A 45,554-nucleotide genomic window follows, 5' to 3' on the forward strand; every position below is an offset into this window, starting at 1 on the left:
ACGTCGACAGTCTTCTCGAGTCGTGATCGGGTGAACGCCTGCTGCATGATTCGACGATGTCGTAGATGTTCGTCCGAATCGAGAAGCATAAGCCCACCGTGAAAGAAGGGGCCGATAAGGACCGACCAGCCGTCACTGTTGACGAATGCTCGATCTTTGTTCTGCAGCACTTCTTGGCACGCGTCAGGTCCGAGAACAGCGATCCAACGCCGACCGACCATCGAAAACCAGGAGACCTCGCCGTAACGATCCCAGTTCTCTTGCATCAAGGCGAGCGGATCACGGATGTACTCGAGTGCGTGCCCGACGAAGGGCAGCCCTGAGCGGCCCGAAACCGGGTGTAACTGCGAGTGTGCGGGTGGGCGAGCCAGGATCTTGGACACTATGACCTCTACTCCCGTTCGATCTGACATTGCATCCTGTCAGATGTAGGTAGTCTGCGTCACACCTGCTGCGTCTGTCAATATCGACCTATGACTCCTCCGATGCCGCGTCGATATGCCGGCCTGAGCGGCGATCAGCGGGCAGCGCTGCGGCGGGAAAGCTTGCTAGAGGCAGGGCTGGAAGTATTTGCTGCCGCAGGTAATCGCGGCGCCACGATGACCGCAATTTGCGCCCAGGCCAAGTTGACGGAGCGATACTTTTACGAAAGCTTCACCAGCAGAGACGAACTGCTGCAGAAGGTATTGGACAAAATCGCCGACGAGGTCCGCGACGCGGGCCTGGCCGCGCTTCGAGCGAGCACCGGGACGCTCGAGCAACGCGTACGAAATGCGATCTCGTCGTTCGTCACCCTCCTCACCGACGATCCCCGCAAGGGGCGTGTGGCAATGATCGAATCCGCTGCATACGAACCCCTCCGTGCACACCGGCGCGCGGTACTGCACGGCTTCGCGCAAATGGTCGCGGACGAAGCCACGCGAATGTACGGCGACCGAGCGTGGCCGCCACATCAAGGTCAGATCAACGGACTGCTGTTCGTGGGCGGCCTTGCCGAACTGGTCACCGCGTGGTTGAACGAGGAGATCTCCATTACGCCCAAGGAGATCGTCGAGGCGGCAACATACCAATTCACGTCCACCGCACACCGTTGAGAGACAGCCGATCCGGTTACTGCCCCATCACACCGGGTAACTAGCGCCAGGCGCAATACTTGTCCCCATGAGTGAACGCGCAGACATACCCGGAACTGACCCCGCGCAGTTTCGGGTGCACGTCGCATCTCAAGCGATCCGGTTGTTCTCGGAGAACGGCTACGAAGCCACCACCGTCGAGCAGATTGCCATTGCTGCCGGGGTATCGCGTCGCACGTTCTTTCGGCAGTTCCGTTCCAAGGAAGACGTGATCTTTGCCGATCACGAATCGCTTCTCACGCATGTCGCGCAGTTCCTGTCCACCGAATCCGCGGACCCGTGGGCATCAGTCTGCGAAGCTGCCGGACTGGTCTTCGACTTCTTCCAGCAGAACCGCGATCTGTCGATGCGGCGATATCGCGTCGTGCAGCATGTTCCCGCTCTCCGCGACCGCGAACTGGTCACCGGGTTCCGGTACGAGCGACTTTTTGTCGACTATCTGCGAAGCGCTGTCCCCCGCGAACCGGTGCTAGAGGTTGTCGGATTCGCGGCCGCTGTCACCGCGTGCCACAACTATCTCTTGCGCAGCATGATCAAGGGCGATTCCGACGCAACGGCCGATGCACTCCGCCTAGCGCTGCTGAATGTGCGTCGTACGTACGGCGTTGCCCCTGGTTCCAAGACCAGCACCCCCGAAGAAAGGTCTGTGCTGGTAGTAGCATTTCCGCCGGGCACTTCGGCCGACGAGATCAGCAGAAAGATTCACGAACAACTCGGCTGACACGCATCGTGCACCACAACGTCACACTCCGTTTCCTTGACCTGGCACTGAGTGCCGTGTTTGACTGACGTCATTGGCACCAGTCCGCCGACGGGCCATGCTGGTTCTGTTGGCGCCGTTCGATCCACCTTCCATCAAGGAGTGTTCCCATGGCCGGAAACCCAGACTTCAATCTCTTCGCACTGAACGAAGAGCACGACGAGCTGCGGGCCGCTATCCGCGGACTCTCCGAGAAGGAAATCGCGCCGCACGCCAAGGACGTCGACGAGAACGCCCGGTTCCCCGAGGAAGCACTCACCGCACTCAACGCGTCGGGCTTCAACGCCATCCACGTCCCCGAGGCCTACGACGGCCAGGGCGCCGATTCCGTTGCCACCTGCATCGTCATCGAAGAAGTTGCCCGCGTCTGTGGCTCCTCCTCACTTATCCCCGCCGTCAACAAGCTCGGCACCATGGGCCTGATCCTCAAGGGCTCCGAAGAGCTCAAGGCCAAGGTTCTCCCGGACCTCGTGAACGGCGGAATGGCGTCGTACGCACTGTCCGAGCGCGAAGCCGGATCCGACGCAGCCGCCATGCGCACCCGCGCAAAGGCTGACGGCGACGACTGGATCCTCAACGGCTCCAAGTGCTGGATCACCAACGGCGGCAAGTCCACCTGGTACACCGTCATGGCTGTCACCGACCCCGACAAGGGCGCAAACGGCATCTCCTCCTTCATGGTCCACAAGGACGACGAGGGCTTTGTCGTCGGACCGAAGGAAAAAAAGCTCGGCATCAAGGGCTCCCCCACCGCTGAGCTGTACTTCGAGAACTGCCGCATCCCCGGCGACCGCATCATCGGCGCACCAGGCACCGGCTTCAAGACGGCACTCGAAACCCTCGACCACACACGTCCTACCATCGGCGCACAGGCCGTCGGCCTTGCTCAGGGCGCCCTCGACGCGGCACTGGCGTACACCAAGGACCGCAAGCAGTTCGGCAAGTCCATCAGCGACTTCCAGGCTGTGCAGTTCATGCTCGCCGACATGGCAATGAAGGTCGAAGCCGCACGTCTGATGGTCTACACCTCCGCTGCTCGCGCAGAGCGCGGCGAGAAGAACCTCGGCTTCATCTCCGCTGCAGCCAAGTGCTTCGCTTCCGACGTTGCCATGGAGGTCACCACCGACGCAGTGCAGCTGTTCGGCGGCGCCGGCTACACCACCGACTTCCCCGTCGAGCGCATGATGCGCGACGCCAAGATCACGCAGATCTACGAAGGCACGAATCAGATCCAGCGCGTCGTGATGTCGCGTGCGCTGTTGAAGTAAGGCACTTCGCGCCCCTGTGCGCCTTTCTGGTAGTTCTGACTACCGGAACGGCGCACAGGGGCTTGCCCCTAATTTTGAGGAGAATTGTGGAACTTGTAGGCGTAATCGGCGGCGGCACCATGGGTGCCGGCATTGCCGAGGTATGTGCAAAAGCCGGTAGCTCGGTACTGGTGCTCGAAACCAAGGAAGAATTTGCCGCTTCCGCACGCGAGCGGATCGCCAAGTCGATCAACCGCGGCGTAGCCAAGGGCAAGATCACCCAGGAAGAAGCAGACGCCGCCATCGCTCGCGTCCGCGTCACCCTGGACATGGAAGAGTTCGCCGATCGCGATCTGGTGATCGAGGCTGCTCCCGAGATCGAAGCCCTCAAGTACGAGATCTTCGGCAAGCTCGACAAGATCGTGAAGCCTGCGGGAATCCTGGCGACCAACACGTCGTCGATCCCCGTCATCAAGATCGCCAAGGCCACCTCGCGCCCCGGCCAGGTTGTCGGCGTTCACTTCTTCAACCCCGTGCCGGTCATGCCGCTCGTCGAGATCGTGGTCAGCCTGACCACGTCCGAAGAGACTGTCCTCGCGGTCACCGACTACGCGAAGAACACGTTGCGCAAGAAGACAGTTCGCGCGGGCGACCGTTCGGGCTTCATCGTCAACGCACTGCTCATCCCGTACCTGTGCCAGGCAATCCGGATGCTCGATTCCGGCTACGCCACCGCCGAAGACATCGACGAGGCAATGAAGGGCGGCTGCGGTTACCCGATGGGCCCGCTGACGCTCCTCGACACCGTCGGCCTCGATGTTGCTCTCGCAGCGGCAGAGTCGCTGTACGCAGAGTTCGCCGAGCCGCACTACGCTCCCCCGGCACTGCTGCGCCGCATGGTCGACGCCGGCCGCCTCGGCAAGAAGACCGGTCGCGGCTTCTACGACTACGCGTAACCTGTTCGGCATTTGCATTCGGCCCCATACTTTTTCGAAGGTGTGGGGCCGAAAGTCTTTCTGTATCCTTCAGCTCTCGTAGGCAGACTTGTTGAATCTCTCCAACAATGTGACGAACGTCGACACATCCTCTGGGGACCAGTCGTCGATCGCGGCGGCGATCCGATCACGATTCACCCTGCTCGCCTCACCGAACTTTGCCGCAGCGTCCGGCGTCGGAGAGAACAGCGAGACCCGTCCGTCATCCGGATCGGATTCGGACACCACGTAGCCCTGCTTGGTAAGAGCAGTCAGATTTCGACTCACGACACTTCGATCCAAACCTGTAACCGCGATGACGGCCGCGGGAGACACCGGAAACATATCGACGACGCGCGTCATGATGACAAAAGCAGCGGGAGTCATCTCCGGTACAGCCGCACCCGCGTCGGCGATCAGCGTCTTCCGGGAACCTTGCACCAGTCGCCGGATTGCCCATTGAATCGCGTGAATATCAGCTTCAGGTTTTGTCGACCTCACCTGGTCAGCATAGGACCTTTCACGTCACCCGTTCCGCAATATAGTTGCTAAATTCAACTAAATGTGATTGACTTCGGTCACATACTTTGACGGCTAGGCGAGGAACCCCATGACGGAATCGACCGGCGAAAGCGGACCAGCGCCGACAATGTCTCGACGCCAAGTGAACGAAGCATTCGGCGGAATCCTCATCGGAATGCTTGTCGCCGTGTTGTCGACGTCGGTGATCAACACGTCCCTCCCGCGCATCGTCACCGATCTCCATGGCGATCAGACGACCCTTACCTGGGTCGTCACCGGATCACTGCTCGCAGTCACCGTCTGCACACCGATCTGGGGCAAGCTGGCCGACCTCTTCAGCCGTCGACTTCTCCTGCACATCGCGCTCCTGATCTTCATGGTCGGCTCACTTGCGGCCGGTTTCGCGAGTGAACCCACACTGATGATCGCAGCGCGGCTGGTTCAGGGAATCGGAACCGGCGGGCTGATCACCCTCTCTCAGATCGCCATCTCGGACATCATCAGCCCTCGCGAACGCGGCAAGTACATGGGCGTCCTCGGGGCCGTCGTCGTGGCAGGCACCGCCGGCGGACCTCTCGTGGGCGGCCTCGTCACCGATACCATCGGCTGGCGTTGGAACTTCTACATCGTCATTCCCTTTGCGGTAGTCGCGATGATCGTCATCCAGTTGAAGCTCATCCTGCCGAGACGAAAGGGCACCGGACGGATCGACTACGTCGGATCGGTCCTTCTCACTGCCGCTATCTCGACACTCCTCATCTGGCTCTCGCTCGGCGGCAAGGTATTCGAGTGGAACTCCGCGGTGTCCTGGTGCATGGGCATCGGCACAGCGGTGCTGATTGCCGTGACGCTGGTTGTCGAGAGCAAGGTGAAGTACCCCGTACTCCCCCTGCATATGTTCCGCGGAAAAACCTTCACCCTGTCGATCGTTGCCAGCGTGTGCGTCGGGATAGTCCTCTACAGCGTCGCCATTTTCATCAGCCAGTACATGCAACTCAGCCGAGGCGCATCGGCCACCGGAGCGGGCCTGATCACCCTCCCCCAGGTCGCAGGCAACCTCATCGCATCCACTGTCGTGGGTGGGCTCATCTCGCGCACCGGGCACTGGAAACCATGGCTGATCACGGGAGCATCTCTACTTACCGTCGCCAGCATCCTGCTCTCGACCTTGCGAGTCGACACCGATATCGTCGTGCTCTTTCTTGCTTTACCGCTCGTCGGTCTCGCCCTCGGCATGCTGCTGCAGAACCTTGTCCTTGTTGTACAAAATGCCACGGACGTGCGCGAGATCGGCGCGGCCAGCTCGGCCGCCGCATTCTTCCGCAGTTTGGGCGGCGTCCTTGGCGTGACGATGCTCGGAGCAGCCCTCTCTGCGCGAGTCGATACCGAAATCGAGAACGGGCTACAAGAATCCGGTATCGCGAGATCGGCAAGCGGACTGACGGAGGGGGCACTCCCGAACATCGACACGTTGTCAGATCCCGTACGCGACATCGTCGAATCGGCATACGGGCAGGGAGTCGGGGAGGTATTCCTCATTTCGATTCCGTTCGCCGTCATTGCCCTGATCTGCGTCATCTTCCTCCCGAATGCCGTTCTCGGCACCAAGACCGGTATCGAGCAACTAGCGGACATCGAGCAAGACGAGCCGGCGGGCGCCTCCACTACCCTCAAGGTTCCGTAGTCGCATCACCACTCACACGGCCGGTATCGTCGTAGCCATGGCCCAACTACCTCCCGACGCGATCAGTGTCCGCGTGGACAGTTGGACGTGGGCCGTCCGCCTCTTCAAGACCCGGTCCCAGGCTGCGGCGTCGTGCCGATCCGGCCATGTGCGGGTGAACGGAACTTCGGCAAAGGCTGCTCAGCAGGTGAAAGCCGGCGACGAGGTTCGGGTACGCGTTTCGGGCGTCGAACGCATCGTGGTCGTGGTCAAGCCCATCACCAAACGAGTTGGCGCAGTGCTGGTCGACGATTGTTTGAAGGACATTTCACCGCCGCCCCCGCCCCCGGAATTGTTGGCGTCGCTACCGATGCGCGATCGCGGAGCGGGCCGCCCCACCAAGCGCGAACGACGCGATCTCGAGAAACTACGGGGCATCGATCTCTGAACTTCGGTGCCGTCGATCTCCGCATAACCATTGACATTTCTGCTCGGTGACGCGAAAGTCAAAACATGACAACATGCGTTGTCATGTCCGCGCGAGAGGCAAGAGGTCACCCGAATGACCAATGATGCAGATACGGTTTCCGAGAAGTCGGTCAGTAATCCCGAGCCACGAACACTTCGAGCTGCTCCCATCGGACCCGGCTCCCTGACGTGGTTGCACTTCGGCGACATTCGCGGCTTGCTGTACCTCGCGCGCGCCGGAACTCTTCAGAACATGCATCCAGCGGTCAGCGGTGCGCTGCAAGATCATTCGAACTTCTTCACCGACCCTCTCGATCGACTGTTCCGCTCGCTTCCCCCCATTTACGGAGTTGTGTACGACCGGAACGATCACGGCACCGGAACGCTCGTCCGCAATTTTCACACCGAACTCAAGGGAACCGACGAAACCGGCCGGCGGTATCACGCACTGGCTCCGGACACTTTCTGGTGGACCCACGTTACGTTCTTCGAGGTAATCCTCGATTTCAACGAGCGGTTTGCGTACAAGAAATTCACCGAAGAACAGAAGGATCAACTCGTCCGCGAAGCCGTAACGTGGTGGCGCTGTTACGGTCTCACTGATCGGCCGGCTTTCGACAACTACGCGAGCTTTCACGCGTACTGGGAAGACATGCTCGACAATCAGTTGATCAATACCCACACCACCAAGTGGTCGACACGCGTCGCCGAACACCGAATCGCCCCACCACCCAAGGTGCCACGTTGGGCGTGGACGCTCATCTCGCGCCCGACGGTTGCTGCCTCGAACTGGATCTGCAAAGCACTGATGCCCGACAAGGCACGTCAGACCCTCGAATGGGAATGGACTGCGCGAGATGAGCGCATATACGTCTGGTTCGCGCGCTTTCTGACGTTGTCGGATCGTTTCTGGCATCTTCTGCCACTTCGCGCACGATATGCACCACGCGCGTATGCCGGGATCCGCAATCACGGCCTCGAAACAGGCTGACGCAGAACCGTCTTGAGCTTCTCGGGCTGCGTCCGGCGTGCATCACTGAGGTAGATCTCGTGATGATCACCGTTGAAACTCAGATTGTTCGCCGGAATGAAGGTGTTGTGCAGGCGATCCAAGGTCGGAGCTTCGTCGTCGTACGACCCGATGTGGAGGATCTGCACAGACAGGCCCTCCTCCAGTTCGAGGAACCGCACCTTGTCGAGAGCTGCGAGGTTCTTCTTTGCACCGACTGCGGCAATCGAGGCAGTGAGTTCGGCTGACGTGATCCACTCCGGTTGCGAGATCATCATCGTCCAGTCCCACGACGCTTTGTCGCGCGTTACGAACACCTCGGGGTCGTCGGCCCGCCACAATCCTTCGAGCGGTCCCACCACATAGTCCCGGTCCAGTTCCTTCTTGCTCGCAAATTTGGTGGCATAGGACACTGCATAGAGCGCTTCGAGCGCCTCGGAGTACTCGGTGGCGGTATTGGGATCACCGTGGCCATCGACGGCAAAGTAACTGAAACGCGGCACGGTCACCAGCGAAAAATCGCGCCGACTCGGTGCATACAGTTCCTTGTATGCCTTTTTGACGTCGAACTTTTCCATGTGCCACCCACCTGGTCTCGGGTCGAGTTCCAACGCCTCGAAACCTATCCGAAGGTACCGACGTCCAAATAGCGGACCGCCGTCCCCTTGTTAATAGACCACTGGACCTTTACTCTGGACGGGGTGACTACACCACCGGCGACCGAAGTTGCCCACGTCCAGCGCCGCAAGCCACTGAGGATCGTCGCCATCAGCGCGATCGTCGCCTCGATCTTGGCATTGCTGTTCGCCTATCCCTGGTGGAGCTTGGTCATTCGACCGGACTGGCCGGGCGCCGTGACGATTATCGGCACCGTCGTGTTTGCTGCCCTCCTGATCGCCCTGCCCGCCAGCATGGTGCTGAGCAACGGACACACCGATCGTGATCGACTTCGACTGGTCGGCGATGCGCTCCTCGGAATCATCTGGGTCGTGTTCGTCTGGACATTGCTCGGCGAGGTCTTGCGGCTCGGCCTACTCGTCGGCGGGGTGGAGAACCCACTTCGCGCACGCGTTGTTGCCGTTGCGGCACTGATCATCTCGGCAGCTCTACTGATCTGGGGTTATCGCGAAGCGATGCGATTGCCACGGATCAAGCACGTGGACGTCACGATTCCGCGCCTCGGCGCCGGCATGGACAAGCTTCGTGTCGTCGCAATCACCGACACCCATTTCGGTCCGATCAACCGGGCGAAGTGGTCGTCTCGGGTTGTTGCCGCCGTCAACGAACTCGACGCGGACATCGTGGCCCATGTCGGAGACATCGCCGACGGAACAGTCGAGCAGCGACGCAACCAAACGTCTCCGCTCGCTTCGGTGGATGCCAGGCTTGCCCGCGTCTACGTGACCGGCAATCACGAGTACTTCCACGAGGCACAGGAGTGGCTCGACTACATGACGTCGATCGGCTGGGACTCGCTCCACAACCGCCACATCGTTGTCACCAAAGGCGGCGACAGCCTGGTGATCGCCGGCGTCGACGACGCCACCGCATTGGGGTCGCGACTGGAAGGGCACGGGGCGAACTTCGAGGACGCATTGACAGGAGCCGATCCTGAACTGCCCATCCTGATGCTCGCCCATCAACCGAAGCAGGTTCCCCAATCCGCTTCTGCCGGAGTTGATCTACAGCTGGCCGGACACACCCATGGCGGTCAGATCTGGCCCTTCAACTTCCTGGTCAAACTCGATCAACCGTCAGTGTCCGGACTCACCCGTCACGGCGAACGCACCCAGCTGTACACGAGCCGTGGCACAGGATTCTGGGGCCCACCGTTCCGAGTCTTCGCGCCGAGCGAGATCACCGTACTGACCTTGCACAGCTCCTGAGATGTCAGTCAGCTCGTTCGGGTTGCCGCCCGTGCAGACAACCCGACGAGTTGATTGACCAGACCTTCCCGGAGCCCCGTGGCAAACATTTCCGCGGCGGGTGGTGCGTGCATCTCACCCAGAACAACAGCCATAGACTTTGCCGGTTCAGCGTATGGCCACATTCCTGCGACGATCACCAGAGTTGCCTTGGCAAAATGTGCCGCGTCCTCATCTGCAAGATCAGGCAATTGCGAATGCACAAGTGATGCAAGCCGAGTCGTGTTGACCGCTGCACGTTTCTTGAAGTCGCGGGCGAAGTCCTCCGAAATGTTCTTCTCCAGAACACTCCCCATCACGCTCAGCAGTTCGCACAGCAAACGCTGAGGGACAAGCGATTCCGCGATGGTCGACGCCAGATGGATCTCGGCGGCAAACGGCGAGCTGTCGTCGGTCGGGATCACCGACGATTCCAGCTCGTCGAGCCATGCCACCCAGTTCTCGTCCAGGACTTCCAGGAAGATGGCCTCACGACTGTCGAAGTACCGCAGCACATTCGACTTTGCCAGTCCGACGGTTTCACTGAGTTCACGCAAACTGATGTCTGCAACGGACCTGGATCCGAGTAGAGCGCGGGCGGTGTCGAGAATGGCGCATCGCCGAGCCTCGATCTGCTCCGGTTTGCGCGCGCGCTGAAATCCGTGAGTCGCCACCATCCGGCCAGAATATCAGACCACCAGTCTATTGTTATCTGCCCAGCGAATCAGTTCTCCGACGGAGAGCGCCGCGGCAGAGCACTCCTCGACGCCAATTCGCGGCGTAGCGCATCAGTGTCGACGGACGTGAGATCGACGCCGTGCGCCCGCGTAGCCAATGATCGAACCTCCTCGGCCAGATCCGCCACCTGTTCCGACGTCCACGCAGTGCGGCGGTTCACCGACTTCGACTATTCGTTCATCGGGGAAGTCTGACACCACCGCCTGCGCCGGGACGGCAAACCCCTTTCGGTTACACAGGTTCAGCGCTCAGAATCCTCAGAGCCTCCGGCACTGCTTCGATCGTGATCGGTAGCGGCCCCACTCGGTCACCGTCGGCGTAAGCGATGATGCCCTCGGAGATGAGCCGGACCTTCTTGGATCGGTACGTCGACACCGCGTCCAGATGGATGTGCGTTCCCTTGTAGACCCGCGGAAAGAGGCGCACCAGACGCAGCCGTGAACCATGCCCGACAACAGTCAGATCCAGCAAACCGTCGGTCTTGGATGCACCAGGCGTAATGAGCATGCCGCCGCCGTAGGATCGCCCGTTACCGACTGCCACGAGCGTCGCATCCATGGTGATCACCTCGTCGTCGAGTTCGATCCGGTACGGCAGCGGCCGCATCTTCGCCAGTTCGGCAAGCATCGCCAGGTTGTAGCGCATTCGACCCTTGGGCCAGGTCATCTTGTTCGCGCGCTCGCTGACCAACGAGTCGAAGCCACTGGCGATGATCGTGCCTGACCACACAACGGACCCGTCAGCCAGCGTGATCTTCGCGAGGTCGGACTGCTGCACGATCCCGTTGGCAATCACGTCAGCGGCAGCTTCGGGATCACCTGTGGGAATACCGAATTCGCGGGCGTGATCATTTCCCGTGCCCGCCGGAATGAGTCCGATCGGCGTGTCGGTCAGCGCCGCCGCTTGCAGTCCGATGCTGATGGCACCGTCTCCACCGACCACCACGAGAGCGTCGGTACCGTCTTCGATCGCCCGACGCGCCAATTTCTTGGCGTCGTCAGCATCAGTGCCGATGATCTCGGTGACGGCAACTCCACGTTCACGCAGTCGCGCAACACCTTTGCGGCCGGCTGTGGGCGCATGCCCATGTCCCGCCATCGGATTGATCAGGACGGTTACCTTCTCGATCTGACTGCGGGTTTGGCTCAAGGAATCAGCTTTCCAGGATTGAGGATGCCGGCGGGGTCCACTGCATTCTTTACTGCGCGAAGAATATTCGCGCCTAATTCACCGATTTCGTCTTTCATCCACGGCCGATGGTCCGCACCGACAGCGTGATGATGTGTAATCGTGCCACCGGCAGCGATGATGGCGTCGCCGGCTGCTGTCTTGGCCGTATGCCACTGAGCAATCGGATCTTCGGTCTGAGCGCACACCACGGTGAAGTACAGGGATGCACCGGTCTTGTAGGTGTGCGAAATGTGGCACATCACAAGCGGCTGGGTGCCCTGCTCGACCAATGCCTTGGTCAATGCCTCTGTGACCGACGAGCGCAGGTTCGCGAGGTTGCCCCACGTCGTTGCCGTCTCGAGGGTTTCGCACAGTGCGCCGACGTCGAGCAGTGCGTCACGCAGATACGGTGCATCGAACCGTCCGTGTTCCCAACTGTTTCCAGGCTCAGCGCCGAGAGACGTTCCGCCGTGCGCGGTGAGAATTGCGCGGGCTTCTGCCATTCGCTCTGCGGTATGCGAGGCCGTGCCTTCATAGGTGGTGATGCCGAGGCAGCCACCCGTGAAGGCATTTTCGCCGATCTTGTCGGTGGTCGCCAGGTTCACCCCGCTCTCGGCTTCGTCCGACAACCGCAGCACTGTCGGCGCTGACCCTTCCTGGACGAGCTCGCGCAATGCTGCTGCGCCGGTAGCGAAGTCGGGAAAACTCCATCCCTCCCGAACCGTCGTCTCCGGAAGTCGGTGAACCCGCACTCGCACATGCGTAATGACGCCGAAAGTACCCTCGGAGCCGACAAACAGTTCCCCGAGATCAGGACCCGCGGCCGATGCCGGCGCTCTACCGGTCTCGAGCACACCACTCGGAGTGACCACGGTGAGACCCTGGACCATATCCTCGAAACGTCCGTACCCTGCCGACGCCTGCCCCGAGGAACGCGTCGCCGCGAAACCACCGAGCGTGGCAAAGAGGAAACTTTGCGGGAAGTGTCCGACGGAGAAGCCGTGCTCGTGCAGTAATTCCTCGGCGCGCGGTCCCGTTGTTCCGCCGCCGAACGTGGCGATGCCGGATTCCTCGTCCAGTGAGACAAGCTGATCGAACCGTCGAAGATCAAGAGAAAGTACCGCGTCGAACCCGTCGCGGATGGGATCCAATCCGCCGACGACGCTGGTACCGCCGCCGAACGGCACTACGGCAATCTTGTTGGCCCCGCAGTACCGCAGAACCTGCTCCACCTCGGCGTCCGTGCCGGGTGTGACTACTGCATCCGGCGCGTCCTGGGGCTCGATGCTACGGCGACGCAACAGGTCCGGGGTGCTCTTGCCACCGGCTCGAAGAATCCGATCCGAATCCTCGGTAGTTATGTACTCCGCGCCGACCACGTCAGCCAGCGCGTCGACGTGCGCCTGAGACAGAGCGGACGGCGTCACTCGCACGTCCCCAATGGCCAGTCGGGATTGCTTCGGGGCCGATACACCAAGAAATCCGGTCAGCAAAGCTACGACCGCGTCCGACAGCTCACGCTTCTTTGCCGGATCGCCCCACGCGTCCCATTGCATCGGCGGTTGCAAGGCAGATTTCTCGGTACTCATGCCTACTAGTGTTACACATCGGTGCGATGTGTAAACATAGGTGGGTCGATCATCCCATTGTCTTGGAACCGTCGATCGCTTCGCGAAGCATGTCCGCATGGCCTGCATGCTGGGCAGTCTCGGCAATGATGTGGAGCAGCGTACGCCGGGCCGACCAGCGCGCACCAGGCTCGAACCACGGCGCAGACGGCAGCGGATGCGAGATGTCGAGACTGCCCAAGGATGCCACCAACTCATCCGTCCTCGCTGCAATCTGCTCATATTCGGCCACAATGCCGGCCAAGGTCTCGTCTCCCACCATGGCAAACTCGTCCACGCGCGCCTGAAGCATCTCCGGCGTGAATTTCGCCGGATCAACGTCCCCGCCCATGCCGGATGGGCCTTCCAGGATGAAATCCACACATCCCCGCTCCGTGTGGGCCACGTGCTTGATCAATCCGCCGAGGCACAGTTCACTCACGGTGGGCCGCGACGCTGCCTGTTCGTCGGTCAAGCCCCGAACAGTGACAAGCAGAAACCCGCGATGCTCGCGCAAGGTCTGGATAAGGTCCGCGCGCTCGCCGGTGAGGGTGCTGGTCGATGCGTTCATCGGTTCGTCCTTTGTTTGTGGGATCTTGCCTGTGAAACAACGGTAGAACCCATTGCGGACGGAAACGGTCCTCATTAGAACTTCTCCACAAAAAACTCCCGGCATCCGCCGATGAAGGCGAATGCCGGGAGTTCAACCGAACGGGAACGAAGATCAGACGGTGCGAGCCAAACGGTCAGCCAGCAGGCGTGTGAAGTGGGCCGGATCGCTCAACTCGCCACCCTCGGCGAGCAATGCCATCCCGTACAACAATTGCGCTGTCTCCGTAAGGTTTTCAGCAGAACCATCTGCCGCCTGCGCATCGCGCAGACCCGTTACGAGAGGATGCGACGGGTTGAGTTCGAGGATCCGCTTACTGTGCGGAACCGGCTGACCCGACGCCCGGTACATCTTCTCGAGCGTCGGCGACATACTGAATGCGTCGCCGACGATGCAGGCAGCCGACGTGGTGAGTCGCGTCGAGAGTCGCGTCTCCTTGATGTCGTCTGACAAGGTTTCGGTCAGCCACGTCAGCAGCGCACCGAATTCCTTTTCCTTCTCCTCACGTTCAGCCTCGGCTGCCTTCTTCTCGTCCTCGGTGTCGAGGTCGACCTCACCCTTGGCGATCGACTGGAAGGTCTTGCCGTCGAAGTCCGAAACAGCGTCGACCCACATCTCGTCGACCGGATCGGTGAGAACCAGAACCTCGAGGCCCTTGGCCTTGAAAGCCTCCATGTGCGGGGAGCTTTCGATGAGGTGGCGAGATTCGCCGGTCATGAAGTAGATCTGTTCCTGACCGTCCTTCATGCGCTCGACGTACTCGGCGAGAGTGGTCACGCCGTCTTCACTGTTGGTCGAGGCGAAGGATGAGATGTCGAGCAACGTCTTACGGTTGTCGGCATCGGCCATCAGGCCTTCTTTGAGCGCGCGGCCGAATTCGGTCCAGAAGGTCGAGTACTTTTCGGGCTCGTTTGCCTTCATGTCCTTGATCGTCGAGAGGACCTTCTTGGTCAGTCGACGACGGATCGCCGAAATCTGACGGTCTTGCTGCAGAATTTCTCGAGAGACGTTGAGCGAGAGGTCTTGTGCGTCAACAACACCCTTGACGAAACGCAGGTAGTCGGGCACCAACTCTTCGCAGTCGTCCATGATGAAGACGCGCTTGACGTACAGATGGATGCCGGCCTTGCGCTCACGCATGAAGAGATCGAACGGCGCCGTCGACGGAATGAACAGCAGCGCTTGGTATTCAAAAGTACCTTCGGCCTTCATCGGGATGACCTCGAGCGGCTCGTCCCACGCATGGCTGACGTGCTTGTAGAACTCCTTGTACTCCTCCTCGGACACGTCGTCCTTGGAGCGAGTCCACAGAGCCTTCATCGAGTTGATGGTCTCGGTCTCGATGGTGACCTCGGGCTCTTCACCCTCGGCCGGCGTCGACGTGCGAGCGACATCCATGCGGATGGGCCACGCGATGAAGTCGGAGTACTTCTTGACCAGTTCCTTGATCTTCCATTCCGACGTGTAGTCGTGCAGGCCGTTCTCGGAATCCTCGGGCATCAGATGCAGTGTCACGGAGCTGCCCTGCGGCGCCTCGTTCACATGCTCGAGCGTGTACGTGCCTTCGCCGGTCGACTCCCAGCGCGTCGCGTGGTCTTCACCGGCGCGGCGGGTCAGCAGCGTCACCTTGTCCGCGACCATGAACGTGGAGTAGAAACCGATACCGAACTGGCCGATCAGTTCCTCGGAAGCTGCGGCATCCTTTGCTTCCTTGAGCTTGCGACGGACCTCGGCGGTGCCGGACTTCGCGAGCGTGCCGATCAGGTCGACGACCTCGTCACGCGACATACCAATGCCGTTGTCGCGGATCGTGAGCGTGCGTGCGTCCTTGTCGATATCGATCTCGATGTGGAGATCGGAGACATCGACGTTGAGGTCTTTGTCCTGGTATGCCTCGAGACGGAGTTTGTCCAGCGCGTCCGAAGCGTTGGAGATCAACTCACGAAGGAAACTGTCCTTGTTCGAATAGATTGAATGAACCATCAAATCCAGCAGCTGACGTGTTTCTGCTTGGAACTCGAGCTGCTCGGTATGCGCGGTCACTTCGATCCCCTTCTCTTCTCGTTACTGGTCACAGGGATTTTACTTGACCTCGAATGCCCGGGATCAGGCCATGCGAATCACTAGGTGTACCTCTGCAAACAATCTGCGATCAATAACCACGCACAGCAGACACTTCGGGGAGTTCGCGGCCGTGATGGGCCATGGCCTGCGCGTACAGGCGTCCGGCGCGGTACGACGAGCGGACGAGCGGTCCGGCCATGACGCCGGCGAAGCCCATCTCTTCTGCAGCTTTGGAGTGCTCGACGAACTCTTCGGGCCTGACCCATCGCTCGACGGGGTGGTGCCGCGGTGAGGGACGCAGGTACTGGGTGATGGTGAGGATGTCGCAACCGGCAGCGTGCAGATCGGCCATCGCTTCGGTGACCTCTTCGGGGGTTTCGCCCATGCCGAGGATGAGGTTGGACTTGGTGACCAGTCCGTATTCGCGGGCGGCGGTGATGACGTCGAGGCTGCGCTGGTACCGGAAGGCCGGGCGGATCCGCTTGAAGATGCGGGGGACGGTCTCGAGGTTGTGCGCGAGTACCTCGGGACGTGAGGTGAAGACCTCGTCGAGAAGTTCGGGTTTGCCGTTGAAGTCGGGAACCAGGTTCTCGACGCCGGTGCCCGGGTTGAGTTCGTGGATCTTGCGGACGGTTTCGGCGTAGAGCCAGGCGCCGCCGTCGGGGAGGTCGTCGCGGGCGACGCCGGTGATCGTGGAGTACCGAAGTCCCATGGCCTGAATGCTTTCGGCGACGCGGCGTGGTTCGTCGCGGTCGAGGGCGTCGGGTTTGCCGGTGTCGATCTGGCAGAAGTCGCAGCGGCGGGTGCACTGCTCGCCGCCGATGAGGAAGGTGGCTTCGCGGTCTTCCCAGCATTCGTAGATGTTGGGGCAGCCTGCTTCTTCGCAGACGGTGTGCAAACCTTCGCGCTTGACCAGGCCCTTGAGCTCCGAGTACTCGGGGCCCATTTTTGCTCGGGTCTTGATCCAGTTGGGTTTGCGTTCGATGGGTGTCTCCGCGTTTCGGATCTCGAGGCGGAGCAGCTTACGTCCCTCCCCGAGGGGTCGACCGTCGTGCGTCACGACTTCCTCCAAACATTCGTAGGATCTGTGTCATCGCGAGAGTGCATAGGATGCGGCAAGATGACTGCCTTCCAAGGCTGCAATTGCGCGGGTGATCAATGGTTGCACCAAGGCTGATACATCATCGAATCTATTTGTGCTCGAGAGCCATTCGCTTCTCTGTTCGCACAGTTCGAGTACACGCGCCGCAACCTCGAGAAACCCCACGGAGTAGAACCATGGCAAAACGCGTGTATCGACATCGAAGTTGACTGCCCGTCGATACCGAGACAGCAACCCTTCGAATGCAGGGTATCCGAAATGAACTGAGGGGCAACCCGATACAACACTGGGAATCCCTCTCAATCCCGCCCAGAAAACGTAGGCGATTCCGATATCCAATAGCGGGTCACCAAAACCGACTCGACGCCAATCTGTCACCGCACGCAATACTGGGGAGTCATCGAGGTCGAAAATCGTACGATCTAGACGATATTCTCCATGGAGCAAGCACGGCTTCCGTGGTGCCGGCACCGATCGCGCAAGAGAATCCAGGAGGGCATTCAACGCGGGTCTCACACTCAATTCGTACCGAGCGAGCCTCAATTCGATCTCGGACACATAGTTGCGCAGGTCCCGGCACGCCCAAAGGACAGAACTAACGCCGCCGATGCCGAACTCGAGCGAATGAATCCTGGCAAGCGTGTCGGCAAATGCGTTCGCTACCAGGATTCTCGCGCCGATCTCGACGGCTGCTAATTGAATATCAGTCCGCAGCGAGGCCCCCCGCACCCGTCGAGAGACGACCAATCCAGAGGCTTCGTCCCGGTAGACAAGGAGAGGTACTGGAATGCTGCTCTGTTCGAGCGTGCGGAGTGCAGTGGCCTCTGCTTGAATTCCCTGTGTTCCAAGACTGTCATCACTGCTCGACGAACAGCGCAGGATCCACGCTCCTTCATCGCTGGTCAAGGAGTACGCCTGCCCAGGCGGCGAACTGGAAACCTTGTTAGCACTGAATCGCGAGTATCGATCCAACTCGCCACAGTCGATCAGACGACGTCGAATCTCACCGATATCGAATGGGAGCCGCATTGCCACCAGTTATCCCCATTCGGAATCGATTCGTCATTCGTGAAACCCGGACTGCTATCGATGAAGGCGCAATTCACGCGACGCGACAACCATCCGATGAACCTCGTCAGCGCCGTCGATGAAGCGCATGGTCCGAGCCTGCGCCCACAACATCGCCAGCGGATAGTCCTGCGTCATTCCGCCGGCGCCATGCACCTGAATTGCCTTGTCGATCACCCAGCCCACAGCGTCTGGGGCAGCAACCTTGATAGCCGAAATTTCCGTGCGCGCCTCACGCGCCCCAACTGTGTCGATCAACCAGGCAGTCCGCAGAACGAACAACCGCAACTGGTCGATCTTTACCCGGGACTGCGCGATCCAATGCTGAATAATTCCCTGATCCGCCAACGACTTACCGAAGGCCTCACGCTCGTTCGCCCGACGACACATCAACTCGATCGCACGCTCCGCCATCCCGATCATGCGCATGCAGTGATGAATCCTCCCTGGACCGAGCCTGGCCTGCGCCAGCGCCTGCCCCCGACCACGCTCGCCGAGCATGTGGTCCTTGGGAACAAGTACGTCCTCGAAATGCACCTCCGCGTGACCGCCATGGGCACCGTGTGTGAAGCCGAACATCTTCAGTCCCCGGACAATACGCACGCCAGGAGTCTCACGCGGAATCAGAACCAAACTGTGGCGCGACCGCGGATCCGCATCAGGATCTGACACCCCCATCGCGATCAACAACACACAATCGCTGCTCATCGCGCCGGTCGACCACCACTTGCGTCCATTGATCCTCCAACAATCACCCTCATCAGTGATTGAGCAGGTCAAGTTCGCGGGATCAGACGACGACACGTCCGGCTCCGTCATGCAATACGCCGACCTGATTTCACCGTTCAACAACGGATCGAGCCACCGATGTTTCTGCGCATCAGTCCCGAACAGCGTCAGCAACTCCATGTTCCCGGTATCGGGCGGGTTGCAGTTGAACGCTTCCGGCGCAACCTCAGGACTCCAACCCGTTACCTCGGCCAACGGTGCGTACTGCAGATTCGACAGTCCCGCACCACGCGGATCGTGCGGAAGAAACAAATTCCACAACCCTCGCGCCTTCGCGTGTTCCTTCAGCTCCGCCATCACCGCCGGACGCTCCCACTGCCGATCCCCTGCTTCCGGGTTGTCGTGGAAGAAATGCTCTGCAGGAAAAACGAACTCGTCCATGAATGCCGACGCGCGTTCCTTCAAATCAATAGTCTTCGCGTCGAACTCGAAGTCCATGTCACACACCTTTACCCTTCGTGGGCCGAGTACGACCGAGATCAGAAATTACTGTTTCACAACAATTTTCGGCTACGCAAGTGCCGAAAGCCCACGCTCTGCCAAAGGAACGACCATCGAGCCGATGTCCTCGAAACCGTCGCCGACTGTTTCCCCATTGACGAAGCGAAGATGGATGCCTTCCAGAATCACTGCCATCTTGTAGAATGCAAAGCCCGAATACCACTGCAGCGCATCGATATCGAACCCAGTGCTTAGGGAATATCTTTCGACAAGGTCGTCGAACGAGGGGAAACCCTCATGCGCAGAAGGCGTCCCGGCAATCGGATTATCGATACCCGCCCATCCCGACCAGAACAGATGGACTAAACCCAAGTCTGTCAACGGATCACCCAGTGTTGACATCTCCCAATCCAGCACTCCGACGATGTCCGACGGGGCACCTAACCGAACAATCATGTTGTCGAATCGAAAGTCGCCGTGAACGATCGAGGTTGCAGACTGCCCCGGAATCGACGACGCGACCCGCGCCCCTAGTTTCTCCAACATCGGAAGATCGCGGGACTTCGACGACGCCAACTGCTTGCTCCATCGCCTTACCTGGCGCTCGAGGTATCCCTCCGGCCTACCGAAACCAGACAAACCCAGGCTACGAAAGTCTTGCGTGTGCAGTGCAGCCAGGCAATCGACGTAGCGATGCGCCAACTCGGAGCGATTGCCCTCGTCCACGGAAGCGAAGTCGTCATCGGTTCGCAACACCTGACCTTCGATCTTGTCCATGACGTAGAAACTTCCACCCGATGTAGCGTCGAACTCCTCGGAGAACACGATCCGCGGAACTGGGACAGCACTTTCCGCGAGGGCTCGCTGAACGGTCACTTCCCGACCCATGTCGTGAGCAGTCTCCAGACGGTGACCGATCGGCGGACGACGCAGAATCCATCTTCTCGACTTACTCGCCAACTCGAACGTCAGGTTGGATCGACCGCCTGCCAGTAATCGCACAGTCAGTTCCTCGCCCGTACCCAACTCGCCCATCGCTATCAGCCTGGACCGAACCAAGTCGGCGTTGAACTGCTCGCTCTCCGCTATTGATTCAACCTCATTCATTACAACGTCCTCATTCCATAGTCCGTTACTCGACGACACAACGCACCACACCCGCACCGGCGGGCAGGTCGGGCCGAACCAAAACCTTCACGTGCTCTATCTCGTCACCCGCGGCCGGGCGCAGCGCAGAGAACACCTCACTCACCGCATCCAGCCCGGCAAAGCCCGTGACCATCAATCCCGGATCGAAACGACGTTCCACGATATGTTCGAAAGTTCGGGAAAACGCTTGGTACGTAGGTTCTCCGCGCCCCGGACCACCCACGAATTCCAGACTCACATTCTTGAGAATCCCGATCACCGGTCGAATCGACTCGTGCTGCATTGCCGATCCGACAATCACAATGCGTGTGAACGGTGGAACGACAGACATCAAGGAACCCAGTAGATTCCGCGCTCCGGATGCTTCGAAGACAAATACTTCGGTATCTGCCGGAATCATTCCTGCAAGTGTGCTCAGGGGATCCGAGTGCCTCGGATCGACTGCCACATCGGCCCCGTACGCCAAAGCCACAGTTCGTCGAAGTTCCGAAGGGTCGGATACGACGATGGGGTGGATGCCGCGTTCTGCCAACTCGATGACTGCGCCGAGTCCCACAGGCCCGCAACCGGTCACCACCGCGGCGGCGCCGGCAACGATCCGTGAACGCAGCACGGCGTTAACACCGGTAGCGAGAGGTTCGGTCACTGCAGCGGTAACCGGATCCACGTCCGGAGGGATGTGCAGGTGCCCACCAGCCTGGATAACAACCCTTTCAGCCAGCCCTCCGGGCTTCGAATTGCAGTATCCGACTGTATGAGTAAATCCATCGTCGTCAACGACCCACGGCAGAACCACCAGACGGTCACCGACGGCGTAGTCGACCACTCCGGTTCCCACCTCGGTCACCGTTGCAGTGAACTCGTGTCCGAATACCAGATCGTGTGCCGGATCGAACAGCGCTCCCGGTACGTCCGCCTCACGATGCGCAGCGAGGAAATCATCGGTGTGCTGCCAGGCCGACAGGTCGCTGCCGCAGATCCCGGTGGCTATCGGCTCCACCAGAAGCTGATTCGGTCCCGGAGACGGCTCCGGAATGTCGGCAAGTATGACGTCTCCGCCTCGAAGCACTGCTGCCCTCATCTGATGTCCTCACGTCGCGAAGTGCCTACGATTTTGTCGGCCATTGTTCGAGATACTTCTGTACGGACATCAGCGTGCGCAAGGCTTCGGCGCCGTCGAATGCCCTGTGGTCGAAGGTCAATCCGAGTCGTGCGATGGGCCTGATGGTGAGGAGCTCGGATTCACCGTCGACGCTCTTTCGCGCGACGGGGGTACGCACGATGGCTGGTAGACCGATCGAGGCAACTTGCGGACGAGTCAGGATCGGAGTCGAGACCACGCCGCCGACACTTCCCGAGTTGCTGATCGTAATTGTTCCGCCCGAAAGATCCTCCGGCTGCGCGGAACCCGAGAGTATCGCACTACTGGTCGCGACTATTGCGTCCGACAGTGCCTCCAGTTCGAGATTCTGCGCATCACGTATGACGGGGACGATCAGTCCGTCAGGAGTGTCCACGGCAATTCCCAGGTTGACAGTGTTCCATCGCACGAGGTGCTTGTCCGTGAACGTGGCATTGGCATCCGGGTGGTCTGCGAGCGCCCGGCACAGTGCATGACCGACAAAGGGAAGGAAACTGAGCTTCCCTTCACCTCGGGCCGTTCTCTCACGGTTGACCTTCGCCCGGGCAACGGAAACCGCTGTGAAATCGACATCAACCTGCGCCGTCAACTGAGGGGCCGTATTCCACGATTCCGTCAGATTCTTGGCGATTGCCCTGCGCAGGCGAGTGTGTTCGATAGCCGTGTAGGTCACCACCTCGTATCCGGCTGGAATCGCCACGGTGTCAGCATCTTCCGGTACTCGATCCCTGGCTCCCGGCAAGAATTCGCTCTTGCTCTCCAGTGACATATCAGTCGAGTCCGAATCGAGGCGGAGGCGTCGACTTCCTTCGGGCGGACGGTTGACCGGAGAGAACCACGATACAGCCAACACCAGTGAATCGTTGGGCGGGCGAGAACCCTCGGCGACGACTGCCGCGGCCTCGCTCGCGAGAGCCCGATCCGGGGAAATCGGGGACGGACGCGCGATCGGATCCGATGTCGGCGCCGCCGGCGCGACATCTTCACCGGCTGCATCTTCACCGGCAATGGCTTGCGCGACGGCTACCGGGTCGGAGTCGAGTGAGGCAAATCGAGCAATGACGTCCCCGACAGGAACCTCCTGATCCACTGCGGCAACGTAACTGATGAGGATTCCCGAAGTTGGCGAGTCAACTTCGGTGTCGACCTTGTCGGTCGACACCTCACAAAGCGGATCGCCCTCGGCGACCCTATCCCCGGGCTTGAGCAGCCATTCGGTGAGCAACGCGAATTCCACCGACCCCATGTGAGGCATGTGGACATCGAAGAGTGTGAGCATGGTGAATGTCCTCGTAGTCGAGTAGTTAGTCGCGAACCAGGTGACGGGCTGTCTCGATGATGTCGGAAACACTTGGGAAGCAATGATCTTCGAGGAACCGACTCGCCGGAATCGGCGCATCCACAGAACCGAGACGCGCGATCGGAGCGTGGAGCCAGTAGAAGCAACGCTCCTGGATAAGCGCCGCGATCTCGGCGCCAGGACCAGCGGTTCTCGGCGCCTCGTGAACGATCATCGCCCGCCCGGTCCGCATCACCGACGCGATGAGCGTGTCGTGGTCCAGCGGAACCAGCGTCTGCAGGTCGACGACCTCGAGTTCGATACCCTCCGCAGCCAGCACGACAGCTGCTTCGAGCGAGCGAGGCACCATACATCCATAGCTGATGACGGTCACTGTGTCGCCACGCCGTGGAATCGATGCTTTACCCAAGGGCATTACGTACTCGGGATCGGTGAATACCTCACCCCGTTTGAAGTTGAGCTGCTTGCTCGGGTAGTACAGAACAGGATTTGGGTCCCGGATTGCGGCCTTGAGTAGGGCTTTCGCGTTGGCAGGATTGGACGGGACAACTGCTTTGAGTCCCGGAAAATGCATCGGTAGCATCTCCATCGAACCCGAATGTTCGGGTCCTGCACCACCGCTCGGCCCGATCGGCATGATGATCACAGCGGGAAGTTCGAATTGACCACCGTGCATATGGCGCCACTTACCCAGTTTCTGAAAGATCTCGTCCCCGGCGATCAAACTGAAGTCTGCAAACCCCAGCTGTACGATCGGACGCATTCCGGTCATGGCGGCCCCGGCAGCTGCACCCACCATGAATGCTTCGGTGATTCCGGTGTTTCGGATCCTGTCCAGGCCGAATTCCTCTACCAGGCCTCGGGTTCCGCCGAAGAACCCGCCTGAGGCAATGTCCTGCCCCATGAGAAACACCGAGGGGTCACGGCGCATCTCTTCGGCAATCGCCGCACCCTGTGCGGCCTCGTAGCTTTGCACCGTAGTTTCCGGAGCCGTGCGGTTGATAGACGTGTCGTCAGTGATAGTCATGCAAAAACGTCCTTCAGGATAACGGAGGGGTCAGGCAAAGGAGCGGCTTCTGCCTCGGCGAGCGCTTCGGCAACTTCCGCACGTGCTGCGGCGACGATCTGGTCGGCCAGCGCAGCATCGAGTCGAGAACGCATGATGTCCAACGGATCTCGGTACGTCGACAGGAAGTCTTCCGGGCGATACTTCTGCGCGTCGCCTTCCCAGTGTCCGCCGACACGGGTGACGACTGCCTCGATCAACGACGGCCCCTGACCATCGCGCGCTCGATCAATCGCAGCCTTTGTCGCATGGTAGACAGCGACGGCGTCATGACCATCGACGCGAACTCCGGGAATCCCGTATGCAGTCGCGCGTTCGGCGATAGTGCGTGTCGGACTCACAGATTCAAATGGGGTGGTTACCGAGATTCCATTGTTCTCACAGAAGTAGACCAGCGGTAGTTTCCACCGCGATGCCTCGAGCAGAGTTTCATGGAAGGTGCCACGTGCCGCCGTCCCGTCGCCGAAGTCCGCCAGCGCAACTTGCCCAGTGCCTCTCATTTGCGCCGACAATGCCGCGCCTGCTGCCACCGGATACACCGAACCCAGCGTCGCACCCTCCCCCATGATTCCCAGCGCCGGATCTGCCCAGTGAGGAACGCCGGCGCCCTTTCCACCGGTAGAACCTGTCACCTTTCCAAGCAGGTCACCGATGATCGGCCCCATCGCCATCCCTTTGGCAAGCGGCCACGTGGCTCCCCGCCCCTGATAGAAGAGATAGTCGTCGTCTCGCATCGCTGCGACCGCTCCGGCGACAGCACCTTCCTGCCCTTTGCCCGGATGCCAGAATCCGGCAAATCCGTGGTCTCGGATGTGAATCTGCACGGCATCTTCGATCGCACGCGCACGGGCCATGACGGTAAAAATGTCGACCGCCAACCGTGGGTCGAATGACTCCGGCTCCAATACTTCGGTCAGCTGTTCGCTTGTGTGCGTGGCCATTCCGATCTCCTTCTGCGGTTCGGTACGCAAGTACGAGGTTCGCGTCATTGACAACACGGCATCGATTGCGCCAATCGTGTGGCTGCTGTCACATCACCTTATGTGGATCAAGTGATTCAATCAAGTGCATTCTCTCTATCGAACGAAACTCGCTCCGAAATCGGCGCGTCAGAACGCCGGAAATCAAGCCGAGACATCGCGATATGATGGGGTCAACAAACCGAAAGGTTGCGGAAATGCCACGATCCAGTCCACGCGACGGCGCAGCAACTCGCCGCGCCCTAATCGACTCAGCGGCAAAGCTGTTCGCAGCACAGGGAGTCGAGGCTGTCTCGATTCGAGCGATCAATGCCGAAGCCGGATTGGGAGCTGCGTCCGCGCACTATCATTTCGGATCCAAGGACGCGATCCTCGACGCCGTTCTCCTCGACTCCGGTGCCGAAGTACTCGCACACATTCATCGCCTGGCCAAGGACATGGTCGATTCCGACACCATCCCGACAGCGAGGCAGATCGTTGATCTCCTGGCACTGCCGTATCGCCAGTTCCTCGATCAGGCACCCGACAAAGGTGTTCGGTGGCTGACTATTTGCGGCCAACTCAGCCTCGCCAACGACCCCCGACTCTTCCCAGTCAAGGACGACACAGCAGAGCTGCTGCGCAAACTACTCGAACGCGCCTACCCCTCAGCCGACGAGACTGCGATCGAACTGAATTGGTCACTCACCGTGAACACGCTGATCGTGATGGCGGCACGATGGTCGGACGCAAGCATCGAGGGATCTCGCGCACTATCCAATGGCCGATTCGACACACTCGCGGATTTTGTCGCGGGCGGACTCGAATCGCTCATGCATCCAGCCCAGACCTAGCTTTGCGGATGGATTTTCCCAGGTAGAGCCGCGAATTCGTCACTCGCGCAGATTGCAATGACCGCTCATCGTGTGGCGAATTGTGAGTTCATTTTTAGTGGATCACTTGACAGAATCACTCGATCCATTTTACTGTGCCTCACATCACAAACATGCTTCAGTGAGTCTGCACACTCGCCGCGCCGACTGTCCCGCTCACTGCCCCGTCTTCCCGTCAGAAAGATGCAGGAGCCACGATGACCGCTCCATCCACGGATAATCCTTCCTCGACTCCATCGGAGCCTTCCTCCGACAACCCCACTCTCGCGATAGAGGGCGTGGGTAATCGATCAACCGCCGGCTGGATCGGAATCCTCCTGATCCTCTGTCTCCTGTCCGAAGAAGTCGCATACGCGTTCAATCTGGTGACGCCCGCACTCCCCAGCATGGCCGGTTCATTCGAGACCTCGAACATCGCTTGGGTATCAACACTGTTCACGCTCTCCGGCGCGATCAGCGCACCGTTGATCGGCAAGCTCGCAGATCGGGACGGCAAGAAGAAATGGCTTCTGATCGCAACCGCCTGCATGGCAGCAGGCTCGTTGATCGTCGCAATCGCGCCGACCTTTTCCGTGGTGCTGGTCGGTCGAACCGTTGAAGGGCTCGGCCTGGCAATCGTGCCGATAACCTACTCACTGATGCGCGACATCTTCCCGAAGCGGATGCTGGCGATGGCGGTCAGCATGACAACCGCCGGAATCGGTGTCACCACGATCACCGGCCCAGTCATCGCCGGAGTTTTGATCGACAATTTCGGATTCCGCGGAGTGTTCTTCGCCTTGGCACTCTTCCCGATACTCCTGGGAGCCTTGGTAATGCTCGTCGTTCCCGAGTCCCCGATCCGAGTGAAAACGTCCATTGACTGGGTTGGTGGGATCATGCTCGGGCTCTCGATCGCACTCCTCCTGTACGGCATCGGCGAAGGCGGAACGTGGGGCTGGACGTCGTGGAAGACACTTCTCTGCGCCATCGCCGCGGTGGCAATCTTCCTCGGATGGGCTCGATACGAAAAGCGAATCGAGAACCCCCTGATTGACATTGCAGTGCTGCGTGGTCGCGCTGTCGTGACGACATTGGTCGCTCAATTCACCGGCCAGGCCGTCATCGTTCTCCAATTCGTCCTGTTGTCTTTCATCGTTCAGACACCCATCGCCCTCGGCGTAACCTACGGATTGGGGGAAAGCGCAAGCTACATGGCAAGGTTGACCACACCAGCCGGCGTGGCCACTGTCGCAATGGGATTGCTTGTCGGCATAATCGCGGAACGTCGGGGAGCGCGTCTGCCGAACTGGATCGGGTTTGCCTTGATGGCGATCGGCTCGGTGTCACTCGCTCTCTCCCACAAGGAATTCTGGCCAATACTGTTGGGATACCTGGTATACGCATTCGGCGCCGGTCTGATCAGTGCGGCAATCCCCAACCTCGTGATCGCAGCCGCGCCGGTCCGACTGCAGGCCGTCACAGCGTCGACGGTCAATGTGGTGGGATCCGTCGGCAGCGCGGTCGCTGTACAGATTGGTTTTGCCATCCTCGCCCTGAACATTGCAACGGTTGCCGACGGAACACCTATTTACGCCGGAATTGGCTACACAACAGTCTATTTCGTGGCAGCAGGTCTGGCGATAGTCGGACTCGCCGCAACTCTCCTCATGCCCCATGGCCGAAAGCCCCAGTCGGTGGAAGCACTGACCTGATCTGAATCGACTACCTGAGAATTACCGTGACCTCACACTATGACGTCGTTGTCCTCGGAGCCGGCCCCGGTGGGTACGTCGCTGCTATCCGCGCGGCACAACTGGGCCTGAGCACTGCCATCATCGAGCAGAAGTACTGGGGCGGTGTGTGCCTGAACGTGGGCTGCATCCCGTCCAAGGCGCTTCTCCGCAATGCCGAACTCGCGCACATCTTCACAAAAGAAGCGAAGACGTTCGGCATGTCCGGAGACGTGTCCTTCGATTTCGGCTCCGCCTTCGATCGCAGCCGCAAGGTTGCCGACGGGCGAGTCAAGGGCATCCACTTCTTGATGAAGAAGAACAAGATCGCCGAATTCGACGGCAAAGGCACGTTCGCCGACGCCAACACCATCAACGTCGAGCTCAGCAAGGGAGGCACCGAGACGATCACGTTCGACAACGCGATCATCGCCACCGGTTCCTACACCAAGCTGCTGCCGGGTACCTCGCTGAGCGAGAACGTGGTGACCTACGAAGAGCAGATCCTCACCCGCGACCTGCCGGGCTCGACCCTCATCGTCGGCGCCGGCGCCATCGGCATGGAGTTCGGTTACGTCCTCAAGAACTACGGCGTCGACGTGACGATCGTGGAGTTCCTCGACCGGGCACTGCCCAACGAGGACGCCGACGTCTCGAAGGAAATCGCGAAGCAGTACAAGAAGCTCGGCGTCACCATCAAGACCGGCGCCGCTGTCCAGTCCATCAGTGACGACGGCAGCAAGGTCAGCGTTTCGATCAAGGACAACAAGTCCGGCGAGATCGAAACGGTGGTCGTGGACAAGGTTCTGCAGTCCGTCGGCTTTGCACCGCGCGTGGAGGGCTTCGGCCTCGAGAACACCGGCGTTGCCCTCACCGACCGCGGCGCCATCGCGATCGACGACTACATGCGCACCAACGTCGAGAACATCTTCGCCATCGGTGACGTGACCGCCAAGCTGCAGCTGGCACACGTCGCGGAGGCGCAGGCCGTCGTCGCTGCCGAGACCATCGGCGGCGCGGACACGCAGACGCTCGGTGACTACCGGATGATGCCGCGTGCGACGTTCTGCCAGCCGCAGGTCGCGTCGTTCGGGTTGACCGAGGAGCAGGCCAAGGCCGAGGGCTACGACATCAAGGTCGCGAACTTCCCGTTCGCTGCCAACGGCAAGGCACACGGTCTCGGTGACCCGACCGGTTTCGTCAAGCTGATCGCCGACACCACACACGGCGAACTGCTCGGTGGACACCTCATCGGACCGGACGTCTCGGAGCTGCTGCCCGAGCTGACCTTGGCCCAGAAGTGGGACCTCACGGTCAACGAGTTGGCACGCAACGTCCACACGCACCCCACGCTCAGTGAGGCGCTGCAGGAAGCGATCCACGGCCTCGCCGGCCACATGATCAACTTCTGAAGAACTCCGATCGATCAGAAAGTAGTAGACCTCAGTGACAGCTACTGGCAGCACCGAAATCGACACACGCACAGTCACAGATCCACCCCGAGAGTCCAATCCCTGGGTCGCCATGACTGCGATCGCTCTCGGTGTTCTCATCGTTTCGCTCGACGGAACGATAACGGCAGTGGCCAATCCAGTTCTTGTCGTCGATCTGGGAGCGAGTCTCTCTGGATTGCAATGGATTACCAACATCTATCTACTCGCGATGGCCGCAACACTCGTTCTCGCGGGCAAGTTGGGCGATCGCTTCGGGCGACGATCCGTGTTCCTTTCAGGAATCGTCGGCTTCGGGGTCGCATCAGCCGGAATTGCCTTGGCGCACAGCGTCGAGATGGTAATCTTCTCCAGACTCGGTCAGGGAGTTTTCGGCGCACTGATCGTCACCAACGCCCTGGCATTGCTTCGGTCACTCTTCTCCGAAGCAACACTTCCGAAGGCACTTGCGGTGTTCGCCTCACTGATCGGCGCCTCCTCCGCCGCAGGCCCTCTGATCGGCGGATTGCTGATCGAACACACCAGTTGGCGATGGGCGTTCTTGATCAACGTCCCCGTGGCGGCGATATCTCTTGCTGCGGGATTGTTTCTCCTCCCCACCAGCAAGAAAATACGGAGTGCGAAGTTCGACATCCTGGGGTCGATCATGCTTACGAGTTCCCTCCTCGCCATAACCTACGGACTTATCAAAGCTCCCGAAAGCGGTTGGGCTGATTGGCATGTCATCGGCTGGCTCGTCGGTGGCATTCTCGCTGGTTTATTCTTCGTCGAGATCGAGAGGCGAGCACCGGATCCCCTTGTACCGCTTCGCCTCTTCGCTGACCGATCAATCACACTCGGAGTTATCCTTACGATCATCTCCTTCTTTGCGCTTGTCGGATCACTGTTCTTCATTCTCTTGTTCCTGCAACAGATCAACGGCGACTCCCCTATGACTGCCGGACTCCACATTCTCCCGATGAGTGTCGCGAATGTTGCAGCTTCGAGCAGTTGCGGTTGGATCATCAAACGGTACGGCGCCCGTCCACCGCTGTTTGTGGGAATGTTGCTCAGCGCAGCGGGATTCATGCTATTCACTACGATCGAACCACACGGAAGCTACCTCTCCCTGGCAATCCCGTTTGTGGTACTGGGCCTGGGAATCGGGTTTGTGATGACAGCATCAGTTCAAGCAATCCTCGGGAATGCGGACGTCGCCGACGCCGGTCCCGCCGCAGGTGTCCATCAGACCTCATTGCAAGTCGGCGGCATCCTCGGGACCGCGGTACTCGGAGCCGTAATGGCATCGGTAACTGCACAGAAGTTCCACGAAACATTGGTAGACAACAATATTCCGAATAGTACTGCCGATCAGATCTCGGACGAAGCTGTCCGGGCAGTCGCCCAGGGAACCGCACCGACTGTGACGGGTGACGATCCGACAACGTCGCACGTACTGCAATCTGCAACAGAGGTCGCATTCATGCACGGACTACACACCACCATGTGGGTGGGTGCCCTCGTTTCCCTCGTGGGAGTGTTCGTCTCGATAGGAATCCGACGAGGGCGAACGACCGAGGTATCGACACCTCTTCATTGAGCCTATCGCCGCGCCACTTCATGCATATCCCAAGACTCGACCAATACCCTTACCACACAAGCGGATTCGAAGTACTCCTCGACGGCGAAGCGACGTGAAATCGCCGAGGGATCGCGCAGCGCGAGCACAAGCTCAGGCCTGACCATTGCCCGACTTCTCGACCACCCATGCTGCGATCTGCGCACGCGAGTTGAATCCGAGTTTGGTGAGAATATGCTCCACATGACCCTGGGCGGTGCGGAGCGAGATCACCAATTTGGCAGCAATCTGTTTGTTCGTCAGTCCCTGGGCGACGAGTTCGGCAACCTCACGCTCACGCTTGGTCAGCACCACCGACGACCCGGTGGGCGTTGTATCCACAGGTTGCCGTCCAAGCGCAAATGCGACCGCCTCATTCATGCTCATGAGTCGACCCTGACGACGTGCCGTCCCGAATGCCTTCTCTCCCAATGCACGCCGCGTCGTCGCCGCACTTTCCTCGTGGTAAGGCTGCAGGGAGGGAAAGACGATCGTAATGCTGCCCACGGAGTGACCCAACTCCTCTGCTGCTCCCATCAGCACGGCGGCGCGTCGAGGATCCGGTTCCGCGGCGGCAATCCAGGCCAACACCTCCAGACATGCCGAGCAGGTGAGTGGATCGTTCACCTGCTCGGTGAGCTGCAACGCCTGCCCGAGCAACGCCACGGCACGATCTTGATCACCCTGCCGCCACACCGCGACAGCCATGGCCCACAGGGTGTACGACCGATAGACCGATTCCCCGTGAGATTCGCAGATCGCGAGCGCTTTTTCGTAACAGCCAACAGACCGCTTCGTTTCACCGAGCAGCTCGTACACCAACCCGAGTATCTGCAGCACGCCCACCTGAAGTGTGAGGTCACCACGAGTGTCGAACACCTCGAGTGCGCTCTCCAGCCCCGAGGTTGCGCGGGGAAGATCATCGCGATAAAGCGCCAACATCCCGTCCAACTGGTCGAGGAGTCCGTGAACAAGGGGGTCGGTGAGGTGCTCGGCAAGAGCGTGACCCTCCTCCACCAACGCGGTTGCTGCCAAAAGATCGCCCTGCACCACTGCCAGGAGGCTGTCTGCGTGTATCGCCCAAATGCGTTCCACCGTGGGCTTTCCGGCGTCGCGGGCCAGGAAGGTATCGAGCCAATGCCGCGACTCGGTGTACAGACCGCGAGTCAGCGAGAAGTGATAAAGCGCGGTGGACATACTCAGTCCGGCGGCGACTCCGTCGTCGTTGTCGGAGAGGCAATACTCGAGCGCTTCCCGCATATTCGGAACTTCCCGGTCTAGCCGATCAATCAACTCGAGTTGCCGGGGACTGATCCATCCGGCTGCCGCGTCGAGCGCCAACTGCTGGTACCAGTCCCGGTGCCGACGACGCAGCACCTCGTACTCGCCGGCCTCGACAATCTTCTCCCGGCCGTAGTCACGGAGAGTCTCGAGCAATCGGAAGTGGACCACTGTGTCCGATTCCTCCCGGATCAGGATCGACTTGTCCACCAGCGACCCCAACGTGTCGAGCAGCCCCTCGGGTGTCAGGTCGCCACGACATATCTCCTCCGCCGCGTCGAGTTCGAAACTTCCCGCGAACACCGACAACCTGCCCCAGAGATGCTGCTCGCCGGGCGTACACAAGTCGTAGCTCCAGTCGATACTCCATCGCAAGGTCTGCTGACGCGTCGGCGCGCCCCGGCTGCCGCTGGTCAGGAGCGTGTAACGATCGTCCAGCCGCTGCAGGATCTGCTCGGGCGACATCGCCCGCAGTCTGGCTGCCGCCAGCTCGATCGCCAGCGGCAGCCCTTCCAGACGCTGGCAGATCCGGGCCACCGTCGCCTTGTTCTCCTCCGTGATTTCGAAGCCGCGCACCGCAGCGGCCGCACGTTCGGCGAACAACGTCAACGCGTCGTACCGGGGCAATCCCCGCAGAGACGGTTCCCGATCCGGGTCGGGGACCGCTAGCGGGGACACTCGCAATACGGATTCCCCGCCGATGCCCAGGGGCTCGCGCGAGGTCGTCAGAATCCGCAGCTGCGGGCACGCGCGCAGCAGCACTTCGGCCAACGCCGCCACCGCATCGATCACCTGCTCGCAGTTGTCGAGAACCAGTAGCAATGTCCGAGTCGCCAGGAACTCCACCAAAATCTCCGTTAACGGCCGCGACGACTGGTCGCGCACACCGAGTTCTGCGGCCACCGCTCCGACCACAAGAGACTCGTCGTGCAACTCGCCCAACTCGACCAGCCACACGCCATCGGCGAAATCCCGCTGGACATTGCTCGCGACCCGCAATGCGAGACGCGTCTTACCGACACCACCGATCCCCGTCAACGTCACCAGCCGGGACACCGACAGCAGATTCTTCACCTCCGCCAGCTCGGTGCGACGACCAACGAAGCTCGTCAGCTCCAGCGGCAGATTTCTATCGGCTTTCCGAGCCACCGGAGATGCGGGTGGATGCCATCGCGCCGACGGCGGCTGCGGATCCCGTGGGTCGGCCCCTGGGGCGGCGCGTAGCGCCATCTCATCGACCGGCAAACCGCGGCGGACCTGCAACTCCCTAAGATTCTCACCGAGCACCGACGTAGAAGGACGGTCCCCTGGATCGCGGGACATTGCCTTCTCTATGACGGCACATACGTCGTCGGGGAAACCGTGCTCGCGCATGTCGGGAACTGGCTGCGCGGTGATCCGTAGGAACTGGGCAACAACCTGCTCGCCGCTGCGGCGCTCGAATGCCGCGTGCCCGGTGAGTGCACTGAACAGAGTGGCCCCGAGCCCGTACACATCCGAGGCCGGACTTGGCGGTTCACCACCGAGAACCTCCGGGGCAGTAAACGCGGGCGAGCCCGTGACAGTGCCGGTCGCGGTCTTGAAACCGTCAGCAATGTGTGCGATTCCGAAGTCCGTCAGGGCCGGTTCACCGTAGTCGGTGAGCAGAATATTGGCAGGCTTGACGTCGCGATGCAGAATGCCGAGTCGGTGCGCGGTCTCGAGCGCCCCAGACATCTTCACCCCGAGCCGCAGGACTTCCTCCAGGTCGAGCGGCCCGTTCTCGCGAATCTTGGTATCGACGGACCCTTGACGGTGGTAGGGCATCACCAGATAGGGGCGACCGGTATCGGTGGTTCCAACCTGCAGGACGCCCACAATATTCGGGTGCCCGGTCAGTCTCCCCATTGCTCGCTGTTCCCGAAAGAAGCGTGCCCGATTCTCCTCGTCGAGGTCGGCGGTGAGGACCTTCACGGCCACCGTGCGGTCCAGCCCGGCCTGCGTGCAGCGGTACACCACACCGAAGCCGCCGCGCCCGATCTCACGGGCATCGTCGAATCCCGCCTCTCGCAGCTCATCCGAAATGAACGGAAGCACGTCACGACGCGTTTGGAGTGGATCGTTCTCGTCCATCTGCTACTTCGATTCCGCGGCATCGTCGATGATGCACCGTCGCGTTACCTCTCGATAATGTGCCCACACGGGCCCGGCCGTCAACGCGGCGCACTTTCGCGACCCGGGCGCAGACGCCCCAAAAAAGGAGTTCGGTCGGAACGGCCACAGATACCGATCAACACACAAGATGTGAGACATATCACTTCATTTTTGTGATTAGTTTCAGCCCACAATGCCCTACCTGCCACCTATGCAAACGTCCAGGTCAGTGCCCTGACCTGTCGAATAGCGCCGACCGTGCCAGGGCTGTAGAACCGATAGCGAGATACTTCAATGTGACTTCGACCACGCCTAAAGTCCACGACCGATCGATAACACCCACTCGAATACCAGTTCTCGGGAAGAGCCACGCGCACCAACCCCGACTTCATGAGTGAAGGACATGCATGCTGTTACCGATGGCACCCACCGATTCGCTATTTCTTCTCGGCGAGTCCCGCGAGAACCCGATGCACGTCGGTGGCCTGGCGATCTTCACCCCACCCGACGGAGCATCCGCAACCGACATGCGCGCGATGTTCGATATCGCCCTCACCGGCGGCAAAGTAGCCGAAGTGTTCCGTAAGCGGGCCCGGCGCTCCCTCACCTCGCTTGGCCAGTGGGGATGGGAAACCCTCGCCGACAACGAGATCGATATCGAGCACCATGTACGCCGCGACGCACTTCCCACCCCGGGCGGCATGACCGAACTCACCGCATTGATCTCGAGATTGCACGGCACTCTGCTCGACCGCAGCCGCCCACTATGGGAAATGCACTTGATCGAAGGGCTCACCGACGGCCGCTACGCCGTGTACACCAAGATCCACCACGCCCTCGCCGACGGAGCCAGCGCGATGAGGCTGCTCCGCGAGAGCATGAGTGAAGATCCCCACCGTCGAAACATGTCCGCCCCCTGGCAGGTTCCGCACTCACTGAGATCGGTGCCGACACCTGTCGCGGCAAAGTCCAGCCCGCAAGGATCGTCCCTACCTGCAACCTTGTGGGGAGCATCTCGGGCCGCCGTCGGTGAGGTGGCCGGACTGATACCGACGACGGTCCGCACCATGGACCGCGCCGTACGCGGCAAAGGCAGCGCTGTCTCCGTGACCGCGCCCCACACGTTGTTCAACGTTCCGATCGGTGGAAGCCGCCACATCGCCGCCCGTTCCTTCCCTCTCGAACGGATCCGATTGCTGGCCAAGCACTCCGACGCCACCATCAACGACATCATTCTGGCAATGTCCGCCGGCACCCTCCGCCACTACTTGCACGAGCGAGACGCGCTACCGTCCGCCCCCTTGGTCGCCATGGTTCCCGTGTCATTGCGCGCCGACGACAACGCCGACGATCGCACCCCTGGCGGCAATCGCGTGGGACTGCTCATGTGCAACTTGGCAACTCACCTCGACAACCCCACCGACCGACTCGACGTGATACGCAATTGCATGAATGAAGGAAAAGACTCACTCCGCGCGATGAGTCCCGCCCAGGTACTCGCCATGAGCGCCCTCGGAATCGCTCCCCTCGGAATGGAAATGCTTGTCGGGCAGCGGGGACCGCAGCGGCCGCCATTCAACATCATCATCTCCAATATTGCCGGTCCGCGTACACCGTTGTACTGGAACGGATTCCGTCTCGACACCCTCCACCCGCTGTCGATCCCGACAACCGGACAAGCTCTCAACATCACCTGCACCAGCAGCGACGATCAAATTTCATTCGGGCTTACCAGCTGCCGAAGAGCCGTTCCGGACCTCAACCCGCTGCTCGATCACCTAGGTACCGAACTCGAACTCCTCGAAACCGGCGCCGGCCTGTAATCCACCACTCCTGCAACGATCGCCACATCCGCAACCAGGACAGGGACATTCACCATGGGCTTCCAGATTCCGCAATCCTCGACATCCCCGATTACCGCCACGCACTCTGCCCCACGCGGTGGAGCAATCAGTACCGCAGAGATCAAAGCTCGGATGGAGGTCATGTTCGCCGACCGTGATCGGGACCGCAGGGCAAGAAATACCATCTGACACGGACTCTGAATCTTGGTGTTCTGCTTCTATAGAGAACATGCACACCGATACGACAACAACCCGACGACGAACTCTACGTCGCCTCGCGACGATTATCGGGGTGGCGGGAATCGTCGTCGGGCTTGTTGCCTTGATCGCAACGCGTCTGGCCGTAGAGCGCAATGTGGTGATTGTTCTGGCGTCCTTCGCCCCGGTGGCGATGCTTGCACCCCTGATCGGTGGGGTGGCGGCAGGCTTCGGCCGACGCTGGATCCTGTGCGCAGGATCGGCGGTAGTCCTTGGTCTGTTCGCGTGGACGGTGGGGCCACTGTACGTGGGTGGACCGACCGGCACCGCGCACGGACCGTCGATACGAATCATGCAGGCCAACTTGATGCTAGGTTCCGCGGACCCGGAATCTCTGGTTGCCACCGTCCGCGATCGAGACGTGGACGTGTTGACGGTGCAGGAGTTGACGTCAGGTGCGGCCGATGCGCTGAAAACCGCTGGGCTCGAGGATGTTCTGCCCCACCAGTTCTTGGTTCCCTATGGCGGCGGCGGAGGTGGAGCGGGAATTTACAGTCGCTTCCCTCTGTCCGCCACACGAAGTTTGGACGGCTTCTCCCCCGAAACACTCGCGGCCGAGTTGAATGTCGGCCTGGCGCAGCCGGTCACACTGTTTGCCGTCCACACCGCACCGCCGTACATCTCGCCCGCCTCGGTCTGGGCAACGGAACAGCGCACGCTCGGCAGCTACCTGGCCGACGTCGACGGTCGCGAAAACGTCATAGCGAGCGGAGATTTCAATGCAACTTACTCACACAAGGAGTTTCGTGATCTCCTCACGAACGGGTACACCAGCGCAGCCGATCAGATAGGTGCGGGGCTGATCCCGACCTACCCGACCGACAAGCCATACCCCGCAATAGTCGGCATCGACCACATCCTCACCAGAGGTCCGGTGGCGACGTCACTCGAGCGTATCGACGTCAAAGGATCCGACCATCACGGTCTGATTGCCGACATCACGCTGGCGTGAAAGCTAACTGAGCAACCGAGCTTTTGCCGCCGCAAATTCTTCGTCGGACAAGACTCCCGATTGATGCAATCGACCTAGTTCCTGAAGCTTCGAGACAAGGTCGTCACCGGCCGGCGGCGCTGCCGGGGCAGCCTGTTGCTGCGGCGGCGGCGCCTGTTGCTGCTCGTACTGGTCATACTGCGCCTGCTGCTCGCTCGCCTTCCGCTGGCTACGCCGATCCATGGCATTGGACGTCGCCTTTGCCGTTCCGGCCACCACTGCTGTGCGCGCGACGGTGCCGAGCAATCCCGGCCGTCCTCTGCGTCCACCTCGAAAAACCATGCTGATCTCCTCTGCTTTTGACGATGCCTGAGCTACCTAGAGCGCCGCAGCGACTGCGGCCACTACGACGTCGTGTGGGATCTGAACATGGAGAACCACCTCGCCACCGCCTGCGCGGGCCTTGGTGGTGAAGTCTCGCGCCCACGTCTGCTCGTAGACGATGACTGCCGCTGAGGTACCTGGTTCCAGGGACTCGCGAACCACATCGAGATCCTCGTCGCTGATCAGAGCTTTTGCCTCGATCGACAGGATCGCCAGGCCGATGTCGGTGAGGTCTTCGTCGACGTCGACCTGCCTGATGCTGCCGTCGAGATCTTTGGCGATGTACACGAGATCGAGCAGGGTCACGAACCCACGCTCGACGATATTCTGCAATGCGGCGACGGTATCCGGGTCCACTCTCGAACCTGGGAACCCCAGCACCACCAATTCAACCGGGCCGATGTCCAATGGATCGTTCATCCATCAAGGGTGGTACGAGCGCACATGCACTCGCTTCACCCGTCGCGGATGAATTACTGCCGACGACCTCGGAGAACCTCGCGCATCGGACGGAACCGAACTCCGTCTGCCTCGAGTTGGCGTCGGGCTTTGCCCCGGGTGACAAGCACACCGATGATGCCGAGAATCCAGACCGGGTACTGAACCAACCAGGCCACCCGGAAGCCGTCGAAGGTATAGCCGCCCATGTGGCCGAGAATCACACCCATCACCTGGATCACGATCAACGACGCCAGGAATCCACCGATATTGACCATTCCCTGAGCGGTGCCCATCGACGAACTGGGATTGGACGTGCGGGCGTAGTCGAAGCCGATCACCGAACCCGGACCGCCGATTGAAATCACGATGATCAATATCGTCAGCAACCACAGCGGTGACGGTTCGCTGCGGGCCAGCACGATCGTCCACATCACCGCACTGCTCACCATGATGGAAAGAACGAGCCAGGATCGGCGCATCGGATACCGGCCGGTGAGGATGCCGAGGATGGGGCCCGCAACGATGGCGGAGATCACCGACAGGGTCAGTAGCGAACCGACTGTTGCGGCGTCGAGTCCTTGCGCCGACGACAGGTACGGGACTCCCCACAACAGCGCAAATGTCGTGATCGAGAATTGTGTACCCATGTGACTGAAGAACCCGAGGCGTGTGCCCGGACGCATCCAGACCGTCTTGATCTGGCGGCCGATCTCCTTTGCCCCGGCGGGAACCGCAACAATCTCGGTTCCCGGCGGAGAATCACGAATCAGGCTGAGCGCCAATGCAAAAGCGAGTAGCCCCAGGCCGGCCGCGCTGCCGTACGCCAGCGTCCAACCGGTGCCGGTCAGCAGCAACATGAACGGCAGGGCCGAAAGTACTTGTCCCAGTTGACCGAGAATTCCCGTGAACTGTGACACCAGTGGTACCTGCCGCGGTGGGAACCACTGCGGAACCAGTCGAAGCACGGAGATGAAGGTGAGAGCGTCGCCGGCCCCGACCGCGATGCGTGCGCCAATCGCGACGGGCAGCGATTCCGTGAACGCCAACGTCAGCTGCGCACACGTCAGAATGAACGCGCCGACGCCGATCATGATGCGAGAGCCGTATCGATCGAGCAGCACTCCCGCCGGGATCTGCATGCCCGCGTACACCACGATCTGCAGCACCACAAAACTGGACAGCACACTGGGAGTAATCGAGAAACGTTCTGCTGCAGCCAGACCCGAGACACCAAATGAAGTGCGGTGAAGGACGGCGATTACGTACGCGAATACACCGATACCCCAAACCAACCACACTTTTTTCATCGCGCAGTTATCTTACTAGTAGTTCGCCAGGCTTACGGCTTTGACTACTCACGGCCTTGCGAGATCCAGTTCAGATCTGCCGAACGCTCCCCTTCGGTGATGGCCGCAAGCGCGTCGAGTCGGGCGATCTGATCCTCGGTCAGCACGATGTCCAGTGCGCCGGCGTTCTCGCTCACGCGCGCCGCAAAACGGGTGCCGGGAATGGACACCGACGGCAGACCGTAATGCCGTCCCTTGGCGTCGAGCCACGCCAGTGACACCTGCGCCGGAGTGGCTCCTGATTCGGCGCCCACGTCACGCACGACGTCGAGCACCTTCTGGTTTGTCACAAGCGCTGACTCCGTGAAACGCGGGAAGCGTCGACGCAGATCGTTCTCGCCCCACTCGCTGGGATCGAACGACCCGGCGAGGAACCCTCGTCCCACGGGAGAGAACGGAACAAATCCCACGCCGAGCTCAGCGGCGGCGGGAACCACCTTGTTCTCCACGTCGCGACTCGAGATGTTCCATTCGGACTGAATCGCGGAGATGGGATGGACCGCATAGGCGCGGCGCAGTTCGTCTCCCGTTGCTTCCGAAAGCCCGATGTGGCGGATCTTGCCGGCCTTCACCTGCTCTGCCATCGCGCCGACGGTGTCCTCGATCGGAACGCTCGGATCAACACGATGGAGGTAGTAGAGATCGACGTGGTCGACGCCGAGTCGACCGAGCGATTCCTCGAGTGCCTGTGCCACGTAGGCCGGATCGCCGTTGATCCCCCGCTGACCTGCCGACATGCCGCCCACCAACCCGAACTTGGTGGCCAACTGAACCTCGTCGCGCCGACCTTCGAGCAATTTACCCACGGCCCGCTCGCTCGCACCGTCGCCGTAGATGTTTGCAGTGTCGATGAAGGTGATCCCGATATCCACCGCATGATGAAGCGTCGCGAGTGCTTCTGCCGGATCCACCGGGCCGTACACGGGGGCTACCGACATGGCGCCGTAGCCCTGCGCGCTGACGGTCAGACCTTCGGCCAGGGTGACGGTGGAAACAGGCATGAACACTCCTCGAGATCGAATGAAGGAACAACCCTCACAGTGTGTACCGAAACTACCGGCGGCGCATTCAGGCCAGGACAGCAAGCTCCGGCAACCCCGCCACCACAACGGCGAGGTTGTAGCCTGTCATCCGCAATTCACCGTTGTCTCCGGTTCTTGCGTACTCCGCATGCCCGAAGGCGCGTTCATGTTTCACGCCGTCGGGGGTGATTCCCTCCGCTGTGGACAATCGCTGGAACTCCGTACGCGTCGGATCACCACCGAAGCGCCCGAAGCCGGCGATACTGTCCCCTTCGGCCTTCATGACGTAGACGTGTCGATCCGCGATCCCGAGATCCGCCTCCACCTTTGCTCGCACACCCGGAGATCCGTAGAACACCACATCGTCGACCGATGCACTTGCACCCCGTTGCAGCGCAAGCGAAGTCGCGAGAGATCCGTAGGAATGACCGAGTGCGGTGATGTGCACATCCGGCTTCGCAGCGCCCGCTCGCAGGCCGTGAAAGAAGCTCCCCAGTGCATCGGCCGCGATACCCGCTTTCGCGGAACGGCTCACGTCGAAACTTGCCCGACCGAGGTCGAATTTTCCGGGGCCGATGACTTGAGGGGCGTCGTATCCGATCCAGGCGATCGTGGCAACGCTTTCGTCACGTCCGGCACTGTGGAGCTGACGCTGTGCCTCGTCGCGCAATCGTGTTGCCTCCCCGACCATTCCGCGCAGTGAGTCTTTGACATTGGTGTTGAGCCCCGGAACGGTCACGGCAATGTGATCAGCCGTATCCGGATCGCCGATCGCTATCGCGGCAAACCCGCGCTCGCCGGAACGCATATCCATCAGGACGAGCTTACGATCGGGTTGTTCGTGCAGGAGCTCGTCCAGCGCATTCAGATCCTCGAGTTTCCGCTGCGCATACCAGAGGCCCGCACCGGTATTGCTCAAACGCCCACCGAAATATTCGCGGTGCAGTTCCTGAGAGATACGCACCGAATCATCTTGTAGCCGTGCCCGTTCGGCCTGCACACGTCGCAGATTCACCGGACTGCGCACACCTGTCGGGATACCGTCGAGATTCGCAATCAGATCCGGCGCGCGCTGCACTATTTCTCGTCGGCGCGCCGGACTGAAACCGCGCCACTCTTCGTTGACACGAAAAGCCTTGTCCCGCAGATCCGTACCCACCTGCGACCGCACGGACAGTGCGTGGTGCAGATCCGCGGATACCAGCAGAGCTTCCCCGATCAACTCACGTGCGGCAGCTGAGAGCAGCTCTGCGTGAACGTGAAGGGGATGCCCTTCGGCAATGGGAGCGACTGCCGATACCGAACCGTCTTCGCGGATCTGTAATTCGTCGGAGGCAGCCTCCCTGCGCAACAAGTCCAGCCGTCGTCGCATGTCTCGAACACGGTGCGCAACCAGGACACCCTCGAGTCCACCGGCAAGTTGTTCGAGTGGTTCGACGTCCCACACGTCGATATCAGTGAGATCCACTCGGGTCAGGACGAACGCGCAGCGATTCGAGCCTGAACCTCGGGTCGACGCAACGGCGGGACGGTTTGGGGTGGCTGCTTGCGCGGCGGCAGCGCACTCAGCAAACGCGTCGTGGTTTCGGTGACCTCCCGAACTGCCTGTTCAAAGGCATCACGATTGGCATCGGAGACCTTGGCAATCCCACTCACCTTACGTATGTATTGGCGAGAGGCTGCCTCGATCTCCTCCGCTGTGGCAGCTGGTTCGAGTCCTCGGAGTTCGGTGATGTTTCGGCACATAGTTCGACGATAACCGCGCTCAGCCACCTCGTCACGGACCGATACACGAATGCATCCAAATGGCCACGCAAACCCAAGCATCACGGTAGTTTCAGTAAAATTCTCCCCAAGTGACTGGAAGTGGCCACATGGACTCAGCTCTCACATCGGTCGGTCTTCCGATTGCACTCGCGATCATCATGTTCGGCCTCGGACTCTCACTGACCCTCGAGGACTTTGCCCGTGTCGCAAAAGCACCCAAAGCAGTCTCGATCGCCCTCGTCTGCCAGTTGATACTGCTGCCGGCCGCCGCGTTCGGGCTTGTCACCGCCTTCGATCTCGATCCCCTGCTCGCTGTCGGCATGATGCTCCTGGCAGCATCGCCGGGCGGCACCACAGCCAACTTGTTCAGCCACCTCTTTCGCGGCGATGTTGCGCTCAATGTGACACTCACAGCAGTAAATTCAGTGATCGCGGTCGTTACCCTGCCGGTGATCACCAACTTCGCCCTCGGCTATTTCGAACCTACCGACGCCGACGGCACCCTCGGCCTCCAGTTCACTAAGGTTGTGCAGGTTTTTGCCGTCGTCCTGATTCCGGTGGCAATCGGGATGTGGGTTCGCCTGCGCAGTAGCGCTTTTGCCCAGCGAATGGACAAGCCGGTGCGCATCGGGTCGGCCATCGTGCTGGCGCTGGTCATAGTCGGCACTGTCATATCGGAGCGCGAGAACATTGCGGACTACCTCGTCGACATCGGAGTTGTCGCAGCACTGTTCTGCCTGCTGAGTCTGTCGATCGGATACATCGTTCCCAAGCTTTTCGGTATCGAGGACCGCCAAGCCATTGCCAGTTCGATGGAAATCGGGATCCACAACAGCACCTTGGCCATCACCATTGCCGTCAGCTTGATGGACAACGTGCGTCTGGCAGTACCGGCCGCGGTCTACGGCGTCGTCATGTTCCCGTTGGCAGCGGCATTCGGTGCGGCCATCACGCGAAAATCTCGAAACATGGCCGAGATCGACTGAGATCGGCCTGTTTTCGCTAATTCTCTTGCGTGCTGCTCAGATCTGTTCCGAGCGCCCCGGCAAGAGTGCGAAGACAGATCACACGCAATTCTTCCTGCGGAATCGACGGTTGATCGAGCCAGTTCAGGCACACCGCACGAACGAAGGCAATCCAGCCGCGCACCGCGACAGCGGCAATCTGCCTGCGCTCGTCGTCGAATCCCAGCGCGTCGAGGATCCGGATCTGTTGCTGCTCCAACTCGCGCTCGACTATTGCCCGGATACCAGCTTCAGCCGACAACGTCCCGACATTGATTGCCCGCACGCCCTTACTGTGCGACTTCACGTACGCAAAGTAGGCATCCAGCCCAGCAGCGATTTGCTCCTGGATGGGTAGCGTCGAATCCGGCGCCGTCACGTCGAGGAGGTGCTGGGACTCTCGCTCGACTATCGCCGCGAAGAAGTCGCGCTTGGTCGGAAAGTAGTGGTACATCAGCCCACGCGAGACGCCCGCGATTTCGGCAACCTCTTCGATCCAGACATCCTCGTACGACCGGTCGGCAAATAGTTGCGCACCGATGTCGAGGAGTTGCGTGCGTCGCTGCTCGCGATCGAGACGCTTACGTGGGGTGACCATGGCGAACTCAGATTACTACTTGACACCGATTCAGTAAGGCGTACTTTGCGTACTAGACACCAATTCAGTAAGCGAACTCTTCTCGGGGGACAACGATGAGCGTCGACGCAACGCCGAACACGGGCGCGCCTGCTATTCCGCATCCGGCCTGGCGCCTCCCCCTCCTCGGCGACATTCTTGGTGTCAACGTCCGTACACCACTGCAGAACTCCGTGAGCATCGGCCGCGAACTCGGCCCGATCTTCGAACGCAACGTAGTCGGAAATCGCTTTGTCTTCGTATCCGGCGCAGACATGGTTGCCGACCTTTCCGATGAGTCCAGGTTTGCAAAACACCTGGCACCCGGCGTCAAAGCCCTACGAGGGATCGGCGGCGACGGACTCTTCACGGCCTACAACAGCGAACCCAACTGGGCCAAGGCCCACAATCTTCTGGCTCCGGCGTTCAGCCAGACGGCCATGCGCTCGTACCACCGCACGATGCTCGACGTGGCCGGCGAACTGGTTGCGTACTGGGACCGTCATGGCACCGACTCCCCCATCGACGTCTCGGCCGACATGACCAAATTGACGCTCGAGACAATCGGCCGCACGGGGTTCAGCTACTCCTTCGATTCGTTCGAACGCGAAGAACAGCATCCGTTTGTGAAGGCGATGATCGGCACCCTGTCCCATTCACAGCGGACTACGTTCCTCAAATCCACAGCCCTCGGCCGACGCCTCGCACGGCGAGCAGACCAACGCGACGACGTGCGCAAGGCGTACATGGCCGAAGTTGTGGACGAGGTGATTCGCGCTCGGCGAGAGAACCCTGGCGGTGCACACGAAGATCTTCTGGAACTGATGCTGCGCGCTTCCCGGGAGAATGATCCCAACCGGATCGACGAGCTGAACATCCGGCACCAGGTCGTGACATTCCTGGTCGCTGGGCATGAAACAACCTCCGGCGCTTTGTCGTTCGCGCTCTACTACCTGTCGCAGAATCCGGAGGTCTTGGCCAAAGCGCAGGCAGAAGTTGATGCCGTGTGGGGCACGGACGAACCGGCATTCGAGAAGATCGCAAAATTGCGGTACGTCCGGCGTGTCCTCGACGAATCATTGCGGCTGTGGCCGACGGCCCCCGCCTACGCCCGCGCCGCTCGGCAGGACACCACGTTGATCGGCAAATACCCGATGAAGAAGGGCGACTGGATGCTTGTGCTCATCCCGTCGCTGCACCGAGATCCCGTGTGGGGCAACAATCCGGAAGCCTTCGATCCGGACAGATTCTTGCCCGCAAACATCAAGGCGCGCCCCGCCCACACGTACAAGCCCTTCGGAACCGGCGAACGCGCGTGCATCGGAAGACAATTCGCCATCCATGAGGCAGTTCTCGTTCTGGGAACGATCCTGCAGAAGTACACCGTCGAACCAGATCCCGAGTACGGGTTGAAAGTTGTCGAGCGTCTGACCCTGATGCCGGAGGGGTTCACGCTGTCGGTTCGACGACGCTGATCCATCGTGCCCGAATCGTCCAAAGAGCTGATTCCAGGTCTACTATCAGCGAGGGCCTGCCGGTCCGAGGCTGGAACCGCGCTCACCTGGGAGAACACAGTGAAGAGAAATTACCTTGTTGCGGCAATCTGCGTAGCTGCCGCACTGGCTTCCGGCGCGTGCTCGGCATCGGTCAGCGTCGGCGACAAGCAGGTACCTGCAGACAAAGTCGCAGCCCAGATGTCCAGCCAGCTCGCTGCGACCGTAGGCAGGGCGCCCGATGACGTCACCTGTCCAGAGGGACTCGACGCGGAGGTCGGTGCGACCGTCGTGTGCACCTTGACCGACCAGGGCACCGAATACGACGTGACGGGAACTGTGACCAGCGTCGACGGCGACAACGTCAAGTTCGACGTGCAGGTGGCGGATACCCCGAACTAACTGCTGTGCGGCGTTGTTTACCCCGGGCGGGGATCAAAAGGCCGCCCCCGCTTTGGGCGTGTCGCGCGCTAAAAGGGCGCGTTGGGGGGGCGCCC

Annotated in this window: 42 protein-coding genes (1 of these 42 running past the window's edge); 17 read left to right on the forward strand and 25 right to left on the reverse strand. The window is 60.5% G+C overall.

The genetic code is table 11. The annotated features are described in order from the left end of the window. On the reverse strand, positions 1 to 383 hold the 5' end (the start) of the coding sequence (locus R4P64_RS11100; protein ID WP_317821092.1) for a cytochrome P450. The gene continues 985 nt to the left of window position 1, outside the view; 383 of the gene's 1,368 nt are visible here — the first part of the coding sequence; its start codon is at positions 381 to 383; its stop codon lies off the left edge, out of view. Between the two features lie 90 nt (positions 384 to 473). Between R4P64_RS11100 and R4P64_RS11105 the strand changes: the two genes are divergently transcribed. The 4 genes from R4P64_RS11105 to R4P64_RS11120 all read left to right on the forward strand — a co-directional run bounded on the left by R4P64_RS11105 (position 474) and on the right by R4P64_RS11120 (position 4,096). Next, on the forward strand, positions 474 to 1,094 hold the full coding sequence (locus R4P64_RS11105; RefSeq protein WP_317820744.1) for a TetR/AcrR family transcriptional regulator: 621 nt from the start codon (positions 474 to 476) through the stop codon (positions 1,092 to 1,094). A 67-nt stretch (positions 1,095 to 1,161) separates the two neighbouring features. Continuing rightward, a complete protein-coding gene (locus R4P64_RS11110; protein ID WP_317820745.1) occupies positions 1,162 to 1,854 on the forward strand; it encodes a TetR family transcriptional regulator in 693 nt (230 codons plus the stop codon). Positions 1,855 to 2,003: 149 nt separating this feature from the next. Beyond that, complete coding sequence (locus R4P64_RS11115; RefSeq protein ID WP_033232371.1) at positions 2,004 to 3,161, forward strand: acyl-CoA dehydrogenase; 1,158 nt, start codon at positions 2,004 to 2,006, stop codon at positions 3,159 to 3,161. An 86-nt stretch (positions 3,162 to 3,247) separates the two neighbouring features. Beyond that, on the forward strand, positions 3,248 to 4,096 hold the full coding sequence (locus R4P64_RS11120) for a 3-hydroxybutyryl-CoA dehydrogenase (protein ID WP_033232372.1): 849 nt from the start codon (positions 3,248 to 3,250) through the stop codon (positions 4,094 to 4,096). Positions 4,097 to 4,165: 69 nt separating this feature from the next. Here R4P64_RS11120 and R4P64_RS11125 read toward each other — a convergent pair whose 3' ends face one another. Beyond that, positions 4,166 to 4,615, reverse strand: a complete 450-nt coding sequence (locus tag R4P64_RS11125; protein WP_143547538.1) for a MarR family winged helix-turn-helix transcriptional regulator — start codon at positions 4,613 to 4,615, stop codon at positions 4,166 to 4,168. Positions 4,616 to 4,724: 109 nt separating this feature from the next. Here R4P64_RS11125 and R4P64_RS11130 point away from each other — a divergent pair, with 109 nt between their 5' ends. The 3 genes from R4P64_RS11130 (at position 4,725) to R4P64_RS11140 (ending at position 7,758) form a co-directional block, all read left to right on the forward strand. Continuing rightward, positions 4,725 to 6,320, forward strand: coding sequence for an MFS transporter (locus R4P64_RS11130; protein ID WP_317820748.1), 1,596 nt, complete (start codon positions 4,725 to 4,727; stop codon positions 6,318 to 6,320). Between the two features lie 37 nt (positions 6,321 to 6,357). Next, positions 6,358 to 6,747 carry an RNA-binding S4 domain-containing protein gene (locus R4P64_RS11135; RefSeq protein WP_317820750.1) on the forward strand — a complete coding sequence of 130 codons (390 nt, stop codon included), beginning with the start codon at positions 6,358 to 6,360 and terminating at the stop codon, positions 6,745 to 6,747. Between the two features lie 114 nt (positions 6,748 to 6,861). Next, positions 6,862 to 7,758, forward strand: a complete 897-nt coding sequence (locus tag R4P64_RS11140) for an oxygenase MpaB family protein (protein ID WP_033232645.1) — start codon at positions 6,862 to 6,864, stop codon at positions 7,756 to 7,758. On the opposite strand, the gene R4P64_RS11145 is transcribed toward R4P64_RS11140, so the two are convergent. Continuing rightward, the gene (locus tag R4P64_RS11145; RefSeq protein ID WP_317820751.1) at positions 7,737 to 8,354 is read right to left on the reverse strand and encodes a GyrI-like domain-containing protein; all 618 of its coding nucleotides are present in this window, start codon (positions 8,352 to 8,354) and stop codon (positions 7,737 to 7,739) included. The genes R4P64_RS11140 and R4P64_RS11145 overlap by 22 nt on opposite strands. A gap of 123 nt (positions 8,355 to 8,477) precedes the next feature. Here R4P64_RS11145 and R4P64_RS11150 point away from each other — a divergent pair, with 123 nt between their 5' ends. Continuing rightward, positions 8,478 to 9,662, forward strand: coding sequence for a metallophosphoesterase (locus R4P64_RS11150; protein ID WP_045068605.1), 1,185 nt, complete (start codon positions 8,478 to 8,480; stop codon positions 9,660 to 9,662). Between the two features lie 8 nt (positions 9,663 to 9,670). On the opposite strand, the gene R4P64_RS11155 is transcribed toward R4P64_RS11150, so the two are convergent. The 14 genes from R4P64_RS11155 to R4P64_RS11215 all read right to left on the reverse strand — a co-directional run bounded on the left by R4P64_RS11155 (position 9,671) and on the right by R4P64_RS11215 (position 24,866). Then, positions 9,671 to 10,357, reverse strand: a complete 687-nt coding sequence (locus tag R4P64_RS11155; protein WP_045068603.1) for a TetR/AcrR family transcriptional regulator — start codon at positions 10,355 to 10,357, stop codon at positions 9,671 to 9,673. Positions 10,358 to 10,404: 47 nt separating this feature from the next. Next, positions 10,405 to 10,578 (reverse strand): hypothetical protein, encoded by a 174-nt coding sequence (locus R4P64_RS11160; protein ID WP_233363938.1) that lies wholly within the window; start codon positions 10,576 to 10,578, stop codon positions 10,405 to 10,407. A gap of 71 nt (positions 10,579 to 10,649) precedes the next feature. Then, positions 10,650 to 11,567 carry a diacylglycerol kinase gene (locus tag R4P64_RS11165; protein WP_080711648.1) on the reverse strand — a complete coding sequence of 306 codons (918 nt, stop codon included), beginning with the start codon at positions 11,565 to 11,567 and terminating at the stop codon, positions 10,650 to 10,652. Next, a complete protein-coding gene (locus R4P64_RS11170) occupies positions 11,564 to 13,144 on the reverse strand; it encodes an FAD-binding oxidoreductase (protein WP_317821093.1) in 1,581 nt (526 codons plus the stop codon). The genes R4P64_RS11165 and R4P64_RS11170 overlap by 4 nt, the downstream gene beginning before the upstream one ends. Before the next feature lie 82 nt (positions 13,145 to 13,226). Further along, positions 13,227 to 13,766, reverse strand: coding sequence for a DinB family protein (locus tag R4P64_RS11175; protein WP_317820753.1), 540 nt, complete (start codon positions 13,764 to 13,766; stop codon positions 13,227 to 13,229). A 153-nt stretch (positions 13,767 to 13,919) separates the two neighbouring features. Next, a complete protein-coding gene (htpG, locus tag R4P64_RS11180) occupies positions 13,920 to 15,848 on the reverse strand; it encodes a molecular chaperone HtpG (protein ID WP_045068594.1) in 1,929 nt (642 codons plus the stop codon). A gap of 109 nt (positions 15,849 to 15,957) precedes the next feature. Next, entirely contained in the window at positions 15,958 to 16,929 is a 972-nt protein-coding gene (gene lipA / locus R4P64_RS11185) for a lipoyl synthase (protein WP_317820755.1), read from the reverse strand. 30 nt (positions 16,930 to 16,959) lie between these two features. After that, positions 16,960 to 18,000: a phosphotransferase family protein gene (locus R4P64_RS34000; protein ID WP_394855602.1), complete on the reverse strand. Its 1,041-nt coding sequence runs from the start codon at positions 17,998 to 18,000 to the stop codon at positions 16,960 to 16,962. Positions 18,001 to 18,054: 54 nt separating this feature from the next. Next, positions 18,055 to 19,266: an acyl-CoA dehydrogenase family protein gene (locus tag R4P64_RS11190; RefSeq protein WP_317542509.1), complete on the reverse strand. Its 1,212-nt coding sequence runs from the start codon at positions 19,264 to 19,266 to the stop codon at positions 18,055 to 18,057. 72 nt (positions 19,267 to 19,338) lie between these two features. After that, complete coding sequence (locus R4P64_RS11195) at positions 19,339 to 20,376, reverse strand: phosphotransferase family protein (RefSeq protein ID WP_317542510.1); 1,038 nt, start codon at positions 20,374 to 20,376, stop codon at positions 19,339 to 19,341. 25 nt (positions 20,377 to 20,401) lie between these two features. Continuing rightward, the gene (locus tag R4P64_RS11200) at positions 20,402 to 21,499 is read right to left on the reverse strand and encodes an alcohol dehydrogenase catalytic domain-containing protein (protein ID WP_317820756.1); all 1,098 of its coding nucleotides are present in this window, start codon (positions 21,497 to 21,499) and stop codon (positions 20,402 to 20,404) included. 25 nt (positions 21,500 to 21,524) lie between these two features. Next, positions 21,525 to 22,838, reverse strand: a complete 1,314-nt coding sequence (locus R4P64_RS11205) for a dihydrolipoamide acetyltransferase family protein (RefSeq protein WP_317820758.1) — start codon at positions 22,836 to 22,838, stop codon at positions 21,525 to 21,527. 25 nt (positions 22,839 to 22,863) lie between these two features. Beyond that, on the reverse strand, positions 22,864 to 23,886 hold the full coding sequence (locus R4P64_RS11210) for an alpha-ketoacid dehydrogenase subunit beta (protein WP_317820759.1): 1,023 nt from the start codon (positions 23,884 to 23,886) through the stop codon (positions 22,864 to 22,866). Then, positions 23,883 to 24,866 (reverse strand): thiamine pyrophosphate-dependent dehydrogenase E1 component subunit alpha, encoded by a 984-nt coding sequence (locus tag R4P64_RS11215; RefSeq protein ID WP_317820761.1) that lies wholly within the window; start codon positions 24,864 to 24,866, stop codon positions 23,883 to 23,885. Before R4P64_RS11215 ends, R4P64_RS11210 begins: the two co-directional genes overlap by 4 nt. 236 nt (positions 24,867 to 25,102) lie before the next feature. Here R4P64_RS11215 and R4P64_RS11220 point away from each other — a divergent pair, with 236 nt between their 5' ends. From R4P64_RS11220 to R4P64_RS11235, 4 genes are all read left to right on the forward strand, one after another. Beyond that, positions 25,103 to 25,738: a TetR/AcrR family transcriptional regulator gene (locus tag R4P64_RS11220; RefSeq protein WP_045068575.1), complete on the forward strand. Its 636-nt coding sequence runs from the start codon at positions 25,103 to 25,105 to the stop codon at positions 25,736 to 25,738. A gap of 236 nt (positions 25,739 to 25,974) precedes the next feature. Then, positions 25,975 to 27,471, forward strand: coding sequence for an MFS transporter (locus tag R4P64_RS11225; RefSeq protein WP_317542515.1), 1,497 nt, complete (start codon positions 25,975 to 25,977; stop codon positions 27,469 to 27,471). Positions 27,472 to 27,497: 26 nt separating this feature from the next. Further along, positions 27,498 to 28,901 (forward strand): dihydrolipoyl dehydrogenase, encoded by a 1,404-nt coding sequence (gene lpdA / locus R4P64_RS11230; RefSeq protein WP_317820764.1) that lies wholly within the window; start codon positions 27,498 to 27,500, stop codon positions 28,899 to 28,901. 34 nt (positions 28,902 to 28,935) lie between these two features. After that, positions 28,936 to 30,519, forward strand: coding sequence for an MFS transporter (locus R4P64_RS11235; RefSeq protein ID WP_317820765.1), 1,584 nt, complete (start codon positions 28,936 to 28,938; stop codon positions 30,517 to 30,519). 132 nt (positions 30,520 to 30,651) lie between these two features. On the opposite strand, the gene R4P64_RS11240 is transcribed toward R4P64_RS11235, so the two are convergent. Continuing rightward, positions 30,652 to 33,930, reverse strand: a complete 3,279-nt coding sequence (locus R4P64_RS11240; RefSeq protein WP_317820766.1) for a protein kinase domain-containing protein — start codon at positions 33,928 to 33,930, stop codon at positions 30,652 to 30,654. Positions 33,931 to 34,358: 428 nt separating this feature from the next. Here R4P64_RS11240 and R4P64_RS11245 point away from each other — a divergent pair, with 428 nt between their 5' ends. Together R4P64_RS11245 and R4P64_RS11250 are read left to right on the forward strand one after the other, a co-directional pair. Further along, positions 34,359 to 35,774 carry a wax ester/triacylglycerol synthase family O-acyltransferase gene (locus R4P64_RS11245; RefSeq protein WP_317820767.1) on the forward strand — a complete coding sequence of 472 codons (1,416 nt, stop codon included), beginning with the start codon at positions 34,359 to 34,361 and terminating at the stop codon, positions 35,772 to 35,774. Between the two features lie 250 nt (positions 35,775 to 36,024). Further along, a complete protein-coding gene (locus tag R4P64_RS11250) occupies positions 36,025 to 37,005 on the forward strand; it encodes an endonuclease/exonuclease/phosphatase family protein (RefSeq protein WP_317820769.1) in 981 nt (326 codons plus the stop codon). A gap of 3 nt (positions 37,006 to 37,008) precedes the next feature. On the opposite strand, the gene R4P64_RS11255 is transcribed toward R4P64_RS11250, so the two are convergent. The 6 genes from R4P64_RS11255 to R4P64_RS11280 form a co-directional block, all read right to left on the reverse strand. Further along, a complete protein-coding gene (locus tag R4P64_RS11255; protein ID WP_033232387.1) occupies positions 37,009 to 37,326 on the reverse strand; it encodes an SHOCT domain-containing protein in 318 nt (105 codons plus the stop codon). Between the two features lie 36 nt (positions 37,327 to 37,362). Further along, positions 37,363 to 37,788, reverse strand: a complete 426-nt coding sequence (locus tag R4P64_RS11260; RefSeq protein WP_045068561.1) for a DUF6325 family protein — start codon at positions 37,786 to 37,788, stop codon at positions 37,363 to 37,365. Between the two features lie 53 nt (positions 37,789 to 37,841). After that, positions 37,842 to 39,116: an MFS transporter gene (locus R4P64_RS11265; RefSeq protein ID WP_092806214.1), complete on the reverse strand. Its 1,275-nt coding sequence runs from the start codon at positions 39,114 to 39,116 to the stop codon at positions 37,842 to 37,844. A gap of 44 nt (positions 39,117 to 39,160) precedes the next feature. Beyond that, a complete protein-coding gene (locus R4P64_RS11270) occupies positions 39,161 to 40,156 on the reverse strand; it encodes an aldo/keto reductase (RefSeq protein WP_033232391.1) in 996 nt (331 codons plus the stop codon). Between the two features lie 67 nt (positions 40,157 to 40,223). Then, positions 40,224 to 41,645, reverse strand: a complete 1,422-nt coding sequence (locus R4P64_RS11275; protein WP_092806212.1) for an alpha/beta hydrolase — start codon at positions 41,643 to 41,645, stop codon at positions 40,224 to 40,226. 5 nt (positions 41,646 to 41,650) lie between these two features. Further along, positions 41,651 to 41,923 carry a DUF2277 domain-containing protein gene (locus R4P64_RS11280; RefSeq protein ID WP_033232393.1) on the reverse strand — a complete coding sequence of 91 codons (273 nt, stop codon included), beginning with the start codon at positions 41,921 to 41,923 and terminating at the stop codon, positions 41,651 to 41,653. 128 nt (positions 41,924 to 42,051) lie between these two features. On the opposite strand from R4P64_RS11280, the gene R4P64_RS11285 reads away from it, so the two are divergent. Next, positions 42,052 to 42,930, forward strand: coding sequence for a bile acid:sodium symporter family protein (locus tag R4P64_RS11285; protein WP_033232395.1), 879 nt, complete (start codon positions 42,052 to 42,054; stop codon positions 42,928 to 42,930). Positions 42,931 to 42,946: 16 nt separating this feature from the next. Here R4P64_RS11285 and R4P64_RS11290 read toward each other — a convergent pair whose 3' ends face one another. Then, entirely contained in the window at positions 42,947 to 43,546 is a 600-nt protein-coding gene (locus R4P64_RS11290; RefSeq protein WP_033232397.1) for a TetR/AcrR family transcriptional regulator, read from the reverse strand. 95 nt (positions 43,547 to 43,641) lie between these two features. Here R4P64_RS11290 and R4P64_RS11295 point away from each other — a divergent pair, with 95 nt between their 5' ends. Beyond that, entirely contained in the window at positions 43,642 to 45,039 is a 1,398-nt protein-coding gene (locus tag R4P64_RS11295; RefSeq protein WP_317820776.1) for a cytochrome P450, read from the forward strand. A 99-nt stretch (positions 45,040 to 45,138) separates the two neighbouring features. Continuing rightward, a complete protein-coding gene (locus R4P64_RS11300) occupies positions 45,139 to 45,459 on the forward strand; it encodes a DUF4333 domain-containing protein (protein ID WP_317820778.1) in 321 nt (106 codons plus the stop codon). Positions 45,460 to 45,554 lie beyond the last annotated feature (95 nt).

It is taken from the genome of Rhodococcus sp. IEGM 1366, from assembly GCF_033142425.1.
GTDB classification, from domain to species: domain Bacteria; phylum Actinomycetota; class Actinomycetes; order Mycobacteriales; family Mycobacteriaceae; genus Rhodococcus_F; species Rhodococcus_F globerula.

Bases quoted from the DNA above. Each gene is read 5' to 3' on its own strand.
- R4P64_RS11105 (WP_317820744.1), top strand. From the start codon at position 474: ATGACTCCTCCGATGCCGCGTCGATATGCCGGCCTGAGCGGCGATCAG.
- R4P64_RS11110 (WP_317820745.1), top strand. From the start codon at position 1,162: ATGAGTGAACGCGCAGACATACCCGGAACTGACCCCGCGCAGTTTCGG.
- R4P64_RS11115 (WP_033232371.1), top strand. From the start codon at position 2,004: ATGGCCGGAAACCCAGACTTCAATCTCTTCGCACTGAACGAAGAGCAC.
- R4P64_RS11130 (WP_317820748.1), top strand. From the start codon at position 4,725: ATGACGGAATCGACCGGCGAAAGCGGACCAGCGCCGACAATGTCTCGA.
- R4P64_RS11135 (WP_317820750.1), top strand. From the start codon at position 6,358: ATGGCCCAACTACCTCCCGACGCGATCAGTGTCCGCGTGGACAGTTGG.
- R4P64_RS11140 (WP_033232645.1), top strand. From the start codon at position 6,862: ATGACCAATGATGCAGATACGGTTTCCGAGAAGTCGGTCAGTAATCCC.
- R4P64_RS11145 (WP_317820751.1), bottom strand. From the start codon at position 8,354: ATGGAAAAGTTCGACGTCAAAAAGGCATACAAGGAACTGTATGCACCG.
- R4P64_RS11155 (WP_045068603.1), bottom strand. From the start codon at position 10,357: ATGGTGGCGACTCACGGATTTCAGCGCGCGCGCAAACCGGAGCAGATC.
- R4P64_RS11170 (WP_317821093.1), bottom strand. From the start codon at position 13,144: ATGCAATGGGACGCGTGGGGCGATCCGGCAAAGAAGCGTGAGCTGTCG.
- R4P64_RS11175 (WP_317820753.1), bottom strand. From the start codon at position 13,766: ATGAACGCATCGACCAGCACCCTCACCGGCGAGCGCGCGGACCTTATC.
- R4P64_RS34000 (WP_394855602.1), bottom strand. From the start codon at position 18,000: ATGCGGCTCCCATTCGATATCGGTGAGATTCGACGTCGTCTGATCGAC.
- R4P64_RS11190 (WP_317542509.1), bottom strand. From the start codon at position 19,266: ATGGACTTCGAGTTCGACGCGAAGACTATTGATTTGAAGGAACGCGCG.
- R4P64_RS11195 (WP_317542510.1), bottom strand. From the start codon at position 20,376: ATGAATGAGGTTGAATCAATAGCGGAGAGCGAGCAGTTCAACGCCGAC.
- R4P64_RS11200 (WP_317820756.1), bottom strand. From the start codon at position 21,499: ATGAGGGCAGCAGTGCTTCGAGGCGGAGACGTCATACTTGCCGACATT.
- R4P64_RS11205 (WP_317820758.1), bottom strand. From the start codon at position 22,838: ATGCTCACACTCTTCGATGTCCACATGCCTCACATGGGGTCGGTGGAA.
- R4P64_RS11210 (WP_317820759.1), bottom strand. From the start codon at position 23,886: ATGACTATCACTGACGACACGTCTATCAACCGCACGGCTCCGGAAACT.
- R4P64_RS11215 (WP_317820761.1), bottom strand. From the start codon at position 24,866: ATGGCCACGCACACAAGCGAACAGCTGACCGAAGTATTGGAGCCGGAG.
- R4P64_RS11220 (WP_045068575.1), top strand. From the start codon at position 25,103: ATGCCACGATCCAGTCCACGCGACGGCGCAGCAACTCGCCGCGCCCTA.
- R4P64_RS11225 (WP_317542515.1), top strand. From the start codon at position 25,975: ATGACCGCTCCATCCACGGATAATCCTTCCTCGACTCCATCGGAGCCT.
- R4P64_RS11240 (WP_317820766.1), bottom strand. From the start codon at position 33,930: ATGGACGAGAACGATCCACTCCAAACGCGTCGTGACGTGCTTCCGTTC.
- R4P64_RS11245 (WP_317820767.1), top strand. From the start codon at position 34,359: ATGCTGTTACCGATGGCACCCACCGATTCGCTATTTCTTCTCGGCGAG.
- R4P64_RS11250 (WP_317820769.1), top strand. From the start codon at position 36,025: ATGCACACCGATACGACAACAACCCGACGACGAACTCTACGTCGCCTC.
- R4P64_RS11255 (WP_033232387.1), bottom strand. From the start codon at position 37,326: ATGGTTTTTCGAGGTGGACGCAGAGGACGGCCGGGATTGCTCGGCACC.
- R4P64_RS11260 (WP_045068561.1), bottom strand. From the start codon at position 37,788: ATGAACGATCCATTGGACATCGGCCCGGTTGAATTGGTGGTGCTGGGG.
- R4P64_RS11265 (WP_092806214.1), bottom strand. From the start codon at position 39,116: ATGAAAAAAGTGTGGTTGGTTTGGGGTATCGGTGTATTCGCGTACGTA.
- R4P64_RS11270 (WP_033232391.1), bottom strand. From the start codon at position 40,156: ATGCCTGTTTCCACCGTCACCCTGGCCGAAGGTCTGACCGTCAGCGCG.
- R4P64_RS11280 (WP_033232393.1), bottom strand. From the start codon at position 41,923: ATGTGCCGAAACATCACCGAACTCCGAGGACTCGAACCAGCTGCCACA.
- R4P64_RS11285 (WP_033232395.1), top strand. From the start codon at position 42,052: ATGGACTCAGCTCTCACATCGGTCGGTCTTCCGATTGCACTCGCGATC.
- R4P64_RS11290 (WP_033232397.1), bottom strand. From the start codon at position 43,546: ATGGTCACCCCACGTAAGCGTCTCGATCGCGAGCAGCGACGCACGCAA.
- R4P64_RS11295 (WP_317820776.1), top strand. From the start codon at position 43,642: ATGAGCGTCGACGCAACGCCGAACACGGGCGCGCCTGCTATTCCGCAT.